The sequence below is a fragment of the Flavobacterium sp. genome (genome assembly GCF_044360715.1).
Classification (GTDB): domain Bacteria; phylum Bacteroidota; class Bacteroidia; order Flavobacteriales; family Flavobacteriaceae; genus Flavobacterium.
In genome coordinates this window covers 1-57,671 of the sequence record NZ_JBIKJY010000006.1, presented here as the reverse complement: position 1 = coordinate 57,671, position 57,671 = coordinate 1, and the positions used below count along the sequence as shown (strand labels likewise).

General features: G+C 32.4%; 55 protein-coding genes and 1 tRNA gene (1 of these 56 running past the window's edge). 23 read left to right on the top strand and 33 right to left on the bottom strand.

All coding sequences use genetic code 11. The features are described from left to right. The 7 genes from ACIQ16_RS03285 to radC all read right to left on the bottom strand — a co-directional run. Positions 1-463, bottom strand: the 5' portion of a protein-coding gene (locus ACIQ16_RS03285) for a hypothetical protein (protein WP_396148646.1). 212 nt of this gene lie to the left of the window's left edge; only the first 463 of its 675 coding nucleotides appear in the window; the start codon lies at positions 461-463; the stop codon falls past the left edge of the window. Further along, the gene (locus tag ACIQ16_RS03280) at positions 463-1,149 is read right to left on the bottom strand and encodes a YjjG family noncanonical pyrimidine nucleotidase (protein ID WP_396148644.1); all 687 of its coding nucleotides are present in this window, start codon (positions 1,147-1,149) and stop codon (positions 463-465) included. The genes ACIQ16_RS03285 and ACIQ16_RS03280 overlap by 1 nt, the downstream gene beginning before the upstream one ends. A 2-nt stretch (positions 1,150-1,151) precedes the next feature. Next, a complete protein-coding gene (locus ACIQ16_RS03275) occupies positions 1,152-1,640 on the bottom strand; it encodes a hypothetical protein (protein ID WP_396148642.1) in 489 nt (162 codons plus the stop codon). Further along, complete coding sequence (locus ACIQ16_RS03270) at positions 1,633-2,925, bottom strand: ABC transporter permease (RefSeq protein WP_396148640.1); 1,293 nt, start codon at positions 2,923-2,925, stop codon at positions 1,633-1,635. Before ACIQ16_RS03270 ends, ACIQ16_RS03275 begins: the two co-directional genes overlap by 8 nt. Continuing rightward, positions 2,922-3,551, bottom strand: coding sequence for an ABC transporter ATP-binding protein (locus ACIQ16_RS03265; RefSeq protein ID WP_396148638.1), 630 nt, complete (start codon positions 3,549-3,551; stop codon positions 2,922-2,924). The genes ACIQ16_RS03270 and ACIQ16_RS03265 overlap by 4 nt, the downstream gene beginning before the upstream one ends. 89 nt (positions 3,552-3,640) lie before the next feature. Next, positions 3,641-4,111: a hypothetical protein gene (locus ACIQ16_RS03260; RefSeq protein ID WP_396148636.1), complete on the bottom strand. Its 471-nt coding sequence runs from the start codon at positions 4,109-4,111 to the stop codon at positions 3,641-3,643. Between the two features lie 115 nt (positions 4,112-4,226). Beyond that, on the bottom strand, positions 4,227-4,910 hold the full coding sequence (gene radC, locus ACIQ16_RS03255) for a DNA repair protein RadC (RefSeq protein WP_396148634.1): 684 nt from the start codon (positions 4,908-4,910) through the stop codon (positions 4,227-4,229). A gap of 118 nt (positions 4,911-5,028) precedes the next feature. Here radC and ACIQ16_RS03250 point away from each other — a divergent pair, with 118 nt between their 5' ends. The 3 genes from ACIQ16_RS03250 (at position 5,029) to ACIQ16_RS03240 (ending at position 9,584) form a co-directional block, all read left to right on the top strand. After that, positions 5,029-5,766 (top strand): outer membrane lipoprotein-sorting protein, encoded by a 738-nt coding sequence (locus ACIQ16_RS03250; protein ID WP_396148632.1) that lies wholly within the window; start codon positions 5,029-5,031, stop codon positions 5,764-5,766. A 1-nt stretch (position 5,767) separates the two neighbouring features. Continuing rightward, positions 5,768-8,839: a hypothetical protein gene (locus tag ACIQ16_RS03245; RefSeq protein WP_396148630.1), complete on the top strand. Its 3,072-nt coding sequence runs from the start codon at positions 5,768-5,770 to the stop codon at positions 8,837-8,839. 94 nt (positions 8,840-8,933) lie between these two features. Next, the gene (locus ACIQ16_RS03240) at positions 8,934-9,584 is read left to right on the top strand and encodes a DUF1287 domain-containing protein (protein WP_396148628.1); all 651 of its coding nucleotides are present in this window, start codon (positions 8,934-8,936) and stop codon (positions 9,582-9,584) included. Positions 9,585-9,789: 205 nt separating this feature from the next. Here the strand turns inward: ACIQ16_RS03240 and murC (ACIQ16_RS03235) are convergent, their stop codons facing one another. From murC (ACIQ16_RS03235) to xrtF, 8 genes are all read right to left on the bottom strand, one after another. Further along, positions 9,790-11,145, bottom strand: coding sequence for a UDP-N-acetylmuramate--L-alanine ligase (gene murC, locus ACIQ16_RS03235; RefSeq protein WP_396148626.1), 1,356 nt, complete (start codon positions 11,143-11,145; stop codon positions 9,790-9,792). Positions 11,146-11,217: 72 nt separating this feature from the next. Next, a complete protein-coding gene (locus tag ACIQ16_RS03230; protein WP_396148624.1) occupies positions 11,218-11,892 on the bottom strand; it encodes a tetratricopeptide repeat protein in 675 nt (224 codons plus the stop codon). A 76-nt stretch (positions 11,893-11,968) separates the two neighbouring features. Next, on the bottom strand, positions 11,969-13,114 hold the full coding sequence (locus ACIQ16_RS03225; RefSeq protein ID WP_396148621.1) for an 8-amino-7-oxononanoate synthase: 1,146 nt from the start codon (positions 13,112-13,114) through the stop codon (positions 11,969-11,971). Between the two features lie 82 nt (positions 13,115-13,196). Continuing rightward, positions 13,197-13,547 (bottom strand): heavy-metal-associated domain-containing protein, encoded by a 351-nt coding sequence (locus ACIQ16_RS03220; RefSeq protein ID WP_396148618.1) that lies wholly within the window; start codon positions 13,545-13,547, stop codon positions 13,197-13,199. Positions 13,548-13,560: 13 nt separating this feature from the next. Next, positions 13,561-15,831 carry a TonB-dependent receptor domain-containing protein gene (locus tag ACIQ16_RS03215; protein ID WP_396148614.1) on the bottom strand — a complete coding sequence of 757 codons (2,271 nt, stop codon included), beginning with the start codon at positions 15,829-15,831 and terminating at the stop codon, positions 13,561-13,563. A 47-nt stretch (positions 15,832-15,878) separates the two neighbouring features. After that, a complete protein-coding gene (locus ACIQ16_RS03210; protein ID WP_396148612.1) occupies positions 15,879-16,298 on the bottom strand; it encodes an HYC_CC_PP family protein in 420 nt (139 codons plus the stop codon). 30 nt (positions 16,299-16,328) lie between these two features. Further along, positions 16,329-16,763 carry an exosortase F system-associated membrane protein gene (locus ACIQ16_RS03205; protein WP_396148610.1) on the bottom strand — a complete coding sequence of 145 codons (435 nt, stop codon included), beginning with the start codon at positions 16,761-16,763 and terminating at the stop codon, positions 16,329-16,331. Next, on the bottom strand, positions 16,756-17,307 hold the full coding sequence (gene xrtF / locus ACIQ16_RS03200; protein WP_396148608.1) for an exosortase family protein XrtF: 552 nt from the start codon (positions 17,305-17,307) through the stop codon (positions 16,756-16,758). Before xrtF ends, ACIQ16_RS03205 begins: the two co-directional genes overlap by 8 nt. Before the next feature lie 70 nt (positions 17,308-17,377). Here xrtF and ACIQ16_RS03195 point away from each other — a divergent pair, with 70 nt between their 5' ends. The 16 genes from ACIQ16_RS03195 (at position 17,378) to ACIQ16_RS03120 (ending at position 33,395) form a co-directional block, all read left to right on the top strand. After that, positions 17,378-17,830, top strand: a complete 453-nt coding sequence (locus tag ACIQ16_RS03195) for a GAF domain-containing protein (protein WP_396148606.1) — start codon at positions 17,378-17,380, stop codon at positions 17,828-17,830. Positions 17,831-17,964: 134 nt separating this feature from the next. After that, positions 17,965-18,255, top strand: coding sequence for a TIGR03643 family protein (locus ACIQ16_RS03190; RefSeq protein ID WP_396148604.1), 291 nt, complete (start codon positions 17,965-17,967; stop codon positions 18,253-18,255). 9 nt (positions 18,256-18,264) lie between these two features. Continuing rightward, a complete protein-coding gene (locus ACIQ16_RS03185) occupies positions 18,265-18,663 on the top strand; it encodes a DUF2452 domain-containing protein (protein ID WP_396148602.1) in 399 nt (132 codons plus the stop codon). After that, positions 18,645-19,295, top strand: a complete 651-nt coding sequence (locus ACIQ16_RS03180) for a flavin reductase family protein (protein ID WP_396148600.1) — start codon at positions 18,645-18,647, stop codon at positions 19,293-19,295. Before ACIQ16_RS03185 ends, ACIQ16_RS03180 begins: the two co-directional genes overlap by 19 nt. A 2-nt stretch (positions 19,296-19,297) precedes the next feature. After that, a complete protein-coding gene (locus tag ACIQ16_RS03175) occupies positions 19,298-20,806 on the top strand; it encodes a deoxyribodipyrimidine photo-lyase/cryptochrome family protein (protein WP_396148598.1) in 1,509 nt (502 codons plus the stop codon). Beyond that, positions 20,772-20,903: a DUF2256 domain-containing protein gene (locus tag ACIQ16_RS03170; protein WP_396148596.1), complete on the top strand. Its 132-nt coding sequence runs from the start codon at positions 20,772-20,774 to the stop codon at positions 20,901-20,903. The genes ACIQ16_RS03175 and ACIQ16_RS03170 overlap by 35 nt, the downstream gene beginning before the upstream one ends. A 95-nt stretch (positions 20,904-20,998) precedes the next feature. Further along, entirely contained in the window at positions 20,999-22,534 is a 1,536-nt protein-coding gene (locus ACIQ16_RS03165; RefSeq protein ID WP_396148594.1) for a cryptochrome/photolyase family protein, read from the top strand. After that, a complete protein-coding gene (locus tag ACIQ16_RS03160; protein WP_396148592.1) occupies positions 22,531-23,823 on the top strand; it encodes a DASH family cryptochrome in 1,293 nt (430 codons plus the stop codon). Before ACIQ16_RS03165 ends, ACIQ16_RS03160 begins: the two co-directional genes overlap by 4 nt. Positions 23,824-23,921: 98 nt before the next feature. Beyond that, on the top strand, positions 23,922-24,191 hold the full coding sequence (gene rpsO / locus ACIQ16_RS03155) for a 30S ribosomal protein S15 (protein ID WP_353078164.1): 270 nt from the start codon (positions 23,922-23,924) through the stop codon (positions 24,189-24,191). A 138-nt stretch (positions 24,192-24,329) separates the two neighbouring features. Further along, on the top strand, positions 24,330-26,480 hold the full coding sequence (locus ACIQ16_RS03150; RefSeq protein WP_396148590.1) for a polyribonucleotide nucleotidyltransferase: 2,151 nt from the start codon (positions 24,330-24,332) through the stop codon (positions 26,478-26,480). Between the two features lie 133 nt (positions 26,481-26,613). Beyond that, positions 26,614-27,477, top strand: a complete 864-nt coding sequence (locus tag ACIQ16_RS03145; RefSeq protein ID WP_026718320.1) for an RNA polymerase sigma factor RpoD/SigA — start codon at positions 26,614-26,616, stop codon at positions 27,475-27,477. Positions 27,478-27,581: 104 nt separating this feature from the next. Then, a complete protein-coding gene (gene rpe, locus ACIQ16_RS03140) occupies positions 27,582-28,241 on the top strand; it encodes a ribulose-phosphate 3-epimerase (protein ID WP_396148588.1) in 660 nt (219 codons plus the stop codon). Positions 28,242-28,410: 169 nt separating this feature from the next. Continuing rightward, complete coding sequence (locus tag ACIQ16_RS03135; RefSeq protein WP_396148585.1) at positions 28,411-29,505, top strand: arabinogalactan endo-beta-1,4-galactanase; 1,095 nt, start codon at positions 28,411-28,413, stop codon at positions 29,503-29,505. 1 nt (position 29,506) lies between these two features. Continuing rightward, positions 29,507-30,517, top strand: a complete 1,011-nt coding sequence (locus ACIQ16_RS03130; protein WP_396148583.1) for an arabinogalactan endo-beta-1,4-galactanase — start codon at positions 29,507-29,509, stop codon at positions 30,515-30,517. 4 nt (positions 30,518-30,521) lie between these two features. Further along, the gene (galA, locus tag ACIQ16_RS03125; RefSeq protein ID WP_396148581.1) at positions 30,522-32,951 is read left to right on the top strand and encodes a beta-galactosidase GalA; all 2,430 of its coding nucleotides are present in this window, start codon (positions 30,522-30,524) and stop codon (positions 32,949-32,951) included. A gap of 24 nt (positions 32,952-32,975) precedes the next feature. Next, positions 32,976-33,395 carry a galactokinase family protein gene (locus tag ACIQ16_RS03120; RefSeq protein ID WP_396148579.1) on the top strand — a complete coding sequence of 140 codons (420 nt, stop codon included), beginning with the start codon at positions 32,976-32,978 and terminating at the stop codon, positions 33,393-33,395. Here ACIQ16_RS03120 and ACIQ16_RS03115 read toward each other — a convergent pair. The 16 genes from ACIQ16_RS03115 to mraZ all read right to left on the bottom strand — a co-directional run bounded on the left by ACIQ16_RS03115 (position 33,353) and on the right by mraZ (position 51,993). Continuing rightward, complete coding sequence (locus ACIQ16_RS03115) at positions 33,353-34,891, bottom strand: RNA-directed DNA polymerase (RefSeq protein ID WP_396148577.1); 1,539 nt, start codon at positions 34,889-34,891, stop codon at positions 33,353-33,355. The genes ACIQ16_RS03120 and ACIQ16_RS03115 overlap by 43 nt on opposite strands. 535 nt (positions 34,892-35,426) lie before the next feature. Then, positions 35,427-35,500 (bottom strand) — tRNA-Arg (locus ACIQ16_RS03110). A 96-nt stretch (positions 35,501-35,596) separates the two neighbouring features. After that, positions 35,597-36,046 (bottom strand): GatB/YqeY domain-containing protein, encoded by a 450-nt coding sequence (locus ACIQ16_RS03105; protein ID WP_396148575.1) that lies wholly within the window; start codon positions 36,044-36,046, stop codon positions 35,597-35,599. A 109-nt stretch (positions 36,047-36,155) separates the two neighbouring features. Beyond that, positions 36,156-38,198, bottom strand: a complete 2,043-nt coding sequence (ftsZ, locus tag ACIQ16_RS03100; RefSeq protein WP_396148573.1) for a cell division protein FtsZ — start codon at positions 38,196-38,198, stop codon at positions 36,156-36,158. Positions 38,199-38,241: 43 nt separating this feature from the next. After that, positions 38,242-39,618 (bottom strand): cell division protein FtsA, encoded by a 1,377-nt coding sequence (gene ftsA / locus ACIQ16_RS03095; RefSeq protein WP_396148708.1) that lies wholly within the window; start codon positions 39,616-39,618, stop codon positions 38,242-38,244. Positions 39,619-39,628: 10 nt separating this feature from the next. Then, on the bottom strand, positions 39,629-40,351 hold the full coding sequence (locus ACIQ16_RS03090; protein ID WP_396148571.1) for a cell division protein FtsQ/DivIB: 723 nt from the start codon (positions 40,349-40,351) through the stop codon (positions 39,629-39,631). Beyond that, entirely contained in the window at positions 40,338-41,687 is a 1,350-nt protein-coding gene (gene murC, locus ACIQ16_RS03085) for a UDP-N-acetylmuramate--L-alanine ligase (RefSeq protein ID WP_396148569.1), read from the bottom strand. The genes ACIQ16_RS03090 and murC (ACIQ16_RS03085) overlap by 14 nt, the downstream gene beginning before the upstream one ends. Beyond that, entirely contained in the window at positions 41,687-42,781 is a 1,095-nt protein-coding gene (murG, locus tag ACIQ16_RS03080) for an undecaprenyldiphospho-muramoylpentapeptide beta-N-acetylglucosaminyltransferase (RefSeq protein ID WP_396148706.1), read from the bottom strand. The genes murC (ACIQ16_RS03085) and murG overlap by 1 nt, the downstream gene beginning before the upstream one ends. After that, a complete protein-coding gene (locus ACIQ16_RS03075; RefSeq protein ID WP_396148567.1) occupies positions 42,768-44,159 on the bottom strand; it encodes an FtsW/RodA/SpoVE family cell cycle protein in 1,392 nt (463 codons plus the stop codon). The genes murG and ACIQ16_RS03075 overlap by 14 nt, the downstream gene beginning before the upstream one ends. A gap of 32 nt (positions 44,160-44,191) precedes the next feature. Beyond that, on the bottom strand, positions 44,192-45,526 hold the full coding sequence (murD, locus tag ACIQ16_RS03070; protein ID WP_396148565.1) for a UDP-N-acetylmuramoyl-L-alanine--D-glutamate ligase: 1,335 nt from the start codon (positions 45,524-45,526) through the stop codon (positions 44,192-44,194). 1 nt (position 45,527) lies between these two features. Continuing rightward, positions 45,528-46,748, bottom strand: a complete 1,221-nt coding sequence (gene mraY / locus ACIQ16_RS03065; protein WP_291241263.1) for a phospho-N-acetylmuramoyl-pentapeptide-transferase — start codon at positions 46,746-46,748, stop codon at positions 45,528-45,530. A gap of 99 nt (positions 46,749-46,847) precedes the next feature. After that, positions 46,848-48,311, bottom strand: coding sequence for a UDP-N-acetylmuramoyl-L-alanyl-D-glutamate--2,6-diaminopimelate ligase (locus ACIQ16_RS03060; RefSeq protein ID WP_396148563.1), 1,464 nt, complete (start codon positions 48,309-48,311; stop codon positions 46,848-46,850). Next, the gene (locus tag ACIQ16_RS03055; RefSeq protein ID WP_396148561.1) at positions 48,308-50,290 is read right to left on the bottom strand and encodes a penicillin-binding protein; all 1,983 of its coding nucleotides are present in this window, start codon (positions 50,288-50,290) and stop codon (positions 48,308-48,310) included. Before ACIQ16_RS03055 ends, ACIQ16_RS03060 begins: the two co-directional genes overlap by 4 nt. Then, the gene (locus tag ACIQ16_RS03050) at positions 50,281-50,640 is read right to left on the bottom strand and encodes an FtsL-like putative cell division protein (protein WP_291241260.1); all 360 of its coding nucleotides are present in this window, start codon (positions 50,638-50,640) and stop codon (positions 50,281-50,283) included. The genes ACIQ16_RS03055 and ACIQ16_RS03050 overlap by 10 nt, the downstream gene beginning before the upstream one ends. Beyond that, entirely contained in the window at positions 50,640-51,548 is a 909-nt protein-coding gene (gene rsmH / locus ACIQ16_RS03045; protein WP_396148559.1) for a 16S rRNA (cytosine(1402)-N(4))-methyltransferase RsmH, read from the bottom strand. Before rsmH ends, ACIQ16_RS03050 begins: the two co-directional genes overlap by 1 nt. Next, on the bottom strand, positions 51,523-51,993 hold the full coding sequence (gene mraZ / locus ACIQ16_RS03040) for a division/cell wall cluster transcriptional repressor MraZ (RefSeq protein WP_291241258.1): 471 nt from the start codon (positions 51,991-51,993) through the stop codon (positions 51,523-51,525). Before mraZ ends, rsmH begins: the two co-directional genes overlap by 26 nt. A 328-nt stretch (positions 51,994-52,321) precedes the next feature. Here mraZ and ACIQ16_RS03035 point away from each other — a divergent pair, with 328 nt between their 5' ends. The 4 genes from ACIQ16_RS03035 to yihA are packed head-to-tail and all read left to right on the top strand — an operon-like array spanning position 52,322 to position 54,328. Continuing rightward, a complete protein-coding gene (locus tag ACIQ16_RS03035; protein ID WP_396148556.1) occupies positions 52,322-53,077 on the top strand; it encodes an alpha/beta fold hydrolase in 756 nt (251 codons plus the stop codon). A gap of 3 nt (positions 53,078-53,080) precedes the next feature. Continuing rightward, a complete protein-coding gene (locus tag ACIQ16_RS03030) occupies positions 53,081-53,383 on the top strand; it encodes a nucleotidyltransferase family protein (protein ID WP_396148554.1) in 303 nt (100 codons plus the stop codon). Continuing rightward, positions 53,380-53,721: a DUF86 domain-containing protein gene (locus ACIQ16_RS03025; protein WP_396148552.1), complete on the top strand. Its 342-nt coding sequence runs from the start codon at positions 53,380-53,382 to the stop codon at positions 53,719-53,721. Before ACIQ16_RS03030 ends, ACIQ16_RS03025 begins: the two co-directional genes overlap by 4 nt. Next, a complete protein-coding gene (gene yihA / locus ACIQ16_RS03020; RefSeq protein WP_396148550.1) occupies positions 53,711-54,328 on the top strand; it encodes a ribosome biogenesis GTP-binding protein YihA/YsxC in 618 nt (205 codons plus the stop codon). Before ACIQ16_RS03025 ends, yihA begins: the two co-directional genes overlap by 11 nt. 79 nt (positions 54,329-54,407) lie before the next feature. Here the strand turns inward: yihA and gpmI are convergent, their stop codons facing one another. Together gpmI and ACIQ16_RS03010 are read right to left on the bottom strand one after the other, a co-directional pair. Then, positions 54,408-55,916: a 2,3-bisphosphoglycerate-independent phosphoglycerate mutase gene (gene gpmI, locus ACIQ16_RS03015; RefSeq protein WP_396148548.1), complete on the bottom strand. Its 1,509-nt coding sequence runs from the start codon at positions 55,914-55,916 to the stop codon at positions 54,408-54,410. A gap of 104 nt (positions 55,917-56,020) precedes the next feature. Further along, on the bottom strand, positions 56,021-57,671 hold a 1,651-nt coding region (locus ACIQ16_RS03010; protein ID WP_396148546.1), incomplete at its 5' end, for a DUF5916 domain-containing protein.

Genomic DNA, 57,671 nt, shown 5'->3' with positions numbered 1-57,671 from the left:
TTGATGACGAAACGACATCTGAAGGAATTTCAACAACTTCTTTCTTTTGAATTAACGTTGCATTGTATTTTTTTAATTCTGGACTTAACAACCCAATGGTTTCAATATATGCGTTTTGAATATCTTTTTCTCTTGTTTTTACTTCTGTCGTTTCAAACAACAAATTATTTTGACAATCTCTAATTTGAAATTTCATTTTCGTTAAAAACATATTGCTGTTATCTACTAAAACTCCTGTTAAAGCTTTACATCTGTTTTGTGCAATTTCTACAGGCAAAACCTCATCATCAAAAAATACTTGATAAGTATTAGAAACCAAAATAGCTTTTAACATGTTGTTTATGTTATAAGCATTTTTCTCTTTCTGAAATTCGTATTTATTTGAAATAATAATCACTTTATTTTGTTGAGCAAATGAATGTATAGAAAATATAAACAGAACAAAAATTGAGAAATTCTTCATTATAATATATTTTTTAATTGGGTTAAACATTGAATTTGAATAATTTCATTATTTGAAACCATTTCATTTGCTGGATTAAAAAACACAGCTTTTATTCCGAAATTCATAGCGCCTAAAACATCTGCTTCAATACTATCTCCAATCATAATACTTTCAGTTTTAGAAGCATTTGCACTAATTAGCGCGTGATTGAAAATGTTTTCGTGCGGTTTTTTATGCCCCGCTGCTTCCGAATTTGTAATGGTAACAAAATACTTATCCAAATTACTTTTTTGTAATTTCACATCTTGTACAAATGAAAATCCGTTAGTAATGATATGCAATATATATTTATCTTTTAAATAGTCTAACGTTTCAATTGTACCTTCTATCAAATGATTATTTGAAGTTAAATACTCAATAAACAAATGTGAAATGGTATTTATTTGATCTAATGAAATCTCAAAATTAAATGCTTCAAAAGCGTCTTTAACGCGACTCACACGAAGTGTTTCTTGATCGATTTCGTTTTTCTCATACAATTTCCAATACGCAACATTAATTGGATTATAAATATCCATAAATTGTTGAGAATTGATATCGAAATTTAGTTCTTGAAATATTTTTTCAAAAGCTAAAGCCGAATTTTTTTCAAAATCCCAAAGCGTATGATCTAAATCGAAAAAAATATGTTTTATAGCTTCCAAATTTATTTTCCTTTTACAATTTCAGCATTATCACAATTATAAATCCAATCTTCTACATCGTCTTCATTTGGACGGAAAGTACCTTTTATTGTTAAATACGTATCGGTTTTAAGTTTTGGTGTAGCACCTTTAAATTTTATCCCCATAATGGTTTCTGGACCTGATTTCCCGCAGAAAAAACAAGAAGCAAAAACATTCTTACTCAAAGCGTAATTTTTGTTATCAATTGGTACAATAAATCCACTCATTACAATGGTTTTCTTAGCTAATTTTTTCAATTTTGTATTAATAACTGGGAAATCAACTTCGCCATATGAGGCGTGCTTTTTCTTCAAATATTTAATTTCGCCTAACAATTTCCAAGTTAATGTATCTGTTGAAACAACTACTTTTTTTGAAGATGCATAAGTGGTTACTTCGTTTTGATTTTGAAAACTAAATAAAAAAACACCTATTAATAAGGCCATTATTATTTTTACTGAATTACGCATTTGCTAAAGTTTTAGATATATTAATAGTGTATGCTTTTATAGCAGGAATTAAGGCAGCTATTAATCCAACTAACAAAGTTAAACCAAATAAAAGTCCTTCTTTTTCCCAAATAATTTCCATAGGATTAAATCCTAATTTAAAGTCTGACTCTGATGCTTTTGATAATAAGACTATTCCGACTCTACCCAAAACCGTTCCGAAAAAATACCCTAAAATACAAAGCAAAATACTTTCAAGTAAAACAACCATAAGTAGTTGGTGTTTTTTTGCACCATTTACACGTAAAAGGGCAAATTCAGCTTTTCTTTCTTTTAAGGTATTGAATAAAGCAATGAAAATTGATATTCCTGAAATTAACATAATTCCGAATGCTAAATATTTCAACGCATTTAATCCTACACCAAACATATCAAACAATCTGTTCATTTGATACGTTGGCAAAGCAGCTTGCATTTTTGTGTTTTGTGCGATAATATTTGGCCACATAAAAACGCCCATTTTGTTTTTAAACTCAATTAATACAGAAGTTATTTCCATATTCGGCTCATCAATGGTCATATCCGATTCATGAGTATCATGATCACATTCCGCTGAATGAACATGCTCTTCTTCATCATGCACATGTCCAGGTTCTCCGTGAGCAGGATTTTCGGCAACTTCTTCGTGACCTTCTTCGTGGTGCATTTGCCAAACGGTTGGAATATTTGACAGAATTAAATTATCAATTACTTTTCCTGTTTTAGAGGCAATTCCTACAATGATATATTCACCGTGGTCGTGAACTTCACCTTCTGCAGCACTACCATGAGTTCCTTTAAAAGTATCTCCTAATTTTAAATTTAATTTTTCAGCAACTTCAGCACCAACTACTACTTCAAAATTATGTTCGAACACTTTACCTTCAGCTATTTTAGCTTGGTATTTTTCTATATAATCTGGAGTAGTTCCTACAATTTTAAATCCTACATAATTATCACCATATGCTAACGGAATGGCTTTTTTTACATACGGATGTTGCATCCACACTTTTACCGAATCGTAACTAATATTTCCTGTTGGATCATCAACTTGATATACTGATGACAAAACCAATTGCAACGGACTTCCTTGCGCTCCAAGTACCAAATCAACACCATCTAAATTGCTTTGGTATTTTTCCTCAAATTGTTTTTCAACTAATATCAAAACTGTTATAATAGCTACAGAAGCCGTTAATAACAAAATGCTCAAAATGGTATTTAATGGTTTAAACCAAATATTTTTCCATGCTAATTTTCCGATCATACCATTGTAATTTGATTGGTGAATTTGGCTTTAATACGACTATCGTGTGTAACAATAATTAAAGCGGCTTTGTATTCTTTAGATAATGATTCCAATAACTCAATTACATTGTCTGCATTTTTATCATCTAAACTTGATGTGGGCTCATCGGCTAACAACACTTTAGGTTCATTCATTAATGCACGAGCTATAGAAACACGCTGTTGTTGTCCGACACTCAATTGGCTTGGTTGTTTGTGCGCTTGTTCTAAAATATCTAATTTATTTAATAATTCTTTAGCGCGTTTGGTATGCTTTTTACCTATAGCTAACCAACTTGCCATTTCTAAATTTTCTATAACGGAAAGCGAAGCAATAAAATGCGATTTTTGAAATACCACACCAATATTTTTACCTCTAAACTTGTCTGCTTTACTTCCTTTAAGATTTGTGAAATCTGTATTATCAATTAAAATTTCTCCAGAATTGGGTTGCAACATACCTGCCAATATATGCAAATAGGTAGTTTTTCCTTTACCCGAATTTCCAGTAACCAAAATGGTACTTCCTGCCTGGCAAAATAAATCAGGCATAATGAAATTTTGATCTTTATTATAAGAAAACGTGATGTTTTTGGTACTTATCATTTTGTAATATATTATGTGGCAAGATAAGAATATTGAAATAAGATTGAAAACGTATTAACAAAATTTTATCTCAATCAATTAAAATGCGATTATGCCTCGTAATCTTCAACTAATAATCCTTTTTCTTCGTTGTAATAAATTGCTAATGAGCCATCAATAAAATCAAAATGAATAAAATTCTCGTTTCCGTTTTCGTAATCAATTACAGTATTTACAGATAAAAGTGGGGTTTTAATTTTATCTTTCCAAATAGTAGCTGCGCTCACATCTACTCTTTTTAACGAAAGCACTTCTTGAAATTTTTCGGCTAACATTTTTTGTTCTTCCTCAAAATTGTAGTTTGAAGAAATTGTATAACCATTATCTTCTTCATTAATTTTGAAAAAATAGGTATCAGTTTTATCAAAAATGATTTCAATAGTATCTACAAAAACAAATTTTTCTTCAGGATTGACTAAATTAATCCAAAAATGATAAAAAATAGCCGAAATATTTTGATGTTGTTTTATTTGTGAAACTAATCTTAAATCTTGTTTGGAAAATTGATATAATTCGTTCATTGTATTAACTGTAAATTTATTTTGCAAAAGTACATTATCTATTTTAAACACATAGATACATAGATTTTTTTTATTTATGTTTTTAAAAACAAATCAAAAAATCTGCGTACCCATACTAAAAAATGCCAGAATCTTTAAAACTTAAATAACCAAATTCAGCAACAATAATGTGGTCTAATACTAAAACGTCTAAAGTTTGACCTGCAACTTTTAGCTTTTTAGTCAATTGTAAATCGGGTTCACTGGCTTGTAATTTGCCAGAAGGATGATTGTGACATAAAATTATTGAAGTGGCATGATATTCAAAAGCTGTTTTGAAAACCATTCTATTATCTACAACAGTTCCTGTGATGCCACCTTTACTAATTTGCGATTTATGAAGTACTTTATTAGAATTATTTAAATACAACACCCAAAATTCTTCGTGGGGTAACTCTCCAATTATGGGTTGCATAATTTCAAATATATTTTTACTTGATGTGATTTTTGGTAATTCGGTTGCTTCTTCCAACCTTCTTCTTCTGCCTAATTCTAAAGCGGCAACAATACTTATAGCTTTTGCTTCGCCGATACCTTTAAATTGAACTAATTGATGAACCGAAAGTTTACTGAGCTGATTAAGATTATGGTTTGATGCGGCTAAAATTCGCTGACATAATTGTACTGCGCTTTCATTTCTGGAGCCTGAACCAATTAAAATAGCTAATAATTCCGAATCGGATAAGGTTGATTTACCTTTAAGTTGGAGTTTTTCTCGTGGGCGATCGTCTTCAGCCCACTGATGAATTGGCGTATACATAAAAATTTATTTTGGCGTTTATTGATACAAAATAAGTAAAATAAAATTATTCTTCCAAATATTGTAACTTTATAAAAAAAATTGCTACTTATTTATAAAACCTTTAAATCACAAGAAAATGAAAAATTTAAGAAATCTATTAGCGTCAACTGTAATTTTATTTACTAGTTTAACTGTTTCAGCACAAACTGCTGATGAAATCATTAACAAATATTTTGAAAACATTGGTGGAAAAGAAAAACTATCAAAAATTAATGGTTTCAAAATGAATTTGGTTAGTAATTATAATGGAATGGAAATTCCTATAGAAATTTTCAATGATAAAACCGGGAAAATGTATGTAAAAGTTAATTTTCAAGGAAAAGAAATTACACAATTAGCATTTGACGGAAAAACAGGATGGAGTACTAATTTTATGACTATGAAACCAGAAAAATTAGATTCTGAAACAACTGAAAATATGTTAAGTCAAATTAACGATTTTCCTGATCCTTTTTACAATTATAAAGATAAGGGTTACAAAGTAGAATTTCTTGGTAAGGAAACAAAAGAAGGAACAGAATGTTTTAAAATAAAGTTAACAAAAACGCCAATTACTGTTGCAGGAAAAAAAGAAGAAAATGTAGTTTTTTATTATTTTGATGCTGAAAATTATGTGCCAATTATGACTGAATCTGAAGTAAAAGAAGGTCCAGCAAAAGGCCAAATGTCAACCAGTACAATGGGAGATTACCAAGAAGTTGACGGGATGTTTTTTCCTTTCACAATGAATCAAGGAGGGCAAGAAATGACCGTAAAAAGCATCTCAATTAATCCAACTGTAGATGCTAAAGCATTTGAAATGAAAGTAGAGTAATATGAAAAAGTTATTTTTATTTACAATAATTATATCTAGTGTAATTTCTTCAAACGCTCAAGAAATTACACTAAAAGGAAAAGAACTTTTTGGGGATTTAGAAGCCCGCCAAATTGGCCCTGCATTAATGAGTGGTCGTGTTTCTGATTTGGCGATGCACCCAAAGAACAATCAAATTATTTTTTTAGGTGCAGCAGGTGGTGGAATATGGAAAAGCTCTGATGGAGGTGCCAGTTTTGTACCTGTTTTCGACAAACATATTCAATCTATTGGTGCAATTACTTTTGATCCTAATAATCCAGACAATGTAATTTGGGCTGGAACGGGTGAAACTTGGACGAGAAATAGTGTCTCTGTTGGAGATGGAATCTATAAATCAACAGATGGCGGATTGAACTGGACCAATATGGGGTTACCAAAATCTGATAGAATTTCATCAATAATTGTAGATCCTAGAGATTCTAACAATATATGGGTTGGAGTTTTAGGAGCACTATGGGGAGATAGCGAGGAAAGAGGTATCTACAACTCAAAAGATGGTGGAAAAACATGGAATAAAGTACACTATATTGACAACAAAACGGGTTGTTCGGATTTAGTTATCGATCCAAGCAATCCAAACGTAATGTATGCCAGTTTTTGGGAATTTAGAAGAACTGCATGGTCATTTAATTCAGGTGGAAATTCTTCTGCATTATTTAAAACTACAGACGGTGGAAAAACTTGGAACAAAATCCATAATGGTTTTCCTACTGGAAAATTAGGACGAATTGCCATTGCAGTTGCACCATCAGATGTAAATATCTTGTATTCAGTTATTGAATGTGAAAAAGATAGCGAAAAAGGATTATATAAATCAGAAGATGCAGGGAAATCATGGAAACATTTAAATAGTGATTTTGCTTTAGTAGTTCGCCCATTTTACTTTTCAAGAATTACAATAGATCCAAAAAATCCGGATATTGTATATAAAGGTGGATTAAATGGTTCTATTTCTCGTGATGGTGGAAAAACATTTAAAAATTTAGGAGCGATGCATTCTGATATTCATGACATACTTGTAGACCCAATTGACACAAATAGAATTTATGTTGGAACAGATGGTGGAATGTACAGAAGCTGGAACAATGGAAGTACATTAGATATTGTAAAAAACCTTCCTATTTCTCAATACTATCATATTACTTTAGACACAGAAGAACCATATAATATTTATGGTGGTCTACAAGATAATGGCTCTTGGTATGGCCCAAGCAAAAGTGATGGCGGAATTGAAGCTAGAGATTGGAACAGCGTAGGTTACGGAGATGGGTTTAGAGTTTTAAAACACCCAACCAAAAAAATTATTTATAGTGAAATGCAAGGTGCCGAAAACATTTGGCGTTATAATTTAGAAACTAAAGAATTAAAAACAATTCAGCCTTTGCAAGAAAAAAATCAAGTAAAATTACGTTTCAATTGGAACACTCCAATTGTGACGGGCATACACAATCCAGATAGAATTTACGCAGGAAGTCAATTTGTTCACGCTTCCGATGATATGGGGGCAAGTTGGAAAATTATTTCTCCTGATTTAACGACAAATGATAAATTAAAAATGAACCAGGAAAATTCTGGTGGACTATCAAAAGATAATTCGGGTGCAGAAAATCATTGTACTTTATTTACTATTGCAGAATCGCCATTAAGCAAAGATATAATTTGGGCTGGCGCTGACGATGGTACTATTCAAATTACTCAAGACAGTGGAAAAACTTGGAAAAATGTAACGGCAAATATTATTGGTTTACCAAAAAATACTTGGTGTTATCATATCGAAGCTAGTAATTTCTCAAAAGGTAGTGCCTATGCTGTTTTTGAAGGTCATACTAATAATGATATGAACACATATGTTTATAAAACTATTGATTTTGGTACAACTTGGACTTCAATTGTAACAAAAGATATCGATGGTTTTGCTCGATGCATTCAAGAAGATTATGTTAATGAAAACTTGTTATTTTTAGGCACAGAAAAAGGGTTATACATCACGGTGGATGGTGGTAAAAACTGGTCGAAATTTGAAAACAATATGCCAGCAGTTGCTGTAATGCATTTAGATTTACATAAAAAAACTAATGATTTAGTAATGGCGACTCACGGAAGAGGTGTAATTATTCTTGATGACATTAGCATTTTAAGACAAGTAACAAATGAAATTATTGCTTCTGAGGTGTATTTCTTTAAAACCAAACCATTTATAAAAGAAGAAAATTCTTCATTTGGAAGTACCGCTTCTGAACTAGAATTTGTTGGACCAAATCCAAGCACTTCTGCTCAAATTGTATATTATCTAAAGAAGAGAAATACATTTGGTAAAATGGAAATGGAAATTCAGGATTTGAATGGAAATAAAATTGTGGGTTTACCAGTAAGTAATCAAAAAGGGATAAACATTGTTACTTGGGATTTTAATGAAAAAGGACCAAAAGTAGCAACTGGAAAAACATTAGATTACAGCGGTTTCACAACGCCATTAGTGCCTGCAGGGAAATACAAAGCTGTTTTAACTAAAGGTAAAGATAAATTTACACACGAGTTTGAAGTATTAAATGACCCGAAAAGTCCAATTACAGCTGACTCAAGAGCAGAACAAAGAGTCGCAACTAAAATGCTTTTCGATAAAGTGCAACGTTTAGCTTATATGGTTTATGAAATAGACGAAATGACGAAACTTAATGATGAAATTGCCTCTAAAGACAAAAGCTACACAAAAACCAGTATCAAAACCAATGCAGAATTAAACAAATTAAAATTCACTATGGTAATAACAACTGGTGATAATTATGTAGGTTCCGCAGAAAAGCAATTAAGAGAAAAATTAGGAGCAATTTACGCTTCGGTTGCAAGTCAATATGACGCGCCTTCTCCTTCTCAAAAAGCAAATATCGAATCAATATTAGAAACCTATAACAAAGTGGAAGCAGAATTTAAAAAATTAGAAAAAACTCATTTGTCTAAGATTTTAGAAAAAGCAAAAAAAACTACGCCAGAATATAAATTAAAAACATTTGATGAATTTATAGCTGGGTAATTTTTTACCTAAAATTTAAAAGGCCAATTTTTTAATTGGCCTTTTTTTTATACTAAAAACTTAAAAACAGCGTTTCAAATAAAAACTCATTCATATGAACTTCATTTTCGTTATAGCTTTTTTATTAAGTTTTAGTTCTTGTAAAAAACAAGAAATACTTTCTGATTCAACAATTTTAATTTCCGAAAAACAAGAAATTTCTTCAATTGAAAACCCGAATTCATTTGCAGAAAAGTTATCAAATGCAGCGATTCAAATTATTGATAAAGATGTTGTTTATACACCCGATTATGTGAAATTAAAATATCCAAATGGTGATGTCCCAGCAAAAACTGGCGTTTGTACAGATGTAATAATTCGTGCATACAGAAAATTAAATATCGATTTACAAAAAGAAGTTCACGAAGATATGGTGGCGAATTTCACAAAATATCCTAACTTAAAAAAATGGGGATTAAAAACTACAGATAAAAATATCGACCACAGAAGAGTCCCAAATTTAGAAGTATTTTTTGGTAGAAAAGGAAAAACGTTATCAATTTCTCAAAATGCGAAAGATTATAAAACTGGAGAAATTGTAACTTGGATGATTAACGATAAGTTGCCACATATTGGAATTATTACTCATTTAAAATCGGAAGACGGAAAACGTAATTTAATTGTACACAATATTGGTGGCGGACAAGTTTTAGAAGATTGCTTGTTTAGTTATACGATTGTTGGACATTTTCAATATGGCAATTAGATAATTAGTCAATGTGCCAATCAGACAATGTTCAATATGCCAATGTAACAAACTCAAATAAATAAATAAATAAATAGAGAATTTTATTTTTTTAGAAGTTTCAAAATAACCCTTCCAAGATTTGTAAACTCTTTGAAGGATTTAAATCATTGATACGACTTGTCCCAAATTTCGAGATTGTCTAGTTATCTAATTCTCTAATTCTCTAATTGACCAATTGACTAACCTCATCAAAATTCAATCCACCATAATTCCCTGAACTCATTAATAATAATGCGGAATTATTAAAATCTTGAGCAAATAAATAATCTTTAAATTTTGCTGGGTTCGTATAAATAATTAAATCTTTTCTATTGAATGATTGTGCAATTTGCTCTTGTGACACTTCATCTAATTGTTTAATTTTTACCGCATCTGGCGAATAAAAAACGACAGCTACATCTGCAGCATCTAAAGCACCTTCGTATTCTTTTAAAAATTCAGCATTTAAGCTACTATAGGTGTGTAATTCTAAACAAGCAATTAGTTTTCTATCAGGATATTGATCTTTTACTGCTTTGGTAGTAGCTGAAACTTTACTTGGCGAATGTGCAAAATCTTTATAAGCCACTTTACTACTACTCTCTGCAATTTTCTCTAAACGCTTACTTGCGCCTTTGAAAGTGGCAATAGCTTCGTAAAAATCAACCTCATCTACACCCATACATTGACAAATCCATTTGGCTCCTGCTAAATTATTTAAATTATGTGCACCAAAAACTTCAATTGGCATTGGACCTTCTGGCGTGTCTAATAAAGTCGTTCCGTTTTCAACAGTATAACTTGGTGTTTGATACGCAATTTTACGAATTGGGTTTGTGGTTTCTTCAGCTACTTGTTTAACGGTTGCGTCTTCTTCATTATACACTAAAATACCACCATTTGTAATTTGTGAAGTAAAAATACTAAATTGCTCTACATAATTTTCAAACGTAGGAAATACGTTAATATGATCCCAAGCAATTCCTGAAAGCAAGGCAATATTTGGTTGATATAAATGAAATTTTGGTCGTCTATCCATAGGAGAAGATAAATATTCATCGCCTTCTAAAACTATAAAATCGTTAGTTTCTGTAAGATGCACCATCGTATCAAAACCTTCTAATTGTGCGCCAACCATATAATCCACTTCAATATTATGATAATGCATTACGTGTAAAATCATAGAAGTAATAGTTGTTTTTCCGTGAGAACCACCAATTACAACGCGAGTTTTATTTTTAGATTGTTCGTACAAAAATTCAGGATATGAATAAATTTTCAATCCTAATTCTTGTGCTTTTAACAATTCTGGATTATCTTCTTTTGCGTGCATTCCTAAAATAACAGCTTCAATATCGGAAGTAATTTTTTCTGGAAACCAACCCATTTCCAAAGGCAATAATCCTTTTTTCTCTAAACGAGATTTAGAAGGTTCGAAAATAGCATCATCGCTACCTGTTATTTGATATCCTTTATTATGCAACGCTAATGCTAAATTGTGCATCGCTGCTCCGCCAATGGCTATGAAATGTGTACGCATTTTGTATGGTTAATGGTGAAAGGAATTGTTTGAAAGGTAACGTTTACCATTTACCCAAAACCCTCTACCTAATTACTTTTTAATGTTTTGAGCTTTTTCTTTGTCTTTTAACTTATACATATATAAATCGTATAATTTGGCATATGTTATGGCTGATTTACCTAATTGATGTGCTTTTATTAAATTTACTTCTGCAGCTTTATATCTTTTGTAATATACATCAATATAGCCTTTAGCTAAATAACCTTCTACCTTTGAAATGGCTATAAGCTCATCAGCGTACTTTACTGCTTTGGTTTCACTACCGCCAACAATTCCAGGCAATTCAATATATAACATTACTAAAGCCCAACGTGATTCAAGGTGTTTTTTATCTAAATTAGCAGCGTTTAAAAAAGCGGTTTCTATATCGCTAATCATGCCAACAGCTTTAAATTTATTTACTGATTTGGCTTTCATTCCTAATGCGCCACCATATTTATACCAATAATTCGCACTGTTTGGATTTTGAAGTTTTAATTTTTTATAATAAGAAATTGCAACATCCCATTTTTTTGCATTTCCTGCAATATCGCCTAAATACTCAATTGTTTTTTGATGATTGGGAGCTGATTTTAAATAACTTTCAAACAATCCTTTGGCTTCTTCAAACTTTTTTTCATTGAATAACTTTTCAGCTTTCTCAAATAAAGTCTGAGAAAACATACATTGCGAAAAGAGTAAGAAAAGGAATAGATTTTTTTTCATAATTTTAAATTATTTTCAAAAATAAGAAAACAATTCGTTTTTATCAATAAAAAAGGACTACATATACTTGATTTATTTATTTAAAAGGATGACGTTGCTGCCAAACGGTTTCGGGTTCTAAATTTTTAAATATTTTACCTAAAAATATATTCACTAATTTATTACTATGATAAATAAAACCCGACATCATAACTGGAGTTGCTCCAATAGAACTTTTAATTTCTAAAGCTGTTCTTCCGAAAATAATTTTTTTAAATTTATGGATAATTCCAAATTCTGTCATATTATACAACATATTTAAATACAACATTTTATCTTTTTGAATTTGTTCATCATATCCTAAAAAATAAGTTTCTAAAACATCGTCGTTTACTAAAATAGAATGAAAGCCAATAAGTTTATCTTCCAAAAAATAACCGAAAATTTTAAAGCCATCTCCACATTGTTTTTTAAATGTTGAAAAATGGTTTTCTGCTAAGAAAAAAGTATTAAAAGGTGCGTTTTTCGCTACATAATGATATAATTCATTAATTTTATTTTCATAAAAAACAACTAGTTCCACATCTAATTCTTTCATTGAAATCCCTTCGAATTTTTTATGAGCTCTTTTATATTGATCTCGATATTTTTTTGAAAAGGCGCTATAATAGTCTTCAATTGATTTCCAATTCGTGGGTATTTCGAAAATCATATTGGGTTGCGTATTGAATTCGTATATTTTATCGAAAGCATATTTTTTAAATTCTACAGCACAATTCTGATAAAAATCTTTAAAAGAAACCAAATGAATTTTAATCCCTTTTTGTTTGAAATACACTTCTAATTCTTTTGAACTTTGTTTTAAAATATAACTAACTTCCTCAAAACTGATTTCTTTCTGAAAAGCAAAAGCATTTTGCCCAGTTATCATGTTATTCCCAATAAATAATGTATGCGAAGCAAAGTTTCGAAAAATAAAATTCCGTATAAATGTTTTAAAGCAATTGTCTCTTTCTCCAAACGATTCTAATTTATTCAAATCTAAATATTGGGCTAAAGAAACCCCTATTAGTTCTAAATCCTTATAAAATCCAATATAAAAACATTGCATATTTGTTGGTGCCGAACGTTCTAAAACTTCTAAATAAGGAAGTTGTAAAAAATGATTAGCAACCGCAACTGCATTCCAATTTTCTGGAACGTCTTTTATAGAATCGAATATTTTTATTGTAATTTTTTCCAAGGCATAAAAAAGTCCCACAAATGTAGAACTTCTATATTATAAATAAATATTAATTTTAATTATCTAATAAAAATTACTAATTTTAATGTGCCTCATCGGTTCGATATTTGCAACACCCGTGAATTTTTTCATACTGTTCTGCAGTAGCTTTTATATCTTTAGTGTCATGGCCTACTTTTGCAATAGCTTTCTCTACATCTAAAACCGTACATTTTGTTTCATCAATAATTAAATGTAAATCTTGATGATCAACATGCCAAGTTGCACTTTTTACTCCTTTTACAGAATAGGCTGCTTTTTCGATACGTTTTTTACACATATCACAATTTCCATTTACTTCTACTTCAACTTTTTTGTTTTTGTTAAGTTGTTCTTGTGCGTTTACATTCATTCCTAACAAAGCAAACACTACTACTAATACCATTTTTTTCATGATTTTTTGTTTTTTAATGATTTATATTATTTTGTTCTTTTTTATCTTTTATTTTAAATCGTATTCCTGCGTAATACATCGTACCAAAAACTGGACCATAAATCATAGTACTATCAAAATACGGACTGTTAGGATTATCCGAAGCAATTATGGCATTCTTCTGTTTAAAGTTACCTAAATTTTCTGTCCCAAAATACATTTCAAATGTACTAGAAAATGTTCGCGTTATTTGCGCGTTAACAAGTTGGTAACTTGGCGTATATTCCGATAATTGATACTGAACTGGATTTGCTTGTGTATTTGGCAATCTTTGTTGACCAATCCAATTAAAAGTGGCATCAAATTTCCATTGCTTTCCTTTATCTAAAATATGCGTTTCATAAGCAATATTAGCAAAGAAACGATTTTTAGCTTGTAATGGTTTATCTAATAATCCGGTCGCATAATCGGTTTTAACATTTAAATATTTATAGGCCGTTCTAACATTTAAATGCGTCATTAAATTAATATTCCATTCAATTTGAAATGATTCTGCAAAACTTTTTCCATTTAAGTTAGAGAAAGTTACTTGCCTTGCATTTTCCAAATCGACCACAATTTGATTACTGAAATCTGTTTTATAATAATCCACAACCAATTCATGTTCTTTTCCAAAAAGATAGAATTTCTGAATAAAACTTGTTCCATAATTCCATGCTATTTCTGGATTTAAACCATATAATTTTCCGTTATCATTTTTAATAACAATATCTCTAGAACTAGCCAAAACATTTATGTTTTCAGCAAAAATATTTGAGGCTCTTTTTCCTCTTCCTGCAGAAAAACGAAATGTAGTTTTTTCAAACGGATTATATTTAACATGTGCTCTTGGGGTGAAAAATAAGCCCAATCTGTTGTGATTGTCCGCTCTGGCACCTAAAACGAAACTGAAATTATTTAAATTATCGAAAGAATATTCAAAAAACGAACCAATTGAAGTATCAATTCTGTCATATTCCGCCATAAAATTGGCTTCTAAATGTTCTTCAAATGTATCATAATTAAAATTCAACCCAGTTATAAATTTATGCTTTGTATTATTAATAATCGAATTAAAAATAAGATTCGAAAAATAATTTTTATGATGAATATGATGTGCTTTATCTCCAAATTCAGAATGCATTTTATTATACTGAAAGGCTTGTTGAAAACCAATACTTTGAAAAGGCATATTTGGATAAACATATCCAATTTTGTTGGAAATTTCTATTTTATCTGTGTTCACATGGCTTGTCCATAAATTGGGATTCATCACCATTTCATGCGAATTGTCGTTTATTGTACCACCTGTTTTTTCATCTGAAAAATATTTTATATTTAAAAACGAAACGATTCCTTTTTCTGCATTATTGTATTGCCAACGATTTAAAATATTAACTTGTTTTCCTAAGGGATTGTCTAAAAACCCATCGTGATTCATATCATTTTTACTAGTTCTGGTATTTCCGTGAACTAAAACTAATGAACTTAATTTATCTGAATATTTATTGCCAAAATGAGTATTAATCTCATATCTACCATCATTTGAGGCATAAACATTGGCAAAAAACGGGTCTTCTTTTTGAGGTTTAAGTAACTCATAGTTTATTTGACCCGAAATACTTTCATATCCATTCATTACACTCCCCGCCCCTTTTGTAATTTGAATGCTTTCTGCCCAAGTTCCTGGAATAAAGTTTAAACCTGTTGCTTGTAAAGCACCTCGAATGGCTGGAATATTCTCTTCACTCATTAAAATATAAGGACTAGTTAATCCTAGCATTTTAATTTGTTTATTGCCTGTAACGGCATCAGAAAAATTTACATCAATAGATGGATTTGTTTCAAAACTTTCCGATAAATTGCAACAAGCCGCTTTTTGTAATTCACCTTGCGATAAATGTTGCGTATTGGTAACTACTTTTTGTTTTCTACCCAAAGTATTTTGCTTCTTTACAATAGTTACAGTTGCAATATTGTTATCAGAAGCTGTTTTTTCTAATTGAATCGTGAAATCAGATTTGACACTTTGTTGTATTTCAAGTTTTTGGAACCCTTCTTTTTCTAAAATTAATATTAGATTTCGGTTTCCTTGAATTAAAGTAAACGAGCCATTTTCATCAGAATACAAAATGGTATTTAATTCTGAAATTGTGATTTTTACATTTGCGATAGGGGTATTTTCCTTATCAATAATTTTTCCTTGAACGTTACTTTGAGCTAAAGAAAATAATGGCATCAAGACCAAAAATAAGATTTTATACATAATTAATTAATAAAGTTTATAATTTAAAAAACTAAAAACGATATAAATTATGCGTAAAAAATAAGTTGAGAATAGAGTTTATAAAAAGGCGGTGCATTAGAATTACAATAGTAATCTACATTTTTTTTATTTGAATAAAAGCTTGCTGTTTTAGCAAAAAATTCAGGTGTTTCATTTAAAAAATGTATAGCAGAAAAATCAAATTGAAAATCTTTTAAAATAGAATAATCAATTTTGTTTTCGGTATTAATTTCCTCATTGGAACAACAACCTTCTTCTTCCGATTCTATAGAATCTGAAGCGCAACAAGAATCTTCAGATGCAGAATCAATTAATTTATTATTTTGATATACCAGAGACACATAAGCAATTTGGTCATTACAATAATGCAAAACCAAGCTGGCACTACTATTTACTAATAAAATAAATAATGCTAAATAAATACTTATGTGTTTTTTGAAATTCATTACAGCAAATTTACAGTATTATTTTTTAACTTATTGTTTATTAACACTTTTTTGATAATAAAACGCAGGAACAAATAAAATCAAAAATAGAGGTTGAATAAGAAATCGTCTTACATAAAAAAGAATTAAAACATCTGAATTTGCAGAAAACTCAAGTAAAAAAAAGAAAAGTATCGTTAAAATCACAAAAAAAGCTAACAATAAAAAGGACGCTAATTTTACTAAATTCGTTTCTTTAAATAGTAAATAAATAATGAAAACAGTACAGATACTGTTGATTAAATATCTAAATAACAACCCGAAAAACAATTTAAAACCATCATATTTTGGAATGGTTTTATTTTGTGTAGCATCATTAAAAAATTCCAAAAAAGGATCATAAAACAAGTTGCTTTCATAAATTCTAATTAAAACTAAAATCGCAATGAATCCCGCAATGGCAAAATATTTAATTTTACTATCCATTTTGTTTTTTATTTAATGAAAATCTAATTACCCAAAGTATCCAAAGTAAAAAAACTACTCCATAAATAACCAATGGGAAAAGAATGTCGTGTAAAAAAGTGCCGTATTCTGGATATTTATAAAGCCCTGTAGTTAGCATAGCAATTCTAAAAATATTCAATATGAAAATCAATATCGAACCTAAAAAAATATATAAAAAAGTAGCAATAAATCTATTTGAAAAAGCAAAAATAAAAGTAGTAAATAAAATGATTACGCTTACCGAATTACAACCTTCAACTATCCTAGCAAGGTAATTGGAATTATAGATGACTTTATATGAAGGTTCAAATTCATGTTTAATTATCTCACAATCTGCACCAAAAAAAACAAGCGTATTTTTTGTTTGTTCCGCTACAAAATGCGTTATGCCATCAACAGCGTTTCTTTGAGTATGAAATTGATTTAAATAAATCGAGTAGATTATTGTAACCACTAAATAGCATAATAAAAACTTTATTAGAAAAATAAAAAATACTTTATGTTGCTGAAATATGTTTTTCAAAATTTTAATTTTAACAAAAATATAATTTTTACTTTCTTATTTATGTATAATTTTACAAAAAAATTAAAAAATGGAATTTGAAAATATAAAATCAGAAGTAAAAAACATCATTAACAGTAATGAAAATAGAGATGAAAAGCTAATTCGTATTTGTCAATTATTACAAGATTCCATTTCATATTACAATTGGGTTGGTTTTTATTTTGCAAATCATGAAACCAAAACATTACATCTTGGTCCTTATGTTGGGGCTGAAACCGATCATACCGTTATACCATTTGGAAAAGGAATTTGCGGACAAGTAGCAGAAAGCAATGCTAACTTTGTTGTACCGGATGTATCAGCTCAAGACAATTACATTGCTTGTAGTTTTACTGTAAAGTCGGAAATTGTAGTACCACTTTTTGTTAATGGAATAAATATTGGTCAAATTGATATCGACAGTCATGTTATCGATCCATTTACAGAAGCAGATGAACGTTTTTTAGAATTTGTAACTCAAGAAGTAGCTACACTTTTTTAACTTTTTATGGCTAAATTTAATTGTCCGTTATACAAATATTTGTTAACGGATTTTTTTATTCTATTTCTGTATTGAAAATCAAATTATTCTACTTAATTTTGTTTATTCTTTTTTAATTATAATTAAACAAAATAATGCCAATTGCTCAAAAAACAGAATTAGATGATATTGCCATAGATAGAATTATCGAAATGGCGTGGGAAGACAGAACGCCATTTGATGCCATAAAATTTCAATTCGGATTAGCAGAAGCTGATGTAAAAGCATTAATGAAAAAAGAGTTGAAATTTTCAAGTTACAAACTTTGGCGACAACGTGTTGAAAATTGCAAAACCAAACATGCCGCAAAACGTGTTGAAGGTATTGACCGATTTAAATGTAATTTACAAAGAGCTATTTCTAACAATAAAATATCAAAAAGATAAAAGTAAAAAATGGAAAACAAAAAGCCCGATAATATTGTTTTTTCCGATGAACAAGGATACAATGCCAGTTTTTTACCCTATGCCACAAGTGTAGGCGCACCTATTATTAAAGTTGACGATGTAGCTGCATGGAAAGGCAGAGGCGTTAGAAATGTAAATAAAGAATTCGAAAATAAATTCAATGAATTAAAACTGCAATATCAAAGTTTAATGGAAGAATTCGAATGGAATGAAATTATTTATAATTCAAAATTTTCATTTGAACCTGTAATTGGAGAAATATATCATTTATATATTGGAAACGAAGGCAATCACTTTTTATCGTTAATTCCACCTTACGAATGGAATAAAGAACATATAGGAACTTTTAAACTAAATAGTGATAAAAAATGGGTGAAGCAACTTTAAAAAAAGTTACCTATGACGAAATTATGAACATGGAAAAACAAGAACGTGTTCATTTTGCAAATAGTTTGGGAGGTTTTAAAAGTGTAGGATTAATTGGTACAAAAAACAAAAACAACCAAACCAATTTAGCTATTGTTGACTCAATTCTTCATATTGGAAGTAATCCGCCATTATTTGGAATGGTGTTTCGTCCAGGTGTTGTGGAACGTCATACGCTTGAAAACATATTAGAAACGAGTTTTTACACTATAAATCACATCACCGAAAAAATTCATAAACAAGCGCATCAAACCTCAGCAAGATATGATAGAGCTTGCTCAGAATTTGATGAAACTGGTTTAATTCCTGAATATAAAAATGACTTTTTTGCACCTTTTGTTGAAGAAAGCAATGTGAAATTGGCAATGGAATTTAAAGAAAAAATAACGCTTTCCATTAATAATACTGTTTTGATAATCGGTGAAGTTAAAGAAGTATATTTTCCTAAAGATTGTTTAAAAAAAGACGGATTTTTAGATATTGAAAAAGCAGCATCCTTAACTTGTTCTGGATTGGACAGTTATCATAAAACAACACGAATTTCAAGATTGAGTTACGCAAAAGCAAACAAAGAAATTATTTCAATAATTTAATTTTGACAAAAAAAGCAATCAATATTGTTTGGTTCAAACGCGATTTCCGATTAATTGATAATGAAGCCTTGTTTCATGCCCATCAATCGGAAGTACCTTTGTTGTTGATTTGTTTTTTTGAACCATCAGTAATGAATTATGACGATTCTGATGTTCGCCATTGGCGGTTTGTTTACGAATCCATTCAAGATTTGAATAAAAAACTCCAACCGTTCAATTCTAAAATTTATTTTTTTCATGATGAGGTGAAAAGCGTTTTCTTAGAATTAATTCAAAAATACGAAGTGAAAAGCGTTTTTTCACATCAAGAGATAGGAAATAAAGTGACCTATGACCGCGATTTGGAAATGAAAGCGTTTTTTGATTCCAATGATATTGTTTGGAATGAATTTCAAATGCACGGTGTCATTCGTAAATTAAAATCAAGACAAGATTGGGACAAACGCTGGGAACAAGTCATGCGTGACACCCCTAAAATTATAAAAGAATCGGATTTAAAAACGATAAAATTAGATCCTGATTTTTACTACCAAATAAAAGGAGCCGAATTATCAACTGAAATCACCACTCCTAATAAAAATTTTCAACGAGGTGGCGAATATTGGGCTTGGCGTTATTTAGACAGTTTTGTGAAAGAACGCTATGTCAATTACAGCAAACACATTTCAAAACCGGCTTTGAGTAGAAAAGGCTGCAGTCGCTTGTCGCCGTATCTAACGTATGGGAATATCAGTATGCGAATGATTTATCAATATACGAATCAGCATTACGAAGCGTCCAAAAATAAACGCGCCATATTAAATTTTGTTTCGCGTTTGCATTGGCATTGTCATTTCATGCAAAAATTTGAAGACGAATGCGAAATGGAATTCGAAAATGCTAACCGGGCTTATGACGTTTTAATAAAACCAAAAAACGAAACCTATATCAAAGCTTGGCAAGAAGGCAAAACGGGTGTTCCAATTGTTGATGCCTGCATGCGATGTCTAGTGGCAACTGGTTATATCAATTTCAGAATGCGTGCGATGGTGGTGTCGTTTTTCACTTTTAATTTATGGCAAGATTGGCGCGAATTGCATTTTTTGGCAAGGCAGTTTTTAGATTACGAACCGGGAATTCATTATCCGCAAATTCAAATGCAATCTGGGACCACGGGAATAAATACGATACGAATTTATAATCCAATTAAAAATTCAGAGGAACACGATCCAGAAGGAATTTTTATCAAACAATGGTTGCCCGAATTAAAAGAAGTGCCACTACATTTGCTTCACGAACCATGGAAAATGAACGAAATGGAGCAACAGTTTTACAATTGTAGTATCGGAAAAGATTATCCAGCGCCAATTGTAAACATTGAAGAAACTCGAAAGTATGCCAGCGACATCGTTTGGAGTTTTCGAAAAAAAGACGAAGTCAAGCAAGAAGGAAAACGAATTTTGCAAAAACACGTGAGTAACACCAATAAACCAAAAAATGCTAGGAGTAAAAAAACAAAACCTACCAACTAAAATCTGTATGGTTTGCCAAAAACCATTCACTTGGCGCAAAAAATGGGAAAAGGTCTGGGATGAAGTAAAATATTGTAGTGATAGATGCAGAAATTAAAGATTGAAAAATTGAATGATTTAAAGATTAAAAAATTGCATAACATTCTAAATCTTTAAATTTTTAAATCCTTTAATCTTTAAATAAAAAAAGAAATGTCAAAAACGTTACGATTACTTCTTGGAGATCAATTAAACAGCAATCATTCTTGGTTCAAAACCATTGATGATTCGGTGACTTATGTCATGATGGAAATTCGAACAGAAACGGATTATGCCAAACATCACATTCAGAAAATAGTTGGTTTTTTCTCGGCTATGCAAGAATTTGCTTCCGAATTACAATCGCAACAACATCAAGTTGTTTATTTTCATTTGAATGACACCAATAATTTACAATCATTTGAAAAAAATATAAAGTCTTTAATAGAAAAAGAACAGTTTACCCATTTTGAATACCAATTCCCAGACGAATACCGTTTGGACGAACAGCTAAAAAATTTATGTCAGTCGCTTACAATCGCAACTTCGGTATGCGATTCGGAGCATTTTATGAGTTCAAGAAACGAATTAGGTGATTTTTTCGAAGGTAAAAAAACCTTTTTAATGGAGAGTTTTTACCATATGATGCGTAAAAAACACCATATTTTAATGGAGGGCGATAAACCTTTGACAGGAAAATGGAATTATGACGGCGAAAATCGAAAAAAATTACCCAAAGACCACAAACCCACTTCGCCTTTAGTTTTCCAAAATAATGTAACCAAAATCGTTTCAGAAATTCAAAAAACAGATATCAAAAGCATTGGAAACATCGATGCTGAAAATTTTGTTTGGCCCATTAACAGAAAGCAATCACTCGAATTACTCGATTTTTTTGTAACCGAATGTTTAGCACTTTTTGGGAGTTACCAAGATGCTATGACGCCTAACGAATGGTCGTTGTATCACGCCCGACTTTCGTTTTCGATGAATGTGAAACTAATTTCACCTTTGGAAGTGATTCAGCGAGCCATCTTGGAATGGGAAAACAATCCAGAGAAAATCGCCTACCATCAATTGGAAGGATTTGTGCGCCAAATTATTGGCTGGCGCGAATACATGCGTGGAATTTACTGGAATAAAATGCCCGAATACGCCAAAATGAATTATTTCAATAACGAAAACTCACTTCCAGAATGGTTTTGGACCGGCAAAACAAAAATGAATTGTTTGAAAGATGCGATTAACCAATCTTTAAATTACGCTTACGCCCACCATATTCAGCGATTGATGGTAACGGGTAATTTTGCACTTTTGGCTGGAATACATCCTGATGAAGTTGACGCTTGGTATTTGGGAATTTACATCGATGCGATTGAATGGGTAGAAATTACCAACACGCGAGGCATGAGTCAGTTTGCCGATGGCGGAATTGTAGGCACAAAACCGTATGTGAGTTCAGCGGCTTACATCGATAAAATGAGTCATTATTGCGGCAGTTGTTTTTACAAAAAAGCAGTAAAAATAGGAGAAAAAGCATGTCCTTTCAATAGTTTGTATTGGAATTTTTATGATAAAAACGAAGACAAATTAGGTAAAAATCCCCGAATTGGTATGATGTATAATGTGTGGCGGAAAATGAAACCAGATGATAAAGTTGCCTTATTAGAACAAGCCGATTATTATTTGAAAAATATCAATAATTTATGATAAAGAACGCAATAGTTTGGTTTAAAACCGACTTACGAATTGAAGATAATGAAACCTTAGTCAAAGCGATTGCTCAAAGTGAGAAGGTAATTCCTGTGTATTGTTTTGACGAATCCCATTTTGAAACTACGGTTTACGGATTTAAAAAAACAGGGAGTTTTAGAGCGCAATTTTTATTGGAATCGCTTGAAGATTTGGATGCCAAATTAAGAACTTTAGGTTCAGGTTTGAAAGTTGTAATGGGTAAGCCAGAAATTGAAATTCCGAAATTAGTACACGAATATAAAGCACAAAAAGTATTTGCCAAGCGTGAAGTCGCTTTTGAAGAAAGACAAACTGAAAAAAAGGTTCAAGATGAATTATTTAAGTTACGATGTGAATTAGAAAAAGTTAGTACAAGTACGTTATATCGTGCAGAAGACTTGCCATTTTCTATAAAAGACATTCCGGATGTGTTTACCAATTTCAGAAAAAAAACAGAAAAAGATTCCGAAATACGAAAAGCATTTGAAGCTCCAACAAAAATGAATTCGCCTGAAATTTCTCCTTTGGAATTACCCACTTTAGAAACATTAGGGTTAGACAAAGCTATAATCGATTCTCGTGCAGTTTTACAATTTAAAGGTGGCGAAACGGAAGCGAAGCATCGATTACAACATTATTTTTACGATACAAAATGTTTGTCAACTTATAAAGAAACCCGAAACGGAATGGTAGGCGCCGATTATTCGTCAAAATTTTCGCCATGGTTGGCTTTAGGATGTATTTCACCTCGATACATCTATGCAGAAATTAAAAAATACGAAAAGCAATTTGGCGCGAATGATTCTACGTACTGGTTGGTTTTCGAATTGCTTTGGCGCGATTTCTTTAGATTTATGTTCAAAAAATACCAAACGAAATTTTTCTTATACGAAGGCATAAAAACCGAGAAAGTAAATTCGAAATCCTTAAACGAAAAATTGCTTAATCAATGGATTAATGGCGAAACGCCGTCTGATTTTATCAATGCCAATATGCTCGAATTACAAAAAACAGGTTTTATGAGTAATCGTGGACGACAAAACGTTGCGAGTTATTTTTGCAATGAACTCAACATGGATTGGCGAATTGGTGCTGCGTATTTTGAGCAACAATTAATCGATTACGATGTGTGTAGTAATTGGGGAAATTGGGCCTATTTAGCTGGGGTTGGGAATGATCCAAGAGGTCATCGTTACTTTAATATTGAAAAACAAGCAGCCGATTATGATAAAAACAAATCGTTTAGAAAATTGTGGTTGAAATAAAAAAGAGTTAAAAGTTGCAACTTCAAAAATAATTTGTAAATTTGCACCCGTATTGAGATATACTCAATCTACATAATAATCATTTAAATAATATTAGCATGTATTTGACTAAAGAAACAAAAGCTGAAATCTTCGCTAAACACGGAGGAAAAGCTGAAAACACAGGTTCTGCAGAAGGACAAATTGCGTTATTCACATTTAGAATTTCACACTTAACAGAGCACTTGAAAAAAAATCGTCACGATTTTAACACAGAAAGATCGTTAGTACTTTTAGTAGGTAAAAGAAGAAGTCTTTTGGATTACTTAAAGAAAAAAGATATCTTAAGATACCGTGAGATAATTAAAGAATTAGGAATTAGAAAATAGTATACTAAAGGGGCTTTGTGCCCCTTTTTGTTTGCAAATAAGCAGAAAAGTTTGGTTTTTCATTGGGTTAGAGACACGACTACAACACCTTTACAACAACACAACTAACCCTTTGTATAACCTTTGAGAATTAAATTTATGATTCCACAATTATTTGTAGAAAAAATCGATTTAGGTGATGGCAGAAGCATCACAATCGAGACAGGACGTTTAGCGAAACAAGCTGACGGTTCTGTAGTAGTAAGAATGGGTGATACGATGATCCTTGCCACGGCAGTAGCATCTCGTAACATCAACCCAAGTGTAGATTTTTTACCTTTAACAGTAGATTATCGTGAAAAATTTGCAGCCGCTGGTCGTTTTCCAGGTGGTTTCTTCAAAAGAGAAGCGCGCCCAAGTGATAGCGAAGTATTAACGATGCGTTTAGTTGACCGTGTTTTACGTCCACTTTTCCCAGACGATTACCATGCGGAAGTTCAAGTTATGATTCAGTTAATGTCTCATGACGAAGAAGTAATGCCTGATTCATTAGCTGGTTTAGCCGCTTCAGCAGCATTAGCTGTTTCAGATATTCCTTTTTACAACTTAATTTCTGAAGTACGTGTTGCGCGTATCGATGGAAAATTTGTAATTAACCCAAGCAGAGAAGACTTAGCTAAATCAGACATCGATATGATGATTGGTGCTTCTATGGATTCTGTTGCGATGGTTGAAGGAGAAATGAAAGAAATTTCAGAAGCAGAAATGGTAGAAGCTATCAAATTTGCTCACGAAGCTATTAAAGTTCAAATTCAAGCACAATTACGTTTACAAGCTGCTTTTGGTAAAAAAGAAACGCGTACGTATGAAGGTGAGAGAGAAAACGAAGAAATTTACAAAAAAGTAAAAGCTGCTGCTTACGATAAAATTTATAATATCGCTAAAGTAGGTTCGGCTAAACACGAAAGAAGTGCTGCATTTGCGGAAGTAAAAGAAGAAGTAAAAGCGTTATTTACTGAAGAAGAATTAGCTGCTGATGGAGATTTAGTATCTAAATATTTCTATAAAACGAATAAAGAAGCCGTTCGTAACGTGGTATTAGAATTAGGTATTCGTTTAGATGGTAGAAAAACAACTGACATCAGACCAATTTGGTGTGAAACAGATTATTTACCAAGAGTTCACGGCTCTTCATTATTTACACGTGGAGAAACTCAAGCTTTAGCTACAGTAACTTTAGGTACTTCAAGAGAAGCGAATCAAATAGACTCTCCATCTGAACAAGGTGAAGAAAAATTCTATTTACATTATAACTTCCCTCCTTTCTCAACGGGTGAAGCAAAACCTCTAAGAGGAACTTCAAGAAGAGAAGTAGGTCACGGAAATTTAGCGCAAAGAGCATTAAAAAATATGATTCCTGCAGATTGTCCTTACACCATTCGTATTGTATCTGAAGTATTAGAATCTAACGGTTCGTCTTCTATGGCAACTGTTTGTGCTGGAACAATGGCATTAATGGATGCTGGAGTTCAAATGGTAAAACCAGTTTCTGGAATTGCTATGGGATTAATTACTGATGGTGAAAAATTCGCAGTATTATCTGATATTTTAGGTGATGAAGATCACTTAGGAGATATGGACTTTAAAGTAACTGGAACTGCTGACGGAATTACAGCTTGTCAAATGGATATCAAAATTGACGGTTTACGTTATGATATAATGGAGCAAGCTTTAGGACAAGCACGTGACGGACGTTTACATATTTTAGGAAAATTAACAGACACCATTGCAGCTCCAAGAGCTGAGGTTAAGAAACATTCTCCAAAAATTATTACAAGAACTATTCCTGGAAACTTCATTGGTGCCTTAATTGGACCTGGTGGAAAAGTAATTCAAGAATTACAAAAAGCCACTGGAACTACTATCGTTATTAACGAAGTTGACGAGCAAGGTGTAGTTGAAATCCTTGGAACTGATCCTGACGGAATTGCTGCAGTATTGGCTAAAATTGATTCTATCATTTTCAAACCACAAATGGGAGAAGCTTACGAAGTAAAAGTAATTAAAATGTTAGATTTTGGTGCGGTTGTAGAATATACAGATGCGCCAGGAAACGAAGTTTTATTACACGTATCTGAATTGGCTTGGGAACGTACTGAAAACGTTACAGATGTAGTGAATATGGGCGATGTATTCCAAGTGAAATACTTAGGAGTTGACCCTAAAACTAGAAAAGAAAAAGTGTCAAGAAAAGCACTTTTACCAAGACCTCCAAGAGAAGAGAAAAAAGATGACGCTTCAAAAGCATAATCTTATTTTTTAAATAGTTTAAATCCCGATAGTTTAAAAAGTATCGGGATTTTTATTTTTTTATAACTTTTTGTAACTTTTTTATTTTTATTGCGTATAACAAGTAGAACATTAACGTGAAGGGGAAAATTCAATGAGACAACTTAAAATAACCAAGCAGGTTACCAATCGTGAAACTGCTTCCTTAGACAAATATTTACAAGAAATTGGTAAGGTAGATTTAATTACTGCCGATGAAGAAGTAGAATTAGCACAACGTATTAAAGCGGGTGACCAACGCGCCTTAGAAAAATTAACGAAAGCCAATTTACGTTTCGTAGTATCGGTTGCCAAACAATATCAAAATCAAGGTTTAACCTTACCCGATTTAATTAACGAAGGAAACTTAGGATTAATTAAAGCGGCACAACGTTTTGATGAAACTCGTGGATTCAAATTCATTTCATATGCGGTATGGTGGATTCGTCAATCGATTTTACAAGCTTTGGCTGAACAATCTCGTATTGTACGTTTGCCTTTGAACAAAATTGGTTCTATCAATAAAATCAACAAAATGTATGCTTTGTTAGAGCAATCTAATGAAAGACCGCCTTCTGCTGAGGAAATTGCAAAAGAATTAGATATGACCGTAAATGACGTAAAAGAGTCTATGAAAAACTCTGGTCGTCACTTGTCAATGGATGCACCACTTGTAGAAGGGGAAGATTCAAATTTATATGACGTTTTACGTTCGGGAGAATCACCAAATCCAGATAGAGAATTAATTCATGAATCACTTCAAACTGAAATTGAACGTGCTTTAGAAACCTTAACACCAAGAGAAGCAGACGTAGTGCGTTTGTATTTTGGTTTAAGTGACCAGCATCCAATGACGTTAGAAGAAATTGGCGAAACTTTCGATTTAACTCGTGAGCGTGTGCGACAAATTAAAGAAAAAGCGATTCGCAGATTGAAACATACTTCAAGAAGTAAAATATTAAAAACTTATCTTGGATAAATTCCAATAAAAAAATTCCAAATCTCAATTTAGACTTTATCGGTCAATTTTGGAATTTGGAATTTTATTTTTGGAATTTTACGGTGAACAACACAAACTATAAAATGAAAAACACACTTATCGCTCCTTCGGTTTTAGCAGCAGACTTTGCTAATTTACAACGCGACATTGAAATGATTAATGCCAGTGAAGCCGATTGGTTTCATATTGACATTATGGATGGCGTTTTTGTACCGAATATTTCTTTTGGTATGCCAGTTTTGCAAGCAATTTCAAAACACGCTACCAAAACTATAGATGTACATTTAATGATAGTAGATCCTGATAGATACATAACTACTTTCGCTAAATTAGGCGCGAATGTATTGACAGTTCATTATGAAGCTTGTAATCATTTACACCGAACGCTTCAGGCAATTAAAGCAGAAGGTATGAAAGCTGGAGTTGCAATAAACCCTCATACAAGCGTAAAAGTTTTGGAAGACATCATTCAAGATATTGACTTAGTATGTATTATGAGTGTAAATCCAGGTTTTGGCGGACAAAGTTTCATTGAAAAAACGTATGACAAAGTCAGCCAATTGAAAGAAATGATACAAAGATGCAAAGCCAACACCATTATAGAAATTGATGGTGGTGTAACCAATAAAAATGCAAAACAATTAGCAGATGCTGGTGCAAATGTATTAGTTGCAGGAAGTTATGTTTTTGGCGCACAAGACCCAATCGCAACCATTGCTGATTTGAAACAAATTACGAAATAATTTTCCTTAAAAAGAAAATCAAATAAATCCTTTACTTATTCAAGTGAGGGATTTTTTTTACTACGCCTGCAAACCTTTTACTACAATATTTTGAAAGTTATAGTAGTATAAAATCAAATTTTTGAATCATTATTGAAAAACTAGTTTTAAATTTGAAAAAATATAACCTATGAAATCTGTAATTAAATTTGTCTGTTTTATTCTTGCGCTATTTGTGCTTTCTTGTTCTTCAAATGATCCAGAAGTAACGCCTGCTCCTATTCCAAATATTCCAACTTCAGACGATTTTATTCGTGCTGCAGATATGTCCTATTTGCCTTTAATTGAAAGCGAAGGCACCATTTATAAGAAAAACGGAGTGGCAGAAAATGCGATTACTACCTTAAAAAATGCTGGCTGTAATACCATAAGAATACGTATTTGGAAAAACCCTTCAGACAATCATTCTGGACTTGCAGAAGTAAAAGCCTTAGCTGTAAGAGTCAAACAAGCGGGAATGAAAGTTTGGTTAACTGTTCATTATTCTGATACTTGGGCAGATCCTGGCAATCAAACACCGCCATCGGATTGGGCGAGTTTATCATTTGCCAATTTAAAAACAGCCGTTAGCACTTATACTACGTTACTAATGACTGAAATTCAGCCAGACATTATCCAAATTGGAAATGAAATAAACAGCGGATTTCTTTGGCCGCAAGGGCATTTAATTAATAACGAATCGCAATGCTTGCAACTTATTTCAGCAGCAAGTACTGCCATTAGAAATCAATCTGCAACAACAAAAATAATGATTCACTATGCAGGAATTGGAAGTGGTGCCACTTGGTTTTTTAATAAAATGAGTAGTATAAACTATGATTATATTGGATTGTCTTATTATCCGGTTTGGCACGGTAAAATACTTTCAGATGTGAATGCTACCATAACTTCTTTAGGTGAAACACATAATAAAAAAGTGATTATTGCCGAAACCGCCTATCCGTTTACCTTGGGATATAACGATTATACAAATAATATTTTAGGATTGGCCAATCAATTAGTACCTACTTATCCTGCTACAAACCAAGGACAAAAGGAATTTCTTTTAGCTATAAAAAATCTTGTAAAGCAAAATTCAAGAGGATTAGGTTTTTGTTATTGGGGTGCCGAATGGGTAGCCTTTAGAGGTCCAACAGCTACAAATGGTTCTTCGTGGGAAAATCAGGCGTTATGGGATTTTAACAACAATGCACTACCTGTTATGGATGCTTTTAGTCAAAACTAAGATGAAAAATTCACTTATATTATTTCTGATTTCGCTAGTTTTTACTTCTTGTACAAGCACCAAAAAAGCTTTTGTAAAAGGAGCTGATATTGGTTGGTTGCCTCAAATGGAAGCCACAGGTTATACCTTTTATGACCAAGACGGAACAGAAAAAGAATGCTTACAATTACTGAAAGACAGAGGTATGAACTCGGTACGATTACGCGTTTGGGTAAACCCAAATACCGATAAAGCCAGCGGACATTGTAGCAAAGAAGAAACGGTTGCGATGGCATTACGAGCTCAGAAAATGGGAATGCGTGTGATGATAAACTTCCATTATTCAGATTCTTGGGCAGATCCTGCCAAACAATACAAACCAAAAGCTTGGGAAACACATTCATTTCCAGAATTATTAAATGACGTTTACAACCATACGTATGATGTAATTTCAGCTTTAAAAGCCGCCGGTGTAACTCCAGAATGGGTACAAATAGGAAATGAAATTCCTGGAGGAATGCTTTGGCCAGAAGGCAGCACCAATAATTGGAAGCAATTAGGACAGTTGTTAAACAAAGGCTATGAAGCTACAAAAGCAGTAGATAAAAATATAAAAGTAATTGTTCACGTAGATGAAGGCAATAACAACACTAAATTCAGAACATTTTTTGATAATGCTACGGCACAAAACGTAAAATATGATATTATTGGTTTGTCGTATTATCCTTATTGGATAAAAAAAGATTATACTGAAACCATTGCCGACTTAGAATTCAACCTAAACGATATGGTTAAACGCTATAATAAAGATGTGATGATAGTTGAAGTTGGCGGCGAAGATGATAAAGTTCAAAATACCTACGAATTATTAAAAGCAACAATAGAAGCCGTAAAAAAAGTGCCCAATAACAGAGGCTTAGGTGTTATGTATTGGGAACCACAAGGTGCTAAATCATGGAGTGGTTATAGCTTAAGTGCTTGGCAAAACGATGGAAAACCATCACCCGCTTTAGATGCTTTTAAAGAAAATTAATTTTATGAAAAAAATTACATTATTACAATTAAGGAACAAATTGGTGCTAATTATTTTCTTTCTTTTTGCGATTACAAACGTAATGGCGCAAGAAAAAATAAGTTTAGATGAAGATTGGAAATTTCATTTTGGACATGCCGCAAATGTTGAAAAAGATTTCGATTATAGTAAAACCGCTTTACTTCACAAATCCAATGTTTTTGCTACTACAATTGTACATCCGAAATTTATTGACAGCACTTGGCAAAAAATCAATGTGCCGCACGATTGGTTAGTGGAACTTCCATTTGTAAAATCTGAACAGGTTGAAATGGATAGCCACGGCTACAAACCCGTTGGCGGTGCCTATCCCGAAACAAGTATTGGTTGGTATCGCAAACATTTTTCGGTAGACAAATCAAAAAGCAACAAACGTTTCGAAATGCAGTTTGATGGCATCTACAGAAATGCCGAAATTTGGTTAAATGGCTTTTATGTAGGAACTAATTTTAGTGGTTATGTTGGTAATTCCTACGACGTAACCGATTATATTAATTTTGAAGGTGATAATGTACTAGTAATTCGAGTGGATGCTACACAATACGAAGGTTGGTTTTATGAAGGTGCTGGAATTTACAGACACGTTTGGTTACACATAACAGACAAAATATTTATTCCTGAAGATGGCGTTTTTGTGTATGCTGATGTAAAAGATAAAAAAGCAACGGTTACGGTTGAAACAATGGTACAAAACAATCTTTTGAACCAAGCAAATGCTACAGTTTATTGTTATGTTACCGATAGAAAAGGAACTGTTTTAGCCAAAACCGCTATTCAAAAAATCAAGTTGGACAGTCGAAAAGGCCAAACCATCAAACATCAGGTAGCCATTAAAAATCCAGAACTTTGGTCACTAGAAAATCCATATTTATACCGAGTTGTTTCTGTTTTACAATCTGAAAATCAAATCGTTCATCAAAACAAAACCCGCTTCGGAATTAAAACCGTAAAATTTGATGCCAAAGAAGGATTTTTCTTAAATGGTAAACCCCTTAAAATTCAAGGTACCAACAACCATCAAGACCACGCAGGTATTGGAAGTGCCCTACCCGATTATATGCAATATTACCGCATAAAATTATTAAAAGAAATGGGTTGCAATGCATACAGAGCAAGTCATAACGCGCCAACTCCAGAACTTTTAGAAGCGTGTGATAGTTTAGGAATGTTAGTACTAGATGAACAACGTTTATTAAACAGCAGTCCAGAATATATCGATCAGTTTACGCGTATTTTAAAGCGAGACAGAAACCATCCTTCAGTGTTTTTATGGTCTATTGGAAATGAAGAACAAAACATACAAGGCAATGAATACGGCAAAAAAATTGCACAAACGTTATTGGCCATTCAAAAAGATATCGACCCAACACGAACCAGCACGTATGCTGCCGATATGGGAAATGATTTTAAAGGCGTAAACGAAGTAATTCCTATTCGAGGGTTTAATTACAGAGAATATGCTGTAGCCGATTATCATAAAGACCATCCCAATCAACCGCTTTTGGGTACCGAAATGGGAAGTACCGTAACCACAAGGGGTATTTATGAAAAAGATGAAACTAGAGCCTACGTTCCAGATCAAGATATTACGCATCCTTGGTGGGCGAGCAAAGCCGAAACGTGGTGGAAATTGGCTGCAGAAAACAACTACTGGTTGGGTGGATTTATTTGGACAGGTTTCGATTATCGTGGAGAACCTACCCCATATAAATGGCCTAATATCAACTCGCATTTTGGAATTATGGATGTATGTGGCTTTCCAAAAAACATTTATTATTACTATAAAAGTTGGTGGACGAATGAAGATGTGTTACACCTTTCGCCACATTGGAATTGGCCTGATAAAGTGGGCAAACCAATTGATGTCTGGGTAAATTCAAATGCAGATGAAGTAGAACTTTTTTTAAATGAAAAAAGTTTAGGTAAAAAAACAATGGAAAGAAACAGTCATTTACAATGGAATGTATTGTACGAACCTGGAACTTTAGAAGCTATTGCTTACAAAAAAGGTAAAAAAATTACTGCAAAAATTGAAACAACAGGACAAGCGACAAATGTGGTACTCACCCCAGATAAAACTATTTTAATGGCTGATGGAAAAGATGCGAATGTTGTAAATATTTCAATTACAGACGAAAAAGGAAGAGAAGTGCCAACGGCGAACAACCCAATTGCATTTACCATTTCTGAAAACGCAAAAATAATTGGTGTGGGAAATGGCGACCCAAGTAGCCACGAAGCAGATACGTATAAAGAGGGCAACTGGCAAAGAAGTGCGTTTAACGGAAAATGCCAAGTAATTATTCAAGCGGGTAAAAATGTAGGTGACGTAAAACTAGAAGCCAAATCAAACGGATTGAAATCTGGCGCAGTGGTTTTAAAATTAAAAAAATAAGTACTGAAATAAATTCAGCATAAAATGAAGAAAAAACTCATTCAAAATACCAAAGACCATTTTGAAAAATTATTTCAAAAACCTGCGAAACATATCTTTCTTTCGCCAGGAAGAATTAATATCATTGGCGAACACGTAGACTATAACGACGGTTTTGTACTTCCGGCAGCCATTAACAAATACGTTTGTTTTGCCATTTCTGAAAATAAAAATTCAGAATGTGTACTTATAGCTAAAGATTTGAATGATGTATATACCCTGGCTGCCGCGCGAATCCTTTCGCGTGGCTTAACTTGTAGCTATATATTATTTTATAAAAACATTAATTTTTTTATTTCTGAATATTTGTTCTTATTTTGTTGGTGTCACCACGCGAAAGGATTCGCGCGGGAGCGGGTTTTTTACTCGTCAAGGTTGTCGTCATACTCTGGTTTAAATAGTTGAACTTCTGTCTGATTTATAACAACATCAATGTCCTGAATTATTTGCTCGTCAATTATTGGTGTCGTGCTGATTAAAGTTTTTATAGTGTTATTAAGCCAGTCGGAATTCCAAATTTGTATTGCTGGGTCATTAACCCTTTTGCAAAGGTCTTCATTGTAAACTCTTGGTCTATCTATTTTAATTGTCAATCGTTGAAGCCAAATTTTAATATGTCCTGTGTTTGGGATTTTTGCAAACTTGGTCATAGTTGATTGTAAAATTCTATCTCTCTTTGTCGGGTCGTTTAGTAGTGATAAGAGCTTACTTAAAATTGCAGAAGCAATTGGATAAGTTCTTGGGTTTTTATACATTATGTCCACAAGAATGCTTATCAAAACTTGGATGTTGTTTAGTTCTGTCAAGTCTTTAATTCTGTTGTAGAATTTCCCTAACGCTTTACTTAAACTACCTGAATTTGGGAATTTGTCTGAAAGGCTATGAATTAAGAGCAAATGTTCTTGAATGCTTCTACTTCCATTTTTCTCTGCTATCCAATAGATTTTGTCGGGCTTTATAGAGTCACGAATTACATTATTTGAAACCAATGTTTTTTGTGCATTGAGCCTCATACCAAGTTCTATTAAGATTTCTGTCAAGATTTTGGTAATTAGTTCTGCGTCTTGTGGGTTATTGGAAAAAATACGGTAGTCGTCTCTGTAACGAATAATATGATAGTCTTGAATGTTTGCTTGTTGAATTCTAATTGATAGTTCTGTGTCTGCGTAACCTAAAACCATTTCTGCAATAAAATCCATTAAAACACTTCCTTGCGGAATGCCATTTGTTTGTCCAAATGCCATATCTCGAAGATGTTTGTCGATAATATTGCCAATGTTTCCATAAGGGTTTCTATTCGTTTTAGCTACTTGCTTTGTGTGAATAGCCCAAGGAATTGAATGAGTATAAATTGAACCGTAGCAGTCGGAAATGTCAGTATGCAAAACATACTCGAATTCAAGTGCAAGTTCAATTGATTGCTGTTCAATAGTTTGCCACCATTGGCTTACAGTTGTTGCTTTATCTGATTGTGTTCCGTCCGATTGTAAAGGAATGCTGTAACACTTAATCTTTGGATTGGCAGCAAACTGTCCAAACCTTGCAACTATTAAATTCCAATTAGCTTCTTCTGTTATGTTGTGAACAAGTGAAACATACAACGCAGGGTGAATTAATTGAAATGGTCGCCAAGCAAATTTTCCGTCTTTGTTGTTAAGTAACTTATAGTTTATATTGTCAAAGTCGCTTGGAAATGGGTGTTTGGCTTCAGGTTTTGCTTTGGTATAGTCAGGAGGGTTTAAATAAAAATCCTCAATTGGTCTGCCAACTATTGCAGTCGAAACGTCAGCGATTAATTTTTGAAAAACGAAATATTGCGGCAAGTCAAAGTTGAAATAGCTTTCAGCTTTTAAAAGATATTGTCTTGCTTCTATGTGGTTAAGTTCTAAAATTCGTTTCATTAATTGTCAATGTTTATTGTCTGCTGTGTCGTCTTTTAGCCTGACCGCTAACTTGTATATATGCTCAGTTTTTTAAGTTTAGTTGAGCAAAGCTATACCCATTTTGGTGTATATACTCAATAATTAACTAATTGAATTTTAAAAACATTAAGCATTATTTTCATATTGCACGAAAACCGTATGTTTAACAAAGTAATTTTAGGTTTTTTTGCTCTTCCCAAAGTTAAATATTAAAAATCACTTTTCTTTGTAGAATGATTTCTACAAAATGGGTGAAGGGTTTTGGGTGAAGGGTTTTGGGTGAAGGGTTTTGGGTGAAGGGTTTTGGGTGAAGGGTGAAGGGAAAAAGGAAAAAGTAAAAAGGAAAAAGTAAAAAGTAAAAAGTAGAGAATCTAAAATTCAAAATACATACATTTTTGCAACAGCTTGACTATTATTTATTAGAGAAGGAGTTATGTGTTGGCTTCGAGAACCTCAGGCAACACGTATACTACATAAAAAACCTTTGCCAATTATTTTGACAAAGGTTTTTTTGTGACCTCGGCAGGGTTCGAACCTGCAACCAACGGAGCCGAAATCCGTCATTCTATCCAGTTGAACTACGAAGCCGTTTTTTTTAGAGTATAGAAAAAAGAGTATAGAAAATAGAAGTGTACAACTTAATCTGATGTCTATTTTCTTTTCTCTATATTCTATTCTCTATTTTTAAACCAATAATTTCTTAACAATCGTAGAAATGGTTTTTCCTTCTGCTTGTCCGCCAATTTGTGTTGCGGCTAAGCCCATAACTTTTCCCATTGCTGCGATTCCAGATGCGCCGGTTTCTGCAATAATTTTAGCTACGATAGCTTCTACTTCTGCTTCTGATAATTGTGCAGGTAAGAATTTTTCGATAACTGCAATTTGCGCCAATTCTGGTTCGGCTAAATCGGCACGGTTTTGTGCTGTAAAAATTTCGTAACTGTCTTTACGCATTTTTACTAATTTTTGTAATATTTTAATTTCGTCTGTTTCCGTAATTTCTTCTTTAGAACCTGAAGCGGTTTGCGCTAATAATATCTCCGATTTAATAGCACGTAATGCTTCAAGAGCCACAGTATCTTTGGCTCTCATAGCTTCTTTCATACTATCCATAATTTGTGTAGCTAAGCTCATATATTTTGTATTTAATTGTTTTGTGTAATTGTTATGCGAAAGTAATAAAAAATCCCGACTCGTTACTAACTTGTCGGGATTTAATAGTATTTGGTTGTTTAATTTTCGATTAATCTACATTATCGTGTAAAAATGAATTGTTTGATCGCAATTGCACGTCGTCGTTACTATCCATTCCTAAAGACATACGCGAAGGCGGGTTTTGGTTTGGCATACTTGTAACGTCTAATCCTAAACGACGAAAAGCAGGTTCTTTTTCTAAATCGTCAATTCGGTTTGGATTGTTGAACTTGTGATTGAAGTTTTTCAATTTACTTTTACGTTCTTCTGCTCTTGATTTTAAAATTTCTTCAATTGACATTTCTACTGGAGAAACACCATCAAAGTTAAAATTAGGATCAAAACTAATAGGTGCCGCAACTGGCTCTTTTTGTTTGATGGTGAAATTAATTTCTTCATCAATTGGCTCTGCTGCTACTTGAACTGCTGCTGCAGGTTCAAACGTTTCTTCAATTTCTTCTTCTAATGTATATTTGATAATTCCTTCTTCACCAAGTTCTGTAACTGGATAAAACTGAACCGCTTCGTTTACTTTTATGTCTTTTGTTTCTTCACTTAATTCAAAAACAACTGTATTTGGTTTGTTTTCTACTTTTGAATCGAACAAATCTAAAGAAAAGTTGAAATCTTGAGTAGCTACAACAAATTCTGGTTCAATTACTTCAATTTCTCTTACAGAATTAGAAATAATTTCAAATTCTTGTACCGGTTGAACGGTTTCTACAACAGGTTGTGCTACTGGAGCTGCTGTATTGTATACAGGCGCCGCCACAACTGGTGTTTGAAATTCTGCAGACACGTTTTCAAAAAATACATCTAAATTTTTAATATAGTCTGTTGTTGGAATTAAATCTGAAACCGGAGCTTGTACAATTTGTGGTTGTTCTACTTCAAAATCATTTAATTCAAAAACAATTTTAGCAACGGGTTCAGTTACTACTTCCTTTGGTGTTTCTGCTTCAAAAGTTACATTAGTAGCAATTGGCTCTTGAAAAGAAAAGTTAGGAGTAGCAACAGCATTTGGCGTTAAATTATGTTCTACTTTTTGCTCCCCATCTAAAGAATGAATAATTTTTTTTGGTTCTGCATTTACGATTTCTATTTGTTGTTCGATATTAAATCCTGTAGCAATAACGGTTACTGAAATAGAGTCGCCTAACTTTTCATCTTCACCAATTCCCATAATGATATTTGCATTATGACCTGCCTCAGATTGAATATATTCGTTAATTTCACTAATTTCATCGATAGTAATTTCATCAGAGCCAAATGTGATAAGCAACAACACATTTTTAGCACCTGTAATTTTATTATCGTTTAATAATGGAGAATCTAATGCAGATTGAATTGCAATTCTTGCTCTATCCGCACCTGAAGCAACATAAGATCCCATTATAGCTGTTCCGCTATCACTTAAAACTGTTTTAGCATCTTTTAAGTCAATATTCATTGTTAAGTGATTGGTAATCACTTCTGCAATACCTTTTGAAGCTGTAGCTAACACTTCATCGGCTTTAGAGAAACCTGCTTTAAAACCAAGATTTCCGTATACTTCTCTTAATTTGTTATTATTAATAACAATTAATGAATCTACTTGTTTTCTTAATCTTTCCACACCTTCCATGGCTTGGTCGTAGCGATTTTTACCTTCAAACTGAAAAGGAATAGTAATAATTCCTACGGTTAAAATCCCTCTTTCTTTTGCCAATTGAGCAATAACTGGTGCAGCACCTGTACCGGTACCACCACCCATACCAGCTGTAATAAATACCATTTTAGTATTTACATCAAGCATTTTCTCAATTTCTTCAATGCTTTCTAATGCGGCTTGTTGTCCGATTTCTGGCTTTGCTCCTGCCCCTAAACCTTCTGTTAGGTTTACACCTAATTGAATTTTATTTGGCACCGGGCTTGTTTGAAGGGCTTGTGAGTCGGTATTACACACCACGAAATCAACCCCAATGATTCCTTGTTTGAACATGTGGTTAATGGCATTACTACCGCCGCCACCTACTCCAATTACTTTAATTACGTTTGATTGGTTTTTTGGTAAATCAAAAGTAAAGTTTCCAAATTCGTTGTTGCTTTCCATATATTTGGCTTTGTTTTTTTTGTGTTATTTGCTACTAATAACCTTATTCTACATTATCTAAAAACTCTTTAATTTTCCCTAAAAGGTTATTAAAGTCGTATTTCTTTTTTCTTTCTGTTGGTTCGTTTTCAACCGGTGTTGACGTAGTTTCTTCCGCTACTACTTCATTTGCTAAACTTTCCTCAACCACTGGTGCTTGTGGAGTTGCTACAACTGGTTCAGGGATTTTCATCTCTACAAACGGAGTTGCGCTATTGGTTTGGTTACGTAAACTTTCCATAACTAAACCTACAGATGTAGCATATAATGGGCTCGATAATTCTTCGCTTGAATTTCCTGCCAAATGCTCGTTTGGATATCCTATTCTGGTATCCATACCTGTAATGTATTCTACTAATTGTTTGATGTGTTGTAGTTGCGAACCACCTCCTGTTAACACAATCCCTGCAATTAATTTTTTCTTCGGCTCGTCGTGTCCGTATAATTTTATTTCAGCGTATACTTGTTCAATAATTTCCACTACTCTGGCGTGAATAATTTTTGACAAGTTTTTCAATGAAATTTCCTTTGGTTCACGTCCTCTTAATCCAGGAATAGAAACAATTTCGTTGTCTTTATTTTCTCCTGGCCAAGCCGATCCGAAACGTGTTTTTAATAATTCGGCTTGTTTTTCGATAATTGAACAGCCTTCTTTAATGTCTTCTGTAATTACATTTCCACCGAAAGGAATTACAGCAGTATGACGAATTACACCATTTTTGAAAACGGCTAAATCTGTTGTACCACCACCTATATCGATAAGTGCTACACCGGCTTCTTTTTCTTCTTCACTTAAAACGGCATCAGCAGAAGCTAAAGGCTCTAAGGTTAAACCTGTTAATTCTAAACCTGCGTTTTTAACGCAACGGCCTAAATTTCTGATAGAAGCGGCTTGTCCTACTACAATATGAAAACTTGATTCCACTCTTGCTCCATACATTCCAACAGGTTCTAAAATTTCTGATTGCCCATCAATTTTAAATTCTTGTGGTAAAGCGTGAATAATTTCTTCACCAGGAAGCATAGATAAATTTTGAACTTGACATGTTAATTGTTCAATATCATATTCTCCAATTACTTCTTCAGGGTTTTTTCTACTGATATAATCGGTATGTTGTATACTACGTATGTGTTGTCCTGCGATACCAACTACTACATCATTAATTCGATATCCTGAATTATTTTCTGCTTCTGAAATAGCTGCCTGAATAGATTGAATGGTTTGCGTAATGTTATTGACTACACCTCTATGCACCCCTAAACTTTTAGATTTCCCTACCCCAAGGATTTCCAGCTTACCGTACTCATTTTTCTTGCCGATCATTGCTACAATCTTTGTTGTACCAATGTCTAAACCTACTGCAATACTTTCTTTGTTCATCATCTATTCATTATTTTGAACACACTACCTGTTGTGTGAAAATTAAATTTATTGATTTGTACTTGTCAATCATAGAATCTTTCGATGCGAATTGATAAAACGCTTTGTAATTTTTAAACTTTTTGTCTATTAAAATTGGTTTTCCAAAATTGATGTCGTAATCGTGTTCTCTTGTTAGCATATTCATACTGCCGTTCTCCTGAATTTTGATTGCGATGATATGTTTTTTCAAAAAATCATCTTTTTCAATGGTCTTAAAAGTTTCTATAAATCCTTTTTTAAATTCGCCTTCAATATTTCCTTGAACAATAGGAACTCTTGATGAAAAATTGTCCGACAATTGAAAAATACTGCCATTTTTATCAACATACAAAACGCCGTTTTTATTAACAACTCTTGCGATTGGGGACTTCTGCAAAACTTTAGTTGTTAACATACCGTCTTCTGAAATATACACTTCAGCATTTTCGATAAATGATTGCTTTTTTAGGGCACTTTCCAATTCTTTCAAATCTACTTTATCTTTTTGAATTGAGGAAGTGCCTCCCAAATTTTGTATTAACAAGTTATTAACCATTTCATTTGTTAAAAACATTTTGTTATTACCCTGAAACTCAACTTGTATCTTGCTGATTTTCTTGTTTTGACTTCTATTTTGCGTAAAAGAATACAAGAAAATTACCACAATTAACATCAATACTAACCGAATATTTTGCCAATTAAATTTTTTCATTTAGCACTTTTTTAATGTCCTTAACCATTTCGCCAATATCTCCTGCACCTATGGTTACATATACTTCTGCATCGGAATTTTCAAAGGATGTTAATAACTTTTCTTTGGTTACTAACTGTTTCTTTTTTGATGTAATTTTATCTAATAACCAACTTGAATTTACGCCTTCAATTGGCAGTTCTCTTGCTGGATAAATTTCCAATAACAGTATTTCGTCAAACTGCGACAAACTTTCTGCAAAACCATCAACAAAATCTTTTGTTCTACTGAACAAATGAGGTTGAAAACAAGCTATTATTTTTTTGTTTGGATACAACTCTCTAACCGCTTGATGCACTGCATTTATTTCGGTAGGATGATGTGCATAATCATCAATATACACTAATTTTTCGTTTCTGATTTGAAATGAAAAACGACGTCTTACACCTTGAAATGTAGCTAATGCATTACTTATTTTGTCATTTGAAATACCGTACGATTTTGCCATAGCAAAAGCCAATAAAGCATTTGTTAAATTGTGGTGACCTGGTAAGCCAAATTTTATATTTTCAATTAATTCTGTTGCGGTTTTTACATCGAAAACATAAAAGCCATTTTCAATTCTGATATTTTGAGCAACGTAATCAGCGCCTACATTTACAGCAATTGTATTTCCTTCTAAAGGCAATCCTTTGACAATAAATAAATTTTCTGAAGGTACTTTTTGTGCAAATTCTTTAAATGAAGCTTCAATAGTTGCCACATCACCATAAATATCTAAATGATCCGCATCCATAGAAGTAATGCAAGACAAATTTGGATGTAAATGTAAAAACGAACGGTCAAATTCATCAGCTTCAACAACTGTAACAGTTTTTCCTGTACCGATTAAATTAGAGTCGTAACCCTCAACAATTCCTCCTAAAAAAGCAGTAACATCTACACCGCTTTCATACAAAATATGTCCTAAAATACTTGATGTTGTTGTTTTTCCGTGCGTACCTGCCACTGCAAAACAAAACGTATCTTTTGTGATGATTCCTAAAACTTCAGCTCGTTTTTTTACCGTAAATCCATTGTCTAAAAAGAAGTTCCATTCGGTATGATTTTTTGGAACCGCTGGCGTAATAACCACTAATGTGTTTTCTGTATTTTTAAAACGTTCGTCAATTAATGCAATACTATCTTCAAAATGAATTTTAATACCATTGTCTTGTAATTCTTGGGTTAGCTGCGTTTCTGTTTTATCGTAACCCGCCACATTTTTTCCAAGGAATTGAAAATAACGCGCCAAAGCACTCATTCCGATACCACCGATACCAATAAAATAGACGTTATGTATTTGGTTTAAATTCATTATTTTTTTAGTACTTTTTTTATTTCTTCCACTATGGCTTTAGTGGCATTTGGTTTTGCTAATTTTTTAATATTTTCTGTCAGGTTTTGCAATTTCCCCTGATCCTTAACTATCGCTTCGAAAACAATTTTAAATTCGTCATCTAAATTTGATTCTTTAATTAAAATGGCGGCACCTCTTTCTACAATTGCTTTAGCATTTTTTGTTTGATGGTCTTCAGAAACATTAGGCGATGGAATAAAAATGGTTGGTTTTCCAACGATACATAACTCGGAAACTGAAGACGCCCCAGAACGAGAAATCACGACATCAGCTGCTGCATATACCAAATCCATTCTATCAATAAATGCCATTACTTGCACGTTTTCTTTTTCGTTATATTTTGAATATTCATTTAAATAATGCTTTCCGCATTGCCAGATAATTTGAAAATCTAATTGTAATAAAAAATCAAGTTCTTTTTCAATTAGTTGATTTATTCTTCTTGCGCCTAAACTTCCTCCTAAAATTAGAAGTGTTTTTTTAGAGGCATCTAATTTAAAATGAGCAATTGCTTCTTCTTTTTTACTGGCCACTTCCATTAAATCCTGACGAACTGGATTTCCAGTAAAATGCAATTTTTCTTTTGGAAAAAAACGTTCTAAGTTTTCATATGCCACACAAATAGAGTTGGCTTTTTTGGCTAATAATTTATTGGTAATTCCTGGATATGAATTTTGCTCTTGAATAACAGTAGGAATACCTAACATTGAAGCAACTTTTAAAACAGCACCACTTGCAAAGCCACCAGTTCCTATAACCACATCTGGTTTAAATCTTTTTAAAATAAAAAACGATTTAAGTAAACTTAAAGCTAATTTTATTGGAAACAATGCGTTTTGAACTGTGATTTTACGTTGCAATCCAGCAATCCAAAGTCCTTCAATATTATAACCCGCTTGCGGCACTTTTTGCATTTCCATTTTATCTTTCGCGCCTACAAACAAAAACGTAGCATCGGGAAATTGTGCTTTTAATTCGTTTGCAATAGCAACTGCTGGATAAATGTGTCCACCAGTTCCTCCGCCGCTAATGATAAATTTATTTGCCATTATTTTTTTTTATTACTGCATTCATTGGATTTTGTCCGTTCACCAAACTATCGCCTTGTTCTGTTTCGTTTTCTTGTTTTAAAGATTCACGAATAGAATACTTCATATCTTTTATTTTATGCTCGTCTTCTGAAAGGTTTTCCGTAGCATTTTCCGCATTCATAACTACTACTTCTCTTTCGATTAAACGCTGTAAAGCAGCTTCTTTATCTTGAAAATCTTTTAAATCAGCGGCAATTTCATCTTCTTTTTTAGTGACACTTAATATAATCCCTAAAGACAAACACGTCATCCAAATAGAAGTTCCACCACTACTAATTAAAGGCAATGGCTGACCGGTAACTGGTAATAATTCAACCGCTACACCCATATTAATTAAGGCTTGAATTATAATTGGAAAACCAAGTCCGATGATTAATAATTTTCCAAACAAATTTTTGGTTTTATTGGCTCGTATTAAGAATCTAAAAAACAACAGCATATAAAAAAACACCAAAACATACCCACCAATTAAACCGTATTCTTCAATAATAATGGCGAAAATAAAATCGGAAGACGATTGAGGTAAAAAATTCTTTTGGATACTTTTTCCAGGTCCTACGCCATTTATTTTCCCAACTGCTATGGCTATTTTAGCATTTTCAATTTGGTATTTATCTTCATCTGGTTTATCGGTTGTGAAATTTTCAATTCTACTCACCCAAGTATTTACACGACTAAACGTTTTATGTTTTGGAAAGGCTTGCGCCAATAAGAAAAAAAGCGCCAATGATGCCAATCCAATAGCCAACACAATTCCTAAATATTTTAATGGATATTGCCCAATATATAACAACATAAAAACCATTGCAAACATTAAAGCAGCTGTAGAAAAATTGGATGGTAAAATAAAGATTAAAACCGCTCCAACTGGAATCCAAATTTGGATTACCGAATCTTTAAACGTGTATTTGGTTTCGTTAATTTTTGTTAGCGTTCGAGCTACATATACCATTAAGATTGCAAAGGCAAGCGTAGAAGGTTGAAACGAAAAATTGACAAATGGAATTTCCAACCATCGACTTGCATTCGCACCACCAATAGTTTTTCCTTGTAATAATGTAAAAAGTAATGCTGGAATAATAATCCAAATGGCAAAAATGGAATATTTTTTAAACTTTTCGAAATGTAATTTGTGTATTAAAAACACAATAACTAATCCTACAATAACATGTAAAAAATGCTTTAGCAACAATACTAATGTTGAACCTTTTCCATTACCAACTGTATATACTAAGTTTGTACTCGCGCTATATACGGGTAAAAAAGAAACCAAAGCCAGTAATACAATTACAGCCCAAATGGTTTTATCTCCTTTAAGTTGGTTTATGATTTTGTTCATTTTTATTAGTTGCTTTGATTAAAAAAAATCAATTATAAATTTTGTACCGCTTGTTTGAATTTACGTCCTCTGTCTTCGTAGTTTTCAAATAAATCGAAACTTGCACAAGCAGGAGAAAGTAGCACCGTATCGCCTTTTTCTGCCATTTTGTTTGCAATTTTTACTGCTTCAGACATAGATGTTGTTTCAATAAACATCTCAACCAAACCTTCAAACTTATCGGCTAACTTTTTGTTATCAACTCCTAAGCAAATGATGCCTTTTACTTTTTCACGAACCAATGCCATTAACTCGTCGTAATCATTTCCTTTGTCTACCCCACCAACAATCCAAACTGTAGGTGTATTCATACTGTCTAAAGCAAAAAATGTGGCATTTACATTTGTGGCTTTAGAATCGTTAATGTATTGTACATTATTAATTTTCAATACTTTTTCTAATCTATGCTCTGCACCCTGAAAATTAGATAAACTTTCTCTAATAGTAGCTTTTCTAATGTTCATTAATTGCGCAACGGTTGTTGCTGCCATAGCGTTTTTTACGTTATGTTTTCCTTCTAAAGCTAGTTGATGTATTGGCATAATAAAATGATTTTCGTTAAGGTTGATATTTATTTCGTTGTTATCGTTTATGCTTCCACCTTTTTTTAATTTTTTTGAAATTGAAAAAGGCACTTTGTTTGCTTTTGTTTGATGTGAGGCAAACCAATTTGAAATGGCTTCATCATCATCATCGTATATTAAATAATCTGTTTCTGTTTGATTCATTGTTATTCTAAACTTTGAATCGATATATAAATTATAATCGTAATTGTATCTATCCAAATGATCTGGACTAATATTCAAAATAATCGCTATATCTGGCTTGTAATTAAAAATTCCATCTAATTGAAAACTACTTAATTCTAACACATAGCAATCGTGTTTGTTTTCGGCCACTTGCCAGGCAAAACTTTTACCAATATTACCTGCTAATCCAACATTTAAACCACCTTGTTTAAGTATATGATACGTTAACAAAGTCGTAGTAGTTTTACCATTACTACCTGTAATTCCGATTGTTTTTGCTGTGGTAAAAGGCGCTGCAAATTCAATTTCTGAAATTACTGGAATTTTCTTTTCTAGTAACTTTTTTACTATTGGCGCTTTATCTGGAATTCCTGGACTTTTCATAACCACATCGGCATTCAGAATTAAATTTTCTGTGTGCTTTTCGTCTTCCCAAGCAATTGCATTAATACTAAGAACTTCTTTATAGTTTTCTTTTATTTTTCCAAAGTCGGACACAAAAACATCGTATCCTTTTTTCTTTCCCAGAATTGCCGTTCCAACACCGCTTTCTCCACCGCCTAATATTACTAATCGCATTTTATCTTAATTTTAAAGATACTAATGAGAAAATTGCTAAAATGATAGCCACAATCCAAAAACGAGTTACAATTTTACTTTCGTGATATCCCTTTTTCTGATAATGATGATGCAATGGTGACATTAAGAAAATACGACGTCCTTCGCCAAATTTCTTTTTGGTATATTTGAAATACGCTACTTGTAACACCACTGAAAAGTTTTCTGCTAAGAAAATTCCACATAAAACAGGAATCATTAATTCTTTACGAACGGCAATTGCAATTACGGCAATAATTCCACCGATAGTTAAACTTCCTGTATCGCCCATAAATACGGTTGCTGGATAGGTGTTGTACCATAAAAATCCAATAAGTGCACCTACAAATGCGGCAATATATATCGTCATTTCACCCGAATTTGGGATGTACATAATATTTAAATAGTTAGAGAAAATAATATTTCCCGATACGAAGGTGAAAATACCTAAAACCAATACCGAAATGGCAGAAGTACCTGCCGCTAAACCATCGATTCCGTCGGTTAAGTTAGCACCATTTGAAACCGCAGTAATGATGAAAATAACTACCGGAATAAAAATTAACCAAGCCCAATTTTGATAATCATCACCCATAAACGATAGTAATTCCGCATAATCAAACGTGTTATTTTTCATAAATGGAATGGTAGTTTCCATTGATTTCACTTCAGGTGAAGTAGTTTTAATAACTGTTTCTATACCTTGTTTTCTTAGAACTACATCTTCTTTAATAGTAACGCTTGGATGAAAATATAAGGTAGCTCCAACTATGATTCCTAAACCAATCTGACCTATTACTTTAAACTTACCTTTTAAACCTTCTTTATCTTTTTTGAAAACTTTAATATAATCGTCTAAAAAACCAATACTTCCCATCCAAATAGTTGTCACCAAAAGCAAAATGATATAAATGTTATCTAATTTCGCTAATAGCAAAACCGGAACCAGTGTAGCTAAAATAATGATTAAACCACCCATAGTTGGCGTTCCTGCTTTTTGCACTTGCCCATCTAAACCTAACTCACGAACAGTTTCACCTACTTGTTTGTTTCGTAAATAGTTGATAATTCTTTTTCCATAGATGGTAGAAATTAACAACGATAAAATAACCGCAATCCCAGAACGGAACGTGATATATTGAAACAAACCTGCACCAGGCAAATTGTACGCTTCGTCTAAGTATTTAAAGATGTAGTATAACATAATTTTTGGGTTTAAAAGGTTAAAAGTTTATGGGTTTAAAAGGTTTTGGCAGTTTATCCGCATCAATTACACTCCTTACTATTCACTCTTTACTTTTTACTATTTTTCTAATTGTTTTAATATTTCTTGTACGATTTGCATATCGTCAAAATCCTGACGGACTCCGTTTATTTCTTGATAGGTTTCGTGGCCTTTTCCTGCAATCAGAATAATATCGCCTGAATTTGCCATTTGACAAGCGGTTTTTATGGCTTGTTTTCTATCTAAAATAGCTACTGTTTTTTTATAATTCTGAGCCTCTACTCCTGCTTCCATTTCATCAAGTATGGTTTGAGGATTTTCGGTTCTTGGATTGTCCGAAGTAAAAATGGCTTTATCGCTAAAAGAAGCTGCAATATTTGCCATAATTGGTCGTTTCGTTTTATCTCTATCTCCACCACACCCTACGATGGTAAATAATTGTTCGTTTTTAGTACGAATATTTTCTATTGTTTTCAGTACGTTTTCTAACGCATCTGGCGTATGTGCGTAATCCACAATTGCTGTAATTTTGTTAGCAGAAACCACAAACTGAAAACGACCTGAAACACTTTCTAATTCAGACAATAATCTTAATGCTTCTGTACTTTCTATTCCTAATTCTAGTGCAACACCGTAAATGGCTAAAATATTATATGCGTTAAACGAACCAATTAGTTTCGTCCAAACTTCTTCGTTATTGATTTTTAAAACCAATCCCGTTAATTGATTTTCTAATATTTGTGCTTTAAAATCGGCATACGTTTTTAAGGCGTACGTTTTTTTTCTTGCTGCCGTATTTTGAAACATAACTTCGCCATTTTTATCATCAATATTTGTGATAGCAAAAGCAGATTTTGGCAATCCATCGAAAAATGATTTTTTTACATCTCTATATTCTGCAAATGTTTCGTGATAATCTAAATGATCGTGTGATAAATTAGTAAACACACCACCTTCGAAATGTAAAGATTCGGTACGTTTTTGATGAATTCCGTGTGAGGAAACTTCCATAAAACAGAATTCGCAACCTACCGCAACCATTTCATCCAAATATTTATTAATAGTTAGCGAGTCAGGCGTAGTATGAGTCGCTTTATATTCTAACTCATCAACCATAATTTTTACGGTTGACAATAATCCTACTTTGTATCCTGCTTTTTTAAACATTTGATACAATAATGAGGCGATTGTAGTTTTTCCGTTTGTGCCTGTTATACCAACTAATTTTAGCTTTTCTGACGGATTATCGTAATAATTTGCTGATAAAAAGGCTAAAGCTTGATTAGAATTTTGCACCTTCACATACGTACAATTTTCTGATAATGTTGTTGGTAAAACTTCATAAACGATAACCGATGCACCCAAAGAAACCGCTTTGTCAATAAATTGATGCCCGTCTGAAAGTGTACCTTTAATTGCTACAAAAATATCATTGTTAGACACTTTTCTGGAGTCGAACTCGATTTTTTCTATAGTCAAATCAGTAGAACCGTGAACCGATTCAATGGCAACTTTATATAATATGTCTTTTAACTGGCTCACGATAATTCTATTGTTATGATTTGATTTTTCTTGAATGTTTCACCTGGATTGATGGATTGTTTTTTTACTTTTCCAACTCCAATAAATTTTACTTTAAACCCTAAATTTTCTAATAAAGAAACCGCATCCATTCCTGCCATTCCTTTTACGTTTGGCACTTTGTTTGTGTTTCCTTGAGATTTTTTTTCAAATTCGCTGTATAAAGCTTCTTGTTTTTTACTTTTTAATTTGATGTTTGTAAACTTATTTGTGTTTGGAACATCTGTAAATATTTTTTGAGCAATACGTTTGAAAACTGGTCCCGCTACATCAGCTCCATAATATCCTTTTGACTTATCTGGATTATGCACCACAACTATGCAAGAATATTTTGGTTGATCTGCAGGAAAATAGCCCACAAAAGAAGACGCATAAGACATTTCTGCTTTACTGTAGTTTACCTGAGCAGTTCCTGTTTTACCTGCCATTGAAAAATCGGCAGAATACAAACTTTTACCTGTCCCGTTTTTAACTACATTTTCCAATACTTTTCTAACTTTTAGTAAAGTTTCATCAGAACATATTTTCGGATTAATAACTTGTGGATCGTACTTTTTAATGGTTTTACTCCACTCTTTTATTTCACTTACAAAAATTGGTTTTACCATTTTACCATCATTTGCTACCGCATTATACAAGGAAAGTGTTTGTAAAGGCGTCATAGAAACACCATATCCAAATGCCATCCAAGGCAACGTGGTGCCATACCAATTTTTAGCTCCTGGTTGTGGAATTACAGGTTGTCCTTCTCCTTTAATTTGCAAACCCTGTTTTTTATTTAATCCGTAACTGTTGATTCTATTGATAAATTGCCAAGGATTATTTTTATAGGCCTGATAAGTTGCTTGTACTAAAATGGTATTTGACGACACTTCAAAACCTTTTGCTAATGACGCAATTCCATATCCGTGATGATTTGAATCTTTAACAGGTCTGCCTTGTATCATAACTATACCACCATTTGAATTATAAACAGAACTGGTATCTGCTTTTTTATCATCAATTAAGGCAATTAAATCCATTAATTTAAAGGTAGATCCCGGCTCGTGAGATTCCGTTAGTGCATAATTTTGAGTTTCGAAATACGAACCATCTTCTGATTTTCCTAAATTTGAAATGGCTTTTATGTAACCCGTGTTGGTTTCCATAACCACTACACATCCGTGGTCTGCTTTATAAAACTCTAATTGTTTTAAAAGTGCGTGATGTGCGATATCTTGAATAAAAACATCAATAGTTGAAATTACATCGTACCCGTCAACTGGATCTAATTCATTAACATCAGAAATAGGTTTCCATTGATTTTTTGCAATTTTTTGCATCCAATGGTGGCCGTTTGTTCCGTTTAAATATTTACGAAACGCATATTCTAAACCTTTACCTTGATTGCCATCGCGTTCATAACCTATCGTTCTGTTTGCAATTAATCCAACAGGATGTTTACGAACGGTTTGCTGCTCGGCAATAATTCCGCCTTTATTTGCTCCCAACTTAAATAACGGGAACTCTTTTACGCGCATATATTCAGTAAACGTTAATTTTTTAGCAACTAAAAAATATCTGTTTTTAGTGTTTTTGGCTTTTCTTAAATCTCTTTGAAATTCGCCAGATGATTTTCCTACAAGTTTTGCAAGTGAATCTGACAAGGCAACATAATATTTCTCAAAATTTTCTTCAGATGGTGTCACCGCATCAAAACGGATGGTATATTCAGGAACTGAAGTAGCTAATAAACTTCCATCTGATGAGTAAATATTTCCTTTATTTGCAGGAATTTCGAAATTTTTAACGGTGCGTTGTTTGGCTAATTTTCTATAATAATCGCCACCTACCCACTGTATATTAAATAGTTTTATAGCAATCGCAAACGCAAACGCAACAACGCAAACCACCACAAATGCCAGTCGGTAAGAAATTATATTGTCGTTTTTTATTGCCATATTTTTAATTTATCTATAAAACTTTTTTCTTCAGGTTTACGTATTACAATTTTTTTTGGTGGAACGGTAGACGGCAAAATTTGTCTTGCTTCCATTTTTTTAGAAACAGTGGATTCCATTTTTAATTTCATTAGTTCAGAACGTGTATCTACAAATTTCGAACGCAACTCTTTCACTTCATTGGTTAAACTTGTAATCCTATAATTTTTTTCATCGTAGTTATGGTTAAAATACACCATTAACATAGCCAAGGAAAAAACGAAAATTATAAATTTCCAAGTTTTTAGCGCATCATCATCAATTAAGAATTTCGCTTTTAATAGACTATATATACTACTTTCTTTTGCCATTATTTTTTTTCTGCTACTCGTAATTTTGCGCTTCTTGCTCTATTGTTTATTTCTATTTCTGCTGCTGAAGGCACAATTAATTTTTCAATACTTTTAAAAGGCACCTCGAAATTTCCAAAAAAATCGCGTTCTGGTTCGCCTTCAAACATCCCGTTTCTTATAAACCGTTTTACCAATCTGTCTTCTAAAGAATGATACGAGATTACACTTAATCTTCCTCCAGATACCAATAATTCTTCCGTTTGCATTAAAAATTCTTTTAATACTTCAATCTCTTGATTTACTTCTATACGAATGGCTTGATAAATTTGAGCTAAAATTTTATTTGCTTTATGCCCAGGCAAAAAACGAGACAAAACTTCTTTTAGTTGCTCTGAATTTTTAATTTTATTATCTGCTCTTGCGGCTACAATTACGTTTGCCATAGCGCCGCCATTTTTCAATTCACCAAAATCAACAAAAACGCGTTTTAGTTCACTTTCTGCATAATCGTTTACCACTTCATAAGCAGAAAGTGTATCATTCTGATTCATTCTCATATCTAAAGCGGCATCAAAACGAGTAGAAAAACCTCTATCTGCTACATCGAATTGATGAGAAGAAACTCCGAAATCACCCAAAATTCCATCTACTTGTTTAACTCCGTGAAAGCGTAAGAACCTTTTAATAAATCTGAAATTCTCATTAATTAATACAAATCGTTCATCATCTATTGTATTTGCTAACGCATCTGTATCTTGGTCAAAACCAAACAATTTTCCGTTTGGTCCTAAATGCTTCATAATTTCTCTTGAATGTCCGCCGCCGCCAAAAGTGACATCAACGTAAATTCCGTCTGGTTTAATATTTAAACCTGCAACTGTTTCTTTTAAAAGTACTGGGTTATGATATTCCATCTTCCTCTTCATTTTGGTTACCCATTACTTCTTCGGCTAAATCAGCAAAATCAACCATCGCGTGATCTAATGCAGATTCGTATAAATTTTTATCCCAAATTTCAATAATTGAAACCGCTGATGACAATACAATATCCTTATCAATTTTAGAAAACAAGACCAAATCTTTCGGAATTAATAACCTACCTGTTGCATCAATTTCTACCATTCTAACGCCAGCAGTAAATGCTCTAATAAAATCGTTGTTCTTTTTTACAAAGCGATTTAATTTGTTGATTTTCTGCATGACTTTATTCCATTCCTTCATCGGATACAATTCCAAGCAAGGTTGAAAAACGGAACGTTTCAATACAAAACCTTCCTCAAAATTACCCAGTTGTTTTTTCAGAGGCGCAGGTACCATTAACCTTCCTTTTGCATCAACTTTGCACTCGTATGTTCCTAAAAATGTATTCAACTTTTATAAATGAATTATTATTGAGACAAATTTAAAAAATATTTTACCACTTTTTACCACAAAATACCACTTTGTTAATAAGTTTTTGATTAAAATAGTTTGAAATACCACTTATGTACTGAAAATACTGATAATTACAAAGAATTTAAGTTTTTAACGATTAAATAAATTGTTGAAAAAACATTAAAATTTCCAGTAATGATTCTCAAAACAAATTGAAAATTAGAGTTTTAGCTTGGAAACAATTTAATAATCTGAATTATGAAAAAAATGTGAAAAAAAAATGTATTTTTGTACGTATTAGATAGTTGAACACGAAGACGTTTTTATGATAAAGAAAGAAAAAAAATATACGTATTTTGAATCAGGTGAAGGCACGCCAATAATTGTGTTACATGGTTTGATGGGCGGCCTAAGTAATTTTGACGGAGTGGCTAATTTTTTTCCAAATAAAGGATACAAAGTAATCATTCCTGAATTGCCGATTTATTCGCAAAGTTTATTAAAAACTAATGTAAAAGCATTTGCCAGATATGTAAAAGACTTTATTGTTTTCAAAGGATTAGAACGAGTAATTTTAGTAGGAAATTCATTAGGCGGGCACATTGGCTTGTATTTTACGAAACAATACCCTGAATTAGTTAGAGGATTAGTAATTACAGGAAGTTCGGGATTGTACGAAAGCGCTATGGGAGAAAGTTACCCTAAACGTGGAGATTATGAATACATTAGAAAAAAAGCGGAAGACGTATTTTATAAGCCTGAAGTGGCAACAAAAGAAATTATTGATGAGGTTTTTGCAACCGTAAACGACAGAATTAAATTGTTGAAAACGTTAACTATTGCCAAAAGCGCCATTCGTCATAATATGGCTAAAGATTTACCAAAAATGCATGTACCAACTTGTATTATTTGGGGAAAACAAGATAAAGTAACGCCACCAGAAGTAGCTGAAGAATTTAAAAAATTGCTTCCAAATTCTGAATTATATTGGATTGACAAATGTGGTCATGCCGCTATGATGGAAGAACCAGATCAATTTAATGATTTGTTATTTAAATGGCTTAGCGAGAAAAAATTATAAATTATGGAAAAATCTATTGAAAATAATATAGAAAATATAAAATCGATATTTATAAAATACAACGCCAAAAGTGCCTATATTTTTGGAAGTATGACAAAAAACAATTATCACGAAAAAAGCGATGTTGATTTTTTATTTAGTTTCTATGACGATTTAGATTACGAAACGTATGCATTAAATTATTTTAGTCTCTTAAACGATTTGGAAAATTTATTACAAAAACCAATAGAATTAGTAGCTGAAAAAACATTAAAAAATAAATACCTAATTGAAAGTATAAACGAAAGTAAATTTCAAATTATATGACGACTAGAGAAGAAAAAAAATTACTTTTAGACATCGTTGATTGTATTAATTCTATTGATGAGCATTTGGAAAATCGAAGAATTTTAGAGGAATATCTATCAAGCAAAACTAAAAGAAGAGCCGTAGAAAGAGAATTAGAAATAATTGGAGAAGCTATGTCTAAACTTTTAAAAATAAACCTAAACATAAAAATATCTTATTCTAGAACTATAGTTGACTTGCGAAATAAAGTAATACATGCCTATGATAGTGTTGACGATATTTTAATTTGGAAGATAATTATGAAAGATTTACCATTATTATTATCCGAATCAAATAACTTATTAAATGAAAATTAATACCGCCGAATTTGTAGTTAGTAATTCCGAAGTGGAAAAATGTCCGAAAGACAGAATTCCAGAATATGCTTTTATTGGACGATCAAATGTTGGAAAATCATCGTTAATTAACATGATTACCAACCATAAAAATCTTGCTAAAACCTCTGGAAAACCTGGTAAAACCCAATTAATCAACCATTTTTTAATTAACAAAAACTGGCATTTAGTAGATTTACCGGGTTATGGATACGCCAAAGTTTCAAAAACCACAAAAGCAAAATTTCAACAATTTATTACGGATTATTTCGAAAGCAGAGAACAACTTATTTGTGCGTTTGTTTTGGTAGATATTAGACATGAACCTCAAAAAATTGACACTGAATTTATTGAATATTTGGGTGAAAGTGAAATTCCGTTTTGTATTGTTTTTACAAAAGCAGACAAATTAGGGAAAACGCATATTCATAAACACGTGGAAGCATACAAGAAAAATTTATTAGCCAATGATTGGGCAGAAATGCCACAATATTTTATTACCTCAGCCGAAAGTGCTTTGGGCAAGGAAGAAATTTTGACTTATATAGATGAAGTGAATCAGAACTTGTTTACGGGTTCAGATTTTTAATATAGGTACACGGATTTTCGGATTATTATAAATTTATTTAACCCCCCAATAGTTTTGAGCTTTTGGAGGGTTTTTTTATTTATTTCACCAACAACGAATGCTGCGTCATGGCTTCTGGTTGCGCAATTCCCATTAAGTCTAAAATAGTTGGGGCAACATCTCCTAAAACACCTGATTGAATGTGTATTTTATCGTTATCCACTAAAATTACAGGTACTGGATTAGTTGTATGTGCGGTATTTGGCGAACCATCTGGATTTATCATGGTTTCGCAATTTCCGTGATCTGCAATTACAATTGTAGTGTACTGATTTGCTAAAGCCGTTTCTATAATTTCTTTTACGCAAACATCAACGGCTTCACATGCTTTTATAGCTGCTGGCATACTTCCAGTGTGACCAACCATATCGCCATTTGCGAAATTTAAACACACGAAATCAACCTCTCCTTTTTGTAATTCTGGTACTAAAGCATCTTTTAATTCGAAAGCACTCATTTCGGGTTGTAAATCGTACGTGGCTACTTTTGGTGAGTTTTTTAATATTCGAGATTCTCCATCAAAAGGTTCTTCTCTTCCACCAGAAAAGAAAAATGTTACGTGTGGATATTTCTCTGTTTCTGCAATTCTAATTTGTTTTTTTCCTGCTTTGGAAAGTACTTCACCTAAGGTTTCAGTAATATTATCTTTATCATAAATAACGTGTACATTAGTATAGGTGTCGTCATAATTGGTTAACGTAACATAATACAACGGTAATTTATGCATATTTTGTTCATGAAAATCGGTTTGCGAAAGCACTTCGGTTAGCTCTCTACCTCTATCAGTTCGGAAATTAAAGAAAATTACCACATCATCAGGCTGAATAACTTGTCCTTCTTCAGCAAATAAAGGTTGAATAAATTCATCTGTTACGTTTTCATCGTAACTTTTTTGAATACTTTCTGCAAAATTTGTTGATTTTTCACCAATTCCTTTCACTAATAAGTCGTATGCTAATTTTACACGTTCCCAGCGTTTGTCTCTATCCATTGCGTAATATCTACCAATTACTGATGCTAATTTAGCCGGAGTTTTTGATAGAAAATTTTGTAAATCTTGTATGTATTTTTTTCCTGATTTTGGATCTACATCTCGCCCATCAGTAAAAGCATGAACAAACATATTTGTTACTCCATTTTCCTGAGCAGCTTCAATTAATCCACGTAAATGTGACGTATGAGAATGTACGCCACCATCTGAAACCAAACCTAAAAAATGAACGTTTTTATGATTTGTTTTTGCATAATTAAAGGCGTCAAGTAACGGTTTTTCATTTTTCAATGTATGATTTTTAACAGCTAAATTAATTTTAGCTAAATCTTGGTAAACAATACGTCCTGCACCTAAATTCATATGACCTACTTCTGAATTTCCCATTTGACCCTCTGGTAAACCTACGTGAAGTCCATCAGTACGCAATTCGGCATTTGGATAGTTTTTATATAACGAATCTATAAATGGTGTATTGGCATTATCTATGGCTGAAACTTTAGGGTCTGGAGAATGTCCCCAACCATCTAAAATCATTAAAATTACTTTTTTGTTCATCACTATTGTATTTAAGATACGAAGTTACTGATTTTTTAAACGCCGACTTAAAAAAGTTAGTAACGAAAAGGTTTTCTTAATTTAATTGTAGAAAAATAGTAGTGTTATTTTAGAGCATTCTTGGCTTGGTTGTAATCAATAAAATATCGGATACTGATAGAAAATGTATGATTTAAATCTTCATGATTAAATACTTTCTTAGTATTATAAACAAAATTCTTGTCTATTGTATTTTGAAAAATACCTGATGCATTTCGGTATAAAAAAGACATTTGACTTCCCGGTGCAAACCACCAACTATAAGACAAATCAAAGTTCCATAAATTTAAATTCTGGTTGGCATTATCCGTGTAAGAATACGCTTCAGTATACCCATTTTCTAATAATTTATAGTACGAATTATTTTCGGAAAACGACCAATAATGCCTTAGCTTTAATCCAAAATTCATATTTGCAGTGATGGAATATTTTCCTTCTAAACTCGTTTCTAAAGTTTGGTTGTCTCTTTTTGCAAAAATAATATCATTTCCAATTCGATCTACACGACCTAAATCTTGATATTCATTGAAAAAATTATTTCTATAAATTAAGGATAATTTGTCGTTAAAACGATATCTCGGACTCAAATCAATACCCCAATACCACCAACCTTTAGTTTCAGTTATACCAATATTTGGATTGATATCAAATGCGAATTTATTGTTGTAATTGGTAGAAATAAAACCCCACATACCATAATTTTTCGGAAAAATTACAAATCGCCCTTCGGCTTGTGGATTATAAAAATTATATCTTTCAAACGGATTTAAATTAATTCCTATACCTGCAGAATGATTTTTTTTATTAGTTAAGTTTAAATTAATATTAAAATTTTGCTCCTGTAGATAATTAGTTGTTTTATCAAATTGCGCAAACGTATTTAAACTTATCCTAAATGAGTTTAATTTTTCTGTCGATTGTAGAAGTCTGTAATTTGCATTAGCATTAATGGAATAATAATTGGTTTGAAAATTAAAACCTAAATCATTATTATCATAATCTTTGGAAACATATTCTCCAAAAACCGAAAATCTAATTTTTCCAGAAGTTTCTCCAAATCCTAAATTAGCCGTAATTCCGTTTTTGTTCTGCAAATTGGCATAATTGTTTACATAACTATATTTTAGAGCGCCATTTAAATTGTACGTATTTTTTTTTGTATTTAAATCGAAAGTTGTTGCAGTAACATTTGCATCTCTAAAATTTCCATTTCGAGTGACGTTTGTATTAATTAATGATACAGAAGAATTTCCATTAAAACGCTGATCTAAAACCAAAACATTATAATTAGCCAAAGGCTCAACCGTTTCTGTTCTTGTGTTTCCAGTATTTATATCACGAATTACTACATCTGTTTTTTTTGTAACCGTATTTAAAAAACCAATTCCTAAACCGTCTTTCGTTCTACCCGAAACTTTAACTGCATTAACTAAATCAATGGTGCTTGGAAAATCTAAGACTTCTTCTGTTTCTGAAATTTCTGGATATTTGCTGGCGCGTTGTCCAATTCTTCTAGAATAAAAGAGCCCTCCTTTATTAAACAAATCGGTTCCTTCTGTAAAAAAAGGTCTATTTTCATCAAATATTTGTTCGAAAGGGCCTAAATTTAAAATCTTATTATCAAATCTGGTTTGACCAAAATCGGGAATTAAAACCATATCTAAAGTAAATGCATCGGTTAATCCGTATTTTAAATCCAACCCCCCTTTAATAGTT

What these genes read in the sequence shown, in the direction of transcription:
- murD (WP_396148565.1), bottom strand. Translation starts at nt 45,526, where the DNA reads ATGCGATTAGTAATATTAGGCGGTGGAGAAAGCGGTGTTGGAACGGCA.
- ACIQ16_RS03160 (WP_396148592.1), top strand. Translation starts at nt 22,531, where the DNA reads ATGATAAAGAACGCAATAGTTTGGTTTAAAACCGACTTACGAATTGAA.
- ACIQ16_RS03055 (WP_396148561.1), bottom strand. Translation starts at nt 50,290, where the DNA reads ATGGCAATAAAAAACGACAATATAATTTCTTACCGACTGGCATTTGTG.
- rpsO (WP_353078164.1), top strand. Translation starts at nt 23,922, where the DNA reads ATGTATTTGACTAAAGAAACAAAAGCTGAAATCTTCGCTAAACACGGA.
- ACIQ16_RS03205 (WP_396148610.1), bottom strand. Translation starts at nt 16,763, where the DNA reads ATGGATAGTAAAATTAAATATTTTGCCATTGCGGGATTCATTGCGATT.
- ACIQ16_RS03185 (WP_396148602.1), top strand. Translation starts at nt 18,265, where the DNA reads ATGGAAAACAAAAAGCCCGATAATATTGTTTTTTCCGATGAACAAGGA.
- murC (WP_396148569.1), bottom strand. Translation starts at nt 41,687, where the DNA reads ATGAATTTAAACCAAATACATAACGTCTATTTTATTGGTATCGGTGGT.
- ACIQ16_RS03115 (WP_396148577.1), bottom strand. Translation starts at nt 34,891, where the DNA reads ATGAAACGAATTTTAGAACTTAACCACATAGAAGCAAGACAATATCTT.
- ACIQ16_RS03035 (WP_396148556.1), top strand. Translation starts at nt 52,322, where the DNA reads ATGATAAAGAAAGAAAAAAAATATACGTATTTTGAATCAGGTGAAGGC.
- ftsA (WP_396148708.1), bottom strand. Translation starts at nt 39,618, where the DNA reads ATGAACAAAGAAAGTATTGCAGTAGGTTTAGACATTGGTACAACAAAG.
- rpe (WP_396148588.1), top strand. Translation starts at nt 27,582, where the DNA reads ATGAAAAACACACTTATCGCTCCTTCGGTTTTAGCAGCAGACTTTGCT.
- ACIQ16_RS03030 (WP_396148554.1), top strand. Translation starts at nt 53,081, where the DNA reads ATGGAAAAATCTATTGAAAATAATATAGAAAATATAAAATCGATATTT.
- ACIQ16_RS03050 (WP_291241260.1), bottom strand. Translation starts at nt 50,640, where the DNA reads ATGGCAAAAGAAAGTAGTATATATAGTCTATTAAAAGCGAAATTCTTA.
- ACIQ16_RS03105 (WP_396148575.1), bottom strand. Translation starts at nt 36,046, where the DNA reads ATGAGCTTAGCTACACAAATTATGGATAGTATGAAAGAAGCTATGAGA.
- ACIQ16_RS03220 (WP_396148618.1), bottom strand. Translation starts at nt 13,547, where the DNA reads ATGAAAAAAATGGTATTAGTAGTAGTGTTTGCTTTGTTAGGAATGAAT.
- ACIQ16_RS03190 (WP_396148604.1), top strand. Translation starts at nt 17,965, where the DNA reads ATGCCAATTGCTCAAAAAACAGAATTAGATGATATTGCCATAGATAGA.
- ACIQ16_RS03130 (WP_396148583.1), top strand. Translation starts at nt 29,507, where the DNA reads ATGAAAAATTCACTTATATTATTTCTGATTTCGCTAGTTTTTACTTCT.
- murC (WP_396148626.1), bottom strand. Translation starts at nt 11,145, where the DNA reads ATGCGTACACATTTCATAGCCATTGGCGGAGCAGCGATGCACAATTTA.
- ACIQ16_RS03210 (WP_396148612.1), bottom strand. Translation starts at nt 16,298, where the DNA reads ATGAATTTCAAAAAACACATAAGTATTTATTTAGCATTATTTATTTTA.
- ACIQ16_RS03275 (WP_396148642.1), bottom strand. Translation starts at nt 1,640, where the DNA reads ATGCGTAATTCAGTAAAAATAATAATGGCCTTATTAATAGGTGTTTTT.
- ACIQ16_RS03245 (WP_396148630.1), top strand. Translation starts at nt 5,768, where the DNA reads ATGAAAAAGTTATTTTTATTTACAATAATTATATCTAGTGTAATTTCT.
- ACIQ16_RS03180 (WP_396148600.1), top strand. Translation starts at nt 18,645, where the DNA reads ATGGGTGAAGCAACTTTAAAAAAAGTTACCTATGACGAAATTATGAAC.
- radC (WP_396148634.1), bottom strand. Translation starts at nt 4,910, where the DNA reads ATGTATACGCCAATTCATCAGTGGGCTGAAGACGATCGCCCACGAGAA.
- ACIQ16_RS03215 (WP_396148614.1), bottom strand. Translation starts at nt 15,831, where the DNA reads ATGTATAAAATCTTATTTTTGGTCTTGATGCCATTATTTTCTTTAGCT.
- ACIQ16_RS03195 (WP_396148606.1), top strand. Translation starts at nt 17,378, where the DNA reads ATGGAATTTGAAAATATAAAATCAGAAGTAAAAAACATCATTAACAGT.
- rsmH (WP_396148559.1), bottom strand. Translation starts at nt 51,548, where the DNA reads ATGAAGAGGAAGATGGAATATCATAACCCAGTACTTTTAAAAGAAACA.
- ACIQ16_RS03260 (WP_396148636.1), bottom strand. Translation starts at nt 4,111, where the DNA reads ATGAACGAATTATATCAATTTTCCAAACAAGATTTAAGATTAGTTTCA.
- yihA (WP_396148550.1), top strand. Translation starts at nt 53,711, where the DNA reads ATGAAAATTAATACCGCCGAATTTGTAGTTAGTAATTCCGAAGTGGAA.
- mraY (WP_291241263.1), bottom strand. Translation starts at nt 46,748, where the DNA reads ATGTTATACTACATCTTTAAATACTTAGACGAAGCGTACAATTTGCCT.
- ACIQ16_RS03250 (WP_396148632.1), top strand. Translation starts at nt 5,029, where the DNA reads ATGAAAAATTTAAGAAATCTATTAGCGTCAACTGTAATTTTATTTACT.
- ftsZ (WP_396148573.1), bottom strand. Translation starts at nt 38,198, where the DNA reads ATGGAAAGCAACAACGAATTTGGAAACTTTACTTTTGATTTACCAAAA.
- ACIQ16_RS03230 (WP_396148624.1), bottom strand. Translation starts at nt 11,892, where the DNA reads ATGAAAAAAAATCTATTCCTTTTCTTACTCTTTTCGCAATGTATGTTT.
- ACIQ16_RS03145 (WP_026718320.1), top strand. Translation starts at nt 26,614, where the DNA reads ATGAGACAACTTAAAATAACCAAGCAGGTTACCAATCGTGAAACTGCT.
- ACIQ16_RS03090 (WP_396148571.1), bottom strand. Translation starts at nt 40,351, where the DNA reads ATGAAAAAATTTAATTGGCAAAATATTCGGTTAGTATTGATGTTAATT.
- ACIQ16_RS03135 (WP_396148585.1), top strand. Translation starts at nt 28,411, where the DNA reads ATGAAATCTGTAATTAAATTTGTCTGTTTTATTCTTGCGCTATTTGTG.
- ACIQ16_RS03270 (WP_396148640.1), bottom strand. Translation starts at nt 2,925, where the DNA reads ATGATCGGAAAATTAGCATGGAAAAATATTTGGTTTAAACCATTAAAT.
- galA (WP_396148581.1), top strand. Translation starts at nt 30,522, where the DNA reads ATGAAAAAAATTACATTATTACAATTAAGGAACAAATTGGTGCTAATT.
- ACIQ16_RS03165 (WP_396148594.1), top strand. Translation starts at nt 20,999, where the DNA reads ATGTCAAAAACGTTACGATTACTTCTTGGAGATCAATTAAACAGCAAT.
- ACIQ16_RS03240 (WP_396148628.1), top strand. Translation starts at nt 8,934, where the DNA reads ATGAACTTCATTTTCGTTATAGCTTTTTTATTAAGTTTTAGTTCTTGT.
- ACIQ16_RS03120 (WP_396148579.1), top strand. Translation starts at nt 32,976, where the DNA reads ATGAAGAAAAAACTCATTCAAAATACCAAAGACCATTTTGAAAAATTA.
- ACIQ16_RS03025 (WP_396148552.1), top strand. Translation starts at nt 53,380, where the DNA reads ATGACGACTAGAGAAGAAAAAAAATTACTTTTAGACATCGTTGATTGT.
- gpmI (WP_396148548.1), bottom strand. Translation starts at nt 55,916, where the DNA reads ATGAACAAAAAAGTAATTTTAATGATTTTAGATGGTTGGGGACATTCT.
- ACIQ16_RS03150 (WP_396148590.1), top strand. Translation starts at nt 24,330, where the DNA reads ATGATTCCACAATTATTTGTAGAAAAAATCGATTTAGGTGATGGCAGA.
- ACIQ16_RS03265 (WP_396148638.1), bottom strand. Translation starts at nt 3,551, where the DNA reads ATGATAAGTACCAAAAACATCACGTTTTCTTATAATAAAGATCAAAAT.
- ACIQ16_RS03170 (WP_396148596.1), top strand. Translation starts at nt 20,772, where the DNA reads ATGCTAGGAGTAAAAAAACAAAACCTACCAACTAAAATCTGTATGGTT.
- ACIQ16_RS03075 (WP_396148567.1), bottom strand. Translation starts at nt 44,159, where the DNA reads ATGAACAAAATCATAAACCAACTTAAAGGAGATAAAACCATTTGGGCT.